This is a genomic window from Salinivibrio sp. AR640 (genome assembly GCF_001995405.1).
GTDB classification, from domain to species: domain Bacteria; phylum Pseudomonadota; class Gammaproteobacteria; order Enterobacterales; family Vibrionaceae; genus Salinivibrio; species Salinivibrio costicola.
The window spans coordinates 1-48000 of record NZ_MUFD01000026.1; the positions used below are offsets into that span (position 1 = coordinate 1).

A 48000-nucleotide genomic window follows, 5' to 3' on the forward strand; every position below is an offset into this window, starting at 1 on the left:
TTCACTATTTATGAATAAAAATATTTTCTAAGATGAGTCGACCATGATACTAGGTACCGCCAAACACAATATCCTTGCCCTTCGACGACGCTAGCCTGCTTTGCGTGGCTATCCGCTACGCCCTCGATACTCTGCTGCGCCGCAGCACGCCTTAAATATCCATAAAGAGAGACACCCATGACACTTAACACCATTATTGTCGGTGCCAGTGGCTACACAGGAGCCGAGCTTGTCGCCCTTGTCCATCGCCATCCGCAATTGCACTTGGCCGGTTTATATGTCTCGGCAGGCAGTGAAGACGCTAATCGTCCTGTGAGCGCGTTGCACGGGCAACTGCGTGGCGTGGTGGATATGCCACTCTCTCCGTTGACGTCGCCACAGGCGGTGGCTAAACAAGCCGATGTGGTGTTTTTAGCCACCGCGCATGCGGTCAGTCATGAATTGGCGCCGGTTTTTCTGGCTCAAGGTTGCGTGGTGTTTGATTTGTCGGGGGCGTATCGGGTCAATCAAGCCGATTTTTATCCCGAACACTACGGTTTTGCGCACCAATCGCCGACATGGCTTGAGCAAGCCGTGTATGGCTTGGCCGAGTGGCAGGGTGAGGCATTGCAAGCAGCGCAGCTGGTCGCCGTACCTGGGTGTTACCCCACCGCTAGTCAATTAGCGCTCAAACCTGTGCTGGATGCAGGCTTGTTGGATAAACAAATGTGGCCGGTGATTAATGCTACCAGCGGCGTGACGGGCGCGGGGCGCAAAGCGAGTCTGACCAACAGTTTTTGCGAAGTGAGCCTGCATGCCTACGGGGTGTTTTCTCATCGTCATCAGCCAGAGATTGCCACACACCTTGATACGCCGGTGATTTTCACCCCGCACCTTGGCAGCTACAAACGCGGCATTCTTGCCACCATTACCGCCAAATTAGCACCAGATGTTAGTGAGGCGGAGGTGGGGCAGGCACTCACTCACGCCTACCAAGAGGCGCCGCTGGTACGGGTGCTCCCAGCCGGCGAGGTGGCCAAGCTACAAGCGGTGCAATACACCGGCTTTTGCGATATTGGCTATCAGGCCGCGCATGGGCATCTGATCCTCTCCAGTGCGATTGATAATTTACTTAAAGGCGCGGCCAGCCAAGCCGTGCAGTGTTTAAACCTGAAGTTTGGCTTTGCCGAAACTACCGCGATTGTCTAGGAGAAACGGATGAAAACGCCATTAGTGATTAAATTAGGCGGCGCGGCACTGAGCTGCAGCGAGACCCTCGCCAAGGTTTTCGGCGCGATCAATACCTATCGCAGTGAGGCGGAGCGCCCGTTAGTGCTGGTGCATGGTGGCGGTTACTTGGTCGATGATCTGCTCAAAAAGCTCAACCTCACCAGTGTCAAAAACCAAGGCTTACGGGTCACGCCCGCCGACCAGATTGATTATGTCACCGGTGCGTTGGCAGGGACAGCAAACAAGTTGCTGTTAGCCCAAGCACGTAAAGCAAACATTAAAAGCTGTGGCTTGAGCTTGGCCGACGGTGGCCTGTGTCAGGTCAGCCAGCTGGACCCTGAGCTGGGTGCGGTGGGAGAAGCCAGCGCCGGCGATCCCAGCCTGCTGCAGGCGGTACTGGCCGCAGATTGTGTCCCCATTATTAGCTCGATTGGCATCAGTGACCAAGGTGAGCTGATGAACGTTAATGCCGATCAAGCAGCGGTCGCGGTGGCTACTACCCTCGGGGCGGAGCTAGTGCTGCTGTCGGATGTCAGTGGTGTATTGGATGGCAAAGGCCATCTACTGCCCTGTTTGACCGAGCTGGATGCGCAACACCTGATAGAAAAAGGCGTGATCACCGATGGCATGGTGGTCAAGGTCAACGCGGCGTTTGCCGCCGCCCGCGAACTGGGTAAACCGGTGGAGATTGCCACTTGGCGTTACCCAGAAAAACTCACCCAATTATTCGATGGCCAGCAAATCGGCACCCGGTTTAGCGCCAGTTAATAAGACGTATAACGACGCTACTCAAACCGTCGCATCATGATTTAAGGAGAGCAAGATGAGCAAAGTCAACAAAGTGGTACTGGCCTATTCGGGTGGATTGGATACCTCGGCCATCATTCCCTGGCTAAAAGAAAACTATGACTGTGAAGTCGTCGCCTTTGTCGCCGACGTCGGTCAAGGCGAACAAGAGCTCGAAGGCATTGAGCAAAAAGCGCTCGCTTCGGGGGCATCACAGTGTTTTATCGCCGATCTAAAACACGAAATGGTAGCGGATTATATTTATCCCAGCCTGAAAACCGGTGCGGTGTATGAAGGCAAGTACCTACTTGGCACCTCGATGGCGCGTCCTATCATTGCCAAAGCGCAGGTCGCGTGCGCCCTCGAGGTCGGCGCGGATGCGCTTTGCCACGGCTGTACCGGAAAGGGGAACGATCAAGTCCGTTTTGAGAGCACCTTCTCCGCGCTGGCGCCGCAGCTGAAAGTGATTGCGCCTTGGCGTGAGTGGGATCTCACCAGTCGTGAAGCCCTGCTCGATTACTTGGCCGCCCGTGATATTCCGTGCACGGCGAGCCTTGAGAAAATCTATTCACGTGATGCCAATGCTTGGCACGTCTCAACCGAAGGCGGCGTGTTAGAAGATACCTGGACGGCGGCCAACCAAGATTGCTGGGTATGGACTGTCGCGCCGGAAGAGGCGCCCAATACGCCCGAGTTTGTCATCTTGGGAGTACAAAGCGGGGAAGTGGTCTCGGTCGATGGTGAATCCATGTCGCCTTATGACGTGCTAACGCTATTGAATGACAAAGGTGCCGAACATGGCGTGGGACGGATTGATATCGTTGAGAACCGTTTGGTGGGGATGAAATCCCGCGGCTGCTACGAAACCCCGGGTGGCACCATCATCATGGAAGCGCTGCGCGGCGTTGAACAATTGGTGCTAGATAAAGAGAGTTATCAGTTCCGTGAGGAGCTCGGTTTAAAAGCCTCTCACCTGATTTATGATGGGCGTTGGTTTACGCCACTTTGTCAGTCGATTGTTGCCGCGGCCAATTCCCTTGCCGCGCCGGTAACGGGCGAGGTGGTGATCAAACTCTATAAAGGGCAAGCGACGGTGGTACAAAAGCGCTCGACCAATAGCTTGTACTCGGAAGACTTTGCCACTTTTGGTGATGATGACGTCTACGATCACAGCCACGCCGAAGGCTTTATCCGTTTGTATTCGCTGTCGAGCCGGATTCGGACACTGAACAAACAAAAACAATCCTAATTAAAAAAGCATCGTGAGCAGTAAGGAGAGACAGCATGGCATTATGGGGCGGACGCTTTAGTCAAGCAGCAGACAAACGGTTTCAAGCGTTTAATGATTCGCTGCGCTTTGACTATCGCTTAGCAGAGCAAGACATTGTGGGCTCCATTGCTTGGTCGAAAGCCTTGCGTTCAGTGGGCGTGCTGAGTGATGACGAGCAACAGCAATTGGAGCTCGCGCTCAATGAGCTCAAGCTGTCGGTGATGGAAAACCCTGAGCAGATCTTAAACTCAGAGGCCGAAGATATTCACAGCTGGGTTGAGCAGCAACTGATCGATAAAGTCGGGGATTTGGGCAAAAAGCTGCATACCGGACGCTCGCGCAACGATCAGGTGGCCACGGATCTCAAGCTGTGGTGTCGCCAGCAAGGCCAGCAAATCTTGCTGTCTCTCGATAAGCTTCAGCAGCAGCTGGTGGATGTGGCGGGTCAGCACCATGGTACCGTGCTGCCTGGCTACACCCACTTGCAGCGTGCACAACCGGTGACCTTTGCCCATTGGTGTCTGGCCTATCTGGAGATGTTTGAGCGTGATACCACGCGTTTGCAAGATGCGCTTAGTCGCTTGGACACCTGCCCACTCGGATCGGGGGCGCTGGCAGGCACCGCGTACCCGATTGATCGCGATGCCTTGGCACAAAACCTGGGATTTAAACGGGCTACCCGTAATAGTTTGGATTCGGTCTCGGACCGCGATCATGTGATGGAGATGATGTCTGCTGCATCCATGTCGATGTTGCATCTGTCACGGATGGCCGAAGACATGATCTTCTATAACTCGGGCGAGTCCGGGTTTATCGAGCTGGCGGATACTGTCACCTCAGGCTCGTCGCTGATGCCACAAAAGAAAAACCCCGATGCGTTAGAACTGATACGTGGTCGAACGGGTCGGGTGTATGGTTCCTTGTCGGCAATGATGATGACGGTGAAAGCCTTGCCGCTGGCTTACAACAAGGACATGCAAGAAGACAAAGAAGGGCTATTCGATGCCATGGACACCTGGCATGACTGCTTAGACATGGCGGCCCTGTGCTTTGAAGGCATCACCATCCATAAAGACAAAACCTTGCAAGCGGCGCAGCAAGGTCATGCCAATGCGACCGAGCTGGCCGATTATTTGGTGAGCAAAGGGATCCCGTTCCGTGAAGCCCACCATATTGTTGGCGTGGCGGTGGTGTCAGCCATTGAGCAAGGGTGTGCGCTGGAAGCGCTGCCGCTAGAAACCTTGCAGCAATTCTCACCGGTGATTGAAGATGATGTGTATGCCATGCTCACGATTGAATCCTGCCTGGCCCAACGTCGGGCACTGGGAGGGGTGGCACCTGAGCAGGTCAGCTTTGCTATTCAAGAAGCGCAAAAGCGCTTGGATAAGCGCTTTACCCCCAAAGTCACGGTGCGCTCGGCGCGGCTCACCGATTTGGATACCATTGAAGGCATGGTGGTGTATTGGGCGAAATTGGGGGAGAACTTACCGCGCGACCGTCATGAATTAGTGCGTAATATTGGCCTGTTTGCAGTATCTGAGCATCAAGGGGATTTGACCGGCTGCGGATCGCTGTATATTTACGACTCAGGGCTGGCAGAAATTCGCTCCTTAGGGGTTGAAGCGGGCTGGCAGCGCCAAGGACACGGCACGGCGTTGATGATGCACTTGATTAAAAAAGCCAAGCAAATGGCGATTGAGCAAGTCTTTGTCCTCACCCGGGTGCCCGAGTTTTTCACCCAGTTGGGCTTTACCTCAGTGTCGAAATCGCAATTGCCAGAGAAAGTGATGAAAGATTGTGAAATCTGTCCGCGCTTCCACGCCTGTGATGAAGTGGCTCTGACCTATAACATTGCGGGGCCGGCGACGATCTCTACCTTCTCACATGCAGAGATTGAGTAAAAAAGTGTGGGGCGGCTTTAGGGCCGCTTTCTGTTGCGCCGAAACGGATAAATCAGCAAATGAAGCAGCAGCAGCGCGCTGGCAGTGCCAGCGGCGAACAGTAATGCGATCGATTCAACTTGCCGTGGCGTGTCGGCATAGGCCCACCACCAAAACGGCCAAAGTATGGCAGAAATGACAGCAAGTTGGGTCATACAACGCGTGCAGCGTCCTAACTTCTGCTTCCAAATGCCAGATTGACAATATTTACAAGCCATATGGGCTCTCTTGGTCAGTGAGGGCGGTACGCCATTGTGGCGCAGTGAGTCGTTGGATACAAAAAAGCCCTCCGCGAAGGAGGGCAAAAGGTAAGCAAGTGCTTGGGGAAGCAACAGGCATTGCCTGTAAAGCGCCGAGCGTTCGGCGAAAAGGACAGTGAATTAGCAGCCTGGGCCGCAATCCATGCAGTGTTTGATCATCTCTGGCCCGAGTTTGAGTTTGGCGTTGACATCACGCAGTGCGGTACGTACCCCTTCTTCAATTACTGGGTGATAAAAGGGCATATCCAACATTTGCGAAATGGTCATTTGGTTTTGGTGAGCCCAGGCGAGTAAGTGTGCTAAGTGCTCGGCGTTCGGCCCAATCATTTCTGCGCCCAAGAAACGTCCTGTGCCTTGCTCGGCATAAACATGCAATAAGCCTTTATTGCGTAGCATGACCCGTGAGCGACCTTGTCCCTCAAAGGAAACCACACCGATTTCAAAACAGCCACATGTGCCGAGACGATCGGTAATTGCTTTATAGCTTTCGCCCATCATCGCAATTTGTGGATCGGAGAAGACCGCGGATAGCTTGCTACGGCGCAGTCCCGCACGGATATCTTTGCCGCGCCCCGCGTTGTCACCGGCAATTCTGGCTTGGTCAGCCGCTTCGTGCAGCAGTGGAATTTGGTTGTTAGCATCACCGGCAATAAAAATATGCGCTGCGGTGGTTTGCAGGGTGTAGCTATCGGCTACTGGGACACCGCGTGCGTCTACTTTGATGCTGGTCGCGTCAAGGTTAAGTTTGTCGACATTGGGGCGACGACCGGTGGCGGCAACCACGTAATCAACCCAACGCAACTGGCTTTCGCCGTTTTTGTCGCGGTAACGGATTTGGACCTTATCACCTTCACGGATCATCTCTTCAACCTTGGCATCGGCATCGAGATAAAACTCCTCGCTGAAGGTTTTATCCGCATATGCCATGATATCTGGGTCGGTGAGTGGACCCACTTGGCCGCCGACGCCAAACATAGTCATCTCGACACCGAGGCGGTGTAACGCTTGACCCAGTTCAAGGCCAATCACGCCCGGACCAAACACGGCAACCGATTCAGGTAAGTCATCCCATTCGAAAATATCATCGTTGACCACCAAACGATCACCGAGGTGATTCCAGGCCTCTGGCCAGCTCGGACGTGAGCCGGTCGCAATCACAATGCGGTCAGCATGGATAGTGGTGTGATCGTCAACCATCAAGGTATGATCATCGACAAAACGTGCATAGCCATCGATTTTGTCTTGAGCGGGGATGTCGTCGACACTTTCCAATACAAAGCCGACAAAGCGATCACGCTCGCGTTTAACCCGATCCATTACCTCACGACCATTTATCTCGGTACTTCCGCCTGGGTAGACACCAAAACCGGGCGCTTTATCGATATGGTGCGCCGCTTCGGCGGCCGCAATTAACAGTTTGGATGGCATGCAGCCAACACGTGCACAGGTGGTGCCATACGGGCCGCCTTCAATCATCACCACGCTATCTGTCTGTGCTTTTGCCGCGCGATAGGCACCGAGTCCGGCGGTCCCGCCACCAATCACAGCCACATCAACCGTTAATGTTTTCATTGCTTTCTCCTGGGAAAATAACGGGCGGCAAGGCTGCCGCCCAAACAGCGGATTACTGGTTTAGGTAAGTGTCGAGCTCTTCGCTGCCACCGATGTGACGGCCACCGATAAATACTTGTGGCACCGTGGCACGGCCGGTGACTGCGCGTAAAGAGACCGTGGTGGCATCTTTACCGAGGATAATTTCTTCGAACTGAAGTCCTTCATCGATCAGTGCTTGTTTTGCTTTGGCACAGAATGGGCAGCCTGGCTTGCTAAACACGGTGATCGAATCTTGCAGTTTATGCTCAGGAGCAATATAGCCCAGCATGGTGTCGGCATCAGAGACCTTGAACGGGTCACCTGGTTCGTTTGGCTCAACAAACATTTTTTCGACCACGCCGTTTTTCACCAGCATGCTGTAGCGCCATGAGCGTTTGCCAAAGCCAAGATCATTTTTGTCGACCAGCATGTCCATGCCATCGGTGAATTCACCGTTACCATCAGGTAGTACATGGATGTTGTCAGCATCTTGGTCGGCTTTCCATGCGTTCATTACAAAGGTGTCATTGACCGAGACACAAACGATGTCATCAACGCCGTGTTGTTGAAAGACAGGGAACAGCTCGTTATAGCGTGGCAGATGCGAAGAAGAACACGTCGGGGTGAACGCGCCTGGCAGGCTGAACACAATGACGGTTTTGTTGGCAAAGATGTCATCGCTGGTCACGTCTTTCCACTGATCGCCTTCGCGAGTGCGGAAGGTTACTTGTGGTACTGGCTGGCCTTCTTTGGTTGCTGTCATGAATCGTTCCTTTTGTTTTCAATTAAAGTTGTTAAGCGAGAAGTGACTCGCTGTGTTTTGATGGGTCTAGTATTGCTAAATAAGATTGATAGCTCTAATCGCTTGATGCTATGGTTTTGATAGTTATCCCCTATAGAAGAGACAACGATGAACATTCGTGACTTGGAGTATTTGGTTGCGTTGGCTGAACACCGACATTTTCGCAAAGCCGCTGAGGCTTGCTTTGTCAGCCAGCCGACCTTGAGTGGCCAAATTCGTAAACTGGAGGATGAACTCGGCGTCAGCTTACTTGAGCGTACCAGTCGTCGGGTTTTGTTCACCGATGCCGGTATGAGGTTAGTACAGCAAGCACGTAACGTATTGCGGGAAGTCACAATTTTAACCGAATTGGCCAGTGAGCAAGGTGAAAGTATGACCGGCCCCCTACATATTGGCTTTATTCCCACCGTGGGGCCGTATCTATTACCCAAAATCATTCCGATGCTGCGAGATTGTTTCCCAGATTTAGAGCTGTTTATTCATGAGGGACAAACCCAGCAACTGGTTCAGCAGTTGGAAGAAGGCAAGCTCGATTGCGTTATCCTAGCCTCTGTCGAAGAAACACAGCACCTTAAAGAGCTGCCACTCTATGATGAGCCGATGTTGCTTGCGGTCAACGAAAAGCACCGGTTGGCGGAATGTGCTGAAGTTGCGCTTGATGTGTTAGACGGGGAAACCTTGTTGATGCTGGGCGATGGCCACTGTTTGCGCGATCAAGCCATGGGCTTTTGTTTTAAAGTCGGTGCGCAAGAGGATCAACGTTTCCGCGCGACCAGTCTAGAAACGTTACGCAACATGGTGGCCGCAGGAAGTGGGATTACCTTATTGCCTCAGCTGTCCGTGCCTGCCGATAAACGCGATGGTGTGGTGTATATCCCCATTACGTCACCGACGCCGTCGCGACAAATCACGCTCGATTATCGCCCTGGATCACCGTTACGAGGACGATATGAACAGCTTGCGGACGCCATTGGTGGCCAGATGACCGCGATAAGGAGCGGCTTAAATCACCGCTAACACAAGATACTGGCATTGAGGTGACAACGCCCACGGATGTGGGCGTTGTGGTTTAAGCGTTTATCGAGTTAAAACAAGGATTCCGTGCTGGACTCGTAAATGTTGCCATCAGACTGATCCGATACATATTCTGTCGGCTCGGTGCCTTTGATAAAGTACTCAAACATCGAGGTATGATCGGTTTTTCTTGTCAGCAGTCCGGTCTCGCGATCGATCCGTACTTTGACTATGCCGGACGGCACCACTTTATTTTGCTCTGGCACGTCAGCGAGAGCTTGTTGCATAAAGTCAATCCAAGCAGGTTCTGCGGTTTTCGCGCCAGATTCCGCCCCATAAATCGGTTGACGCTCGTCGCCTAAATTAGCATTACGAGTGGTGCGACCGAGTTCACGCGAATGATCATCAAAGCCAACCCAAACCGTGGTGACGATACCTGGGCCATAGCCAGTGTACCAAGTATCCTTTGAGTCATTGGTGGTCCCGGTTTTACCGCCGATATCGCGACGTTTAAGCGCTTGAGCGCGCCAGCCCGTGCCGTTCCAACCGGTGCCATAACGCCAATCGCCGCCGCCCCAAATGTTGCTTTGCATCATTTCGCGCACTAAGAAGGCATTTTGTTCATCAATCACTTGCTTGGCATTGCTCGGTGTTGGTTGGTCATTACCATTGTCCGTCAATAAGTTTTGCTCATTAAACGGGTCAGCTTTTTCCGGTTTGCGCTCACAGTGGTCGCATATAACCGGTGGGTTGGCACGATAAATTTCCTCACCGAAGGGCGTTTCTACCCGATCGATGATGAAAGGCCCCATAAAGTAGCCACCATTGGCAAATACGCTAAACCCTTGTGCCATTTCGACGGGGGTTAAGCTGCCTGCCCCCAGAGCAATCGCTTCAGCGCGAGGGAGATCATCACGTTTAAAGCCAAAGCGAGTCAGATAATCTAAGGTATCGTCCAAGCCAACACGACGGAGGACACGCACCGCCATGACGTTTTTCGACTGGGCTAATCCCAATCGTGCGCGCGTCGGGCCGGCATAGCGTGGCGGTGAGTTTTTAGGACGCCATGCCACCCCTTGGCTGCGATCCCAACGGTTAATGGGCGCGTCATTGATAAGGCTGGCTAGCGTCATTCCCTCATTGACTGCCGCCGAGTAAATAAAGGGCTTGATACTTGAGCCCACTTGGCGAACTGACTGTGTGGCACGGTTAAACTTGGAGTGGACAAAGTTAAACCCACCGACCAAGGCTTTGATTGCCCCCGTTGACGGAGACATAGAAACTAAGGCCGTATTGGTGGTAGGTACTTGCGCCAAATGCCAGCTGTCATTGACGCGACGAATAAACACTTGTTGGCCACTGGCGAGGAACGCATCAGCGCGTTTAGGGGCCGGCCCTTGACGGCTATCAGTAATGTATGGGCGCGCCCAGTCGAGTCCTTTCCAAGGCAGCTCGATATCACGACCATTAGGGCCGACAACCTGAGCCGATTGTGCCTTTACATCGGTCACGACCGCAGGCTCCAAGGGGCCGTAACTGGGTTGCTTGGCAAGGTGATCAACAATACGTTGATGTTGCCAGCGTTCGCTAGGTGCTTGCCAAAGCGTGGCTACTGGGCCACGAAAACCATGGCGTCGGTCATAGGCGAGGATATTCTCTATGGCGGCGTGATTGGCCGCGCGCTGCATATCCGCATCCACACTGGTGAAAATACGTACCCCTGAGGTATAGGCGTCTTCGCCAAACTGCTCAATCGCCCAAGCCCTAGCCATTTCAGCAACATAAGGTGCTGAGAGCTCTATTTCGGCGCCATGGTAGCTGGCGACAATAGGCTCATTTTTCGCTTGCTGGTATTCCGCATTAGAAATGTAGCCCTCATTCAACATGCGGCCGAGCACTACGTTCCGTCGCTCGGTTGAGCGTGAAAGCGAGTAAAGTGGGTTCATGGTGGAGGGCGCTTTGGGTAACCCCACGATCACGGCCATTTCGCTTAAGGTCAGTTGATCTAAGGTTTTGCCAAAATACACGTGTGCGGCTGCCCCTACGCCATAAGAGCGATACCCCAAGAAGACTTTGTTGAAATAGAGCTCAAGGATCTCTTCTTTACTGAGCAATTGTTCGATATGCACCGCGATAAAAATTTCTTTTATCTTGCGCATAATTCGCTTTTCGTTGGTCAGGAAGAAGTTTCGTGCTAGCTGTTGGGTGATGGTGCTGGCCCCTTGCTTGGCACTGCCAGACATGGCGACAACCGCCGCGGCACGAACAATACCAATAGGATCAATGCCTGGGTGTTGATAAAAGCGGCTATCTTCGGTGGCAATTAAGGCATCAATCATAGGTTGAGGTATATCCTCGAGTTTGACTGGAATACGCCGTTTTTCGCCGAATTGCGAGATTAACTCACCATCTGCGCTATAGACCTGCATCGGAGTTTGTAGCTCAACATCTTGCAATGTCGCCACATCGGGGAGGTCGGGTTTCACATAAAGGTAAAACCCAAAGATTGTTGTGACTCCAAGCACTGTGCAAACCAGTGCAAAGATAAGCAAACGCTTTATGAACTTCACCTGAGATTTCCCGTTTCGTTGCCGTTTAGCCGTTTAATAATCATACGTGAGTAGTATAAAGGCACCAGCATAAAAAATAACCCGTGATGAGGACAGTTTTGTAAATACTGACCTTACTCTGACGTTGGAGCCTAACACGAAATGATTCCAAGTTCGGCAGTTTTAGGTATCGCTTTGGGCCAAACGGAAAGCCACGCGATTGCGCTATGCCCGTCCCCTTCATCCTTCAAGGTTTCCGGGCATCATATCTTGACCGCTGGTGATGAAGACACCCTGACAACCACGATGAAAACGCTCAAAGACACACTATTGAGCCGAGTGTCCTGGTATCAACGTTTGTCACCGAGTGTGGTGGTAGGCGTTGAGGATGACACCGTGATCAGTAAGACCCTGATGGCAGCCGATGTGGATGATCCTCTCGAGCAGGAAGCCGTGGTCGGACAAGCATTAGGCATGGCGCTCAATATGGAAATTAGTGGTCTTTTCTTCGATTTCACCAAACAGCATGCGTTGAACCATCAGCCAGGACAGGCGCAGTACCAGGTAGTGGCCTGTCGCCAACAGACACTCACGCCAATACTTTCGGCGTTGAAAGACGTGGGATTAAAGGTAAGTGTTGTCGATACGCAGCAGCATGGGCTGCAAGCAGTTTATGATGCGTTGATAGGTCACTACCAACCACAGACTTCACCGCTATGGCTACATCTCGATGCCGGCAAGTTGACGGCGGTGCGCGCGTTATCCGATGGCGGGCTGTACCAACAATCTTTGACCGTCGCAATGCCGCTAGGAGGATCTGGCTCAGAAGGCGAGGCAACGGCATCCTCTCGCGTTCTACAACAACATTTGGATCATGCCTATCAACGCGTGGAGAGCGAACACGCGGTGCCTATCTCAACCTTATGGCTAAGCGGTCACTGGCCCAGCGACATTCTCTGCCCCTCATCTGCCCAACGTGTGTTTATTCAACCTGGCGAACCCTTTGGCGCGCCCTCTCTAAGCCCTCATGCTTGCTCGGCGCTTGGGCTTGCGCTCCGAGGAGCGAGCGGTTCATGAGGATTAACTTACTCCCCTGGCGCGCGCAAGTGCAACGTCGACAGGCACGCCATTTTATCCTGCAAACCCTTGCGGTTGTGGGGAGCGCACTGATCATCGGGATGGGATTCATCCAGTGGCAGCATTATCAGATAGCGGGGCAGCAACACCGTAATCAACAACTTGAACAAGGCATCACGCAGTTTAAACAAACCTTAGTGCGCTTTGAGCAACAAGACACTAAACGTCGCGCCTTGCAATCACGGCTCGGGTTGGTCAATCAACTGCAAAGACAGCGTAATAATGTCACTGAGGTGCTCAACTTTATACCGACGGTGATGCCTGCTGGTGCCTATTTAACCCGGTTGGCACAACAAAAAGGCCATATCCGTTTAGAAGGGTGGGTGAATTCAAACGCAGAGCTCGCGCGTTTGCTGGCCGCGTTGGAAGCGCAGCAAGCGGTAGAGGGGCTCGATATCGATACCGTAGTGACGGGTGATCACACCGTCGGGCCCAATAAACGGTTTCGACTGAGCTTTTCACTGACACACTATGTTTCCCCCCAATTACCGGAGCGCGAGGAGGACGAACAGTGATGGATTCGATGGCATGGGAGTGGCGACGACTACCGTTTGCGCCTTGGTCGGTAAAGCTGAGTTTATGGGGTGCTTTACTGATAGTAATGGGGTATGTCGGCTGGTTAGGCGCTGGACAGCCAAATCAAGCGACCTTGCTTGATGCTCACCGGCAAGAGTCTCACCTGAAAGCACGTTATCGACAGTTAGCGCATGAGGTGGCTGCGTTACCCGATGTCCAGGCGCAAATAGAGACGCTTAATCAACGCTACGCAAGACTGATTCAGCAATTGCCTGAGGAAGAAGAGCTCGCGGGCCTGCTGGCTGGTGTGAACGAGGTGGGGATGCGTCACCAGTTGCAGTTTGAAACGCTCGCATGGCAGCCGAGAAAGCAAGGAAGCTGGCTAGACGCCATTCCAATCAACATTGTGCTTGAAGGCCAGTATCGAGATATTGGCGCGTTCAGTGCCGATATTGCCGCGATGACTCGCTTAGTGTCATTGCAGGACTTTGTCCTCGCGCGCGAGGCCGAACAGCCGCCGTCTGCAGCGCCATTGCAATTTTCGGTGTCTGCGACGACGTATCGCTATACCGGCCGCCCCGCGCTCAATCAACCCACAAACTAGGACGCGTCATGTTAAGAGCCAGTGTATTTGTGTTGATCGTGATCTTGAGTGGTTGTCAAAAAACGGATGATGACATTCATCAATTTATGCGCCAGGTGCAAGCGCAAGCGACGGTTACCGCGACACGCATGCCGCCGCCTAGTGTTTATCAACCTGTCCCCTTTGCAAAAGAAACGCGCGATCCATTTGTTTTATCGGTCGCAGCAGACCCACAACGGATGTCTCCTGGTGATTGCTGGCAACCGGCCTTGCATTGGCGTGACAGTCCGCTTTCAACCTTACCTTTAACACAACTTGAAATGAAAGGAAGCCTCACTAAAGGGGGGCAAAAACAGGCACTCATTGCTTTGCCGAATGGGATGGTCAAGCAAGTCGCACGTGGCGACCGGCTTGGTGAACACCACGGCCGAGTGATGGCGGTGACGCGTGATCATGTCGCGATAAACCAGGCACTACCTGATGGTTTAGGATGCTGGCAGCAACGGACCGTGACGCTTTCAATCGAACCTAACCTGTCGTAAAGGATAACTGTTATGATGATTTTCGCGGCGTATAACGCCCGATATACCCTTATACCGTGGTCGCTTGTGCGCGTGGCGCTGATCCTGGTGTGTTTTATGGGCGCGTCCGCTCAGGCTGCGGAGATGACAACCTTGAGCCAGTTACAGTTAACCCGCTCTGCTCAGGGAGAGGCACAACTGATTTTGGGCTTCGACAGCCCTGCGATCATGGCGGATTTTCGTCAGCCGAGCGCCGATCAACTCCATATCCGATTACCGCAGGTAACGATTAAACCGTCATTAATGAAGCGGATCGATACCCAAGACAGGGATTCAGCAATTACTGCGATCGATGTGTCGCAATCCTCTGGACACGCAAAAATTTATCTGCAAGCGGCGCAAGCGATCGCCTTTGATTACCATCAACAAAAACAACAATTAGTGGTAACCATACAAGCCACCGAACCGACGACAGCTGCATCCTTTGATCCGAATGCACCGATTTCGATCAACTTCCAAGACATTCCAGTTCGCGCTGTACTCCAACTGATTGCTGAGCAAAATCAGTTTAATTTAGTCACCTCAGACAGTGTTCAGGGCAATATCACCATGCGGATTGACGGTGTGCCTTGGCAAGACGTGTTAGAGGTTATCTTAAGAGTGAAAGGGCTGGACAAGCGTCAACGTGGCGAGGTGATGCTTGTTGCCCCTCGTCGAGAGCTGATGGCGCAAGAAAAACAGGATTTGGAAATGGCGCAGCAAGCAGAAACCTTGTTGCCGCTATCGTCGGCGGTTATCACCGTGAATTACGCCAAAGCCAGTGAGGTAGCCGCATTAATTCGCGGTCAAACGCAAGGCGTGAGCTTGTTATCTCCAAGGGGGGCGGTGTCGCTGGATGAGCGGACCAATGCGATCATCATTCGCGATATTGACAAAAACATTGATCGTATCCGCACCTTGGTTCAGCACCTCGATGTGCCGGTTAAGCAGGTGGAAATCGAAGCGCGTATTGTCACGGTAGAGCAAGGCTCGGTCGACGAGCTTGGCGTACGTTGGGGGCTTTTGAATCGCAACGGCTCAACCACGGTGGGATCCTCGGTCGAAGGGAATATCATGTGGGATAGCGATTTGGCGCAGCAAGGTCCTGATAGCCTAAATGAAGCCGCCGGTGAGGGGAGCAGTATTGGTGATTTCCTCAATGTTAATTTAGCTGCAGTCAATCCTTCTGCCTCGAGCATGGCCTTTCAAGTGGCTAAGTTAGGCAACGATTTACTGCTCGACTTGGAGCTTTCTGCGCTCGAGAGCGAACGAAAAGCCGAAGTGGTCTCGAGCCCAAGATTAATCACCACCAACAAAAAAGCCGCCTATATTGAACAAGGGACAGAGCTGCCGTATTTGGAAGCCTCTTCCAGTGGGGCGGTGGCCGTCTCTTTTAAGAAAGCGGTGTTGAGTTTGTCGGTCACGCCTCAGATCACGCCGGATAATACCTTGGTGCTGGATTTAAAGCTGACCCAAGATATGCCGGAAAAGTCGGTCGTGGCCGGAAAAGGTGAGGCGATGTCGATCAGTACCAAACGGATCAATACCCAAGTCTTGGCGCGGAATGGTGAAACTGTGGTCTTAGGTGGCATTTTTCAGCACACGATGATCAACAAAGAAACCAAAGTGCCTCTCCTTGGAGATATTCCCTTGCTCGGAGGTTTGTTTCGACATCAGTTAAAAGACCATGCAAAACGCGAACTTCTGATCTTTGTGACCCCTAAAATCGTCACAGGGTAGGTTAGGTGTTGCCAAAGGGGTCACTGTCCTGAGATAATTTTTAATCTGATCACGAAATATCTGTGAGGAATTGGCGCCTCGGGCTTTTTACATTAAGCCTGCGGGCGGTGTTGTCTTATTTAACCGCGCGTAAAATTGCTTAAAATGGCTGAAAAACGAAACATCTTTTTGGTAGGCCCTATGGGGGCTGGTAAAAGCACAATTGGTCGTCATCTCGCTCAGCAACTTCACATGGAATTCTATGATTCTGATTCAGTGATTGAAGATCGTACTGGAGCAGACATTGCATGGGTCTTTGACGTTGAGGGTGAAGAAGGTTTCCGTAAACGCGAAGAAAACGTGATAAACGACCTCACTGAAGAGCAAGGTATCGTTCTCGCGACTGGCGGTGGCTCGATTATGAGCAAAGAAAGCCGTAATCGCCTCTCTGCTCGTGGGGTGGTGGTGTATTTGGAAACCACCATCGAAAAGCAGCTCGCACGTACCCAACGCGATAAGAAACGACCATTGTTGCAAACTGACCAACCACGTGAAGTGCTGGAATCATTGGCAGAAGAACGTAATCCTTTGTATCAAGAAATAGCGGATTACGTTGTACGAACTGATGATCAAAGCGCTAAAGTGGTGGCAAATCAAATCATGGCGCTCTTAGAGCAGCAATAACCGACCACAGGACCCGACCATGGAACGGATAGACGTTAACTTAGGGGCACGTAGCTACCCTATCTCGATTGGTGAAGGGCTGTTAGCAGATGCGAGCCTGTTTGAGGGCGTCCATTCCCGTCGGGTTGCTGTTATTAGCAATGAGACAGTGATGCCGCTTTATAGCGCCACTCTGGTCTCAACCCTTCAGCGGGCAGGCGCAACTGATGTAGCCTGCCTTAGCTTGCCTGATGGTGAAGCGTATAAATCGCTCGAAACGTTTAACACCATCAACACCTTTCTTTTAGAAAATAATTATAACCGTGATGTCGTGCTCGTCGCCCTCGGGGGCGGCGTGATTGGCGATATTGTTGGATTTGCCAGTGCTTGTTACCAGCGCGGCGTTGATTTTATTCAAGTTCCCACGACATTACTGTCGCAAGTCGATTCGTCCGTCGGTGGGAAAACAGCAATTAATCATCCTCTTGGCAAAAACATGATTGGCGCATTTTATCAACCCAAAGCGGTGGTGATTGATACGCAGGTGCTAAGCACCTTGTCCGGTCGTGAGTTTGCTGCGGGGATGGCAGAAGTGATCAAGTATGGTGTGATTGCCGATGCCCCTTTCTTTGATTGGCTTGACAGTGAAATGGTGGCGCTGACCGCGCTCTCTCCTGATGCATTGATTTACGCGATAAGGCGTTGTTGTCAAATCAAAGCCGATGTGGTGGCCGAAGATGAAACCGAAACAGGCGTACGCGCGCTGTTGAATTTGGGGCACACGTTTGGTCATGCGATTGAAGCCGAAATGGGCTACGGCAATTGGCTTCATGGTGAAGCGGTCTCGGCTGGAACCGTGTTGGCGGCACAAACGGCGTGCCAGCATGGCTTGATTGATGAAAAAACGGTTACTCGCATCACGGCCCTGTTACAAAGTGCACATCTTCCCGTGCAGGCTCCCCGTGAAATGGACTACGATGCTTTTATTAAGCACATGATGCGTGATAAAAAAGTGCTTTCAGGACAGTTGCGTCTGGTTTTACCAACAGCGATAGGCCAGGCTCAAGTGGTTGCAGATGTTCCACACCAGCTAATCGCTGATGTGATTGATGCCGGTTAACCATTGAATGCATGACAGACACGTTTGATACGCTAGCTCTGGATCTGGAAAGCCAAACCCAGCTCCTTTCTCGACTGCAATTTATCACTCGATTTAGCGCGAATCTGATCCAAGTCACCGGGCCTGATGGGGCGGGTAAAACCTGGTTAAGTGAGCGCTACATGGAGCAGTGGGCGGATGCCCATGTTCATGCCTTACTCGCGTGCCATACGGCACAAAGCGATGACCAACGTCGCGCTATCTTGCTGCGACAAATTGTCAAAGACGGTGTTTTTAATCAAGCGGATCCGCTGTTAGATAGCTTGACGATGATGCTTGACGGGGCTGGGTGTGATGCACTCATTGTGATTGATGATGCGCATCGGCTGACTCCTGGATTACTGTCTGAGCTATGGGCGTTGGTGCAATATGCACAGCATCAAGCACACTGGCGGATTAATGTTGTACTCTTTGCCTTGCCAGGAAAGTTGAACAAGTGGCTACGTCAGGTGTCTTACGGGCACGACCAAAAGCCGCTGGAGCTCGAGATCTCGCCGCTTAATGACGGTGAAGAAGAGATGTTCATCGATGTGTTAGCCGTCACGCAACGTATTGATGCAGCGGGTAAAAAACAGTGGTTAGCCAAGCTTGCTAATCAAACCGTTTACCCCGGCACCATCATGGGAAAGGACAATCAGGAGATAGGCGCTGTGAGTAAAGACAATAAAAAGCCCGCGAAAAATAATAAACCCTTTTTAATGCTGCTGTTGGCCGTGGTGCTGATGATTGTGGGTGCCGGTGCGATCTGGTGGGCTTTTCCGAGTCAAGATGAGGCCTCGTCGGCTGAGACAATGCTCCCTGACGGGTTAAAAAACTTGGATGATTTGCTCAACGAGCAGCAAGCGACCACTGACCCACAAACCCTTGATGGGCAAGAGACGGGCCAAGATAGCAACTCGGCAGTGGATCAAACCGACACCGTAGCGGGATCGAATGCAGCGGTGACCGATGATCAGGCGAATTTACCGCAGGAAGTCAACGGTGAGGGGTTAACCGTCGGTCGCAATGATGCGGGCCAGAGAGTGGTTTTACCTGATGATGTTGTCGACGCCATTATTAACGAACAAGATGCCGGTGGCGATGGCACCCAGGCGGTTGAGGAACCACTTGCTAGCGAGATTAACCAAGCGATTCCTGCGCCCGCGACACCGGATGAGCCCTCAGATCTGGCGCAATCGCAAAATACCGCCGCCTCGCCGTCTACAGAGGCAGCATCTACAGAGACAGCGTCGACAGCGGCCAGTGATGATCGCTTATCTTTTGACGCGCAAGCTTTGCTTGATGTACCTGCCCAGCGTTATGCCCTGCAGCTTGCAGCCTTGCGTTCGCGTCAAGATGCGACAGACTTTATCGCTAACTACCAACTGAGTGATCGGGTTCAGGTATATCAAACCCAACGCAACAATGCTGACTGGTACATGGTGTTACTGGGTGATTATGCCAGCGTCACGGATGCGCGTCGTGCGGAACTGACATTGGCGGATAATCTGCGGGCGCTGCAGCCGTTTGTGAAGTCTTTTAGTCAGGTTCACCGTGAAATCAACCGCGCAAATGGGCAGTAAAATCCGCTGATTGATGAGCCAAAATAGGGTACAATCCGCCCCTTTTCACACCGCAGAGATAGATCAGGGGCAATGAGAAAGCATCGCGCGTTTCTAAAGTGGGCTGGTGGTAAATACTCGCTAGTCGATGACATTCGTCGTCATCTTCCCGAAGGGAACACGCTTATCGAGCCCTTCGTCGGTGCTGGATCGGTATTTTTAAACACCGATTACGAACATTACATTCTGGCTGACATCAACCCAGATCTTATCAATCTATACAATATTATTAAGCAAACGCCGTTGCGTTTTGTGGCGGATGCGCGCGTCTTCTTTTGCCAAGAGTACAACCAAAAAGAGCGCTATCTAGATGTCCGCCGGGAGTTTAACCTTACCACAGACCCTTATTTGCGTTCGCTGTACTTTTTGTATATGAATCGTCACGGCTTTAATGGCTTGTGTCGGTACAATAAAAAAGGCGGTTTCAATGTCCCATTTGGGTCGTACAAAAAGCCATATTTTCCGGAAAAAGAGCTCGCGATCTTTGCAGAAAAGGCCCAGCGTGCGGAATTTGTATGTGAAGGGTATGGGGAGAGTTTTGCTCGGGCGACGAAAGGGACAGTGATTTATTGCGATCCCCCTTACGCGCCTTTAACTGCTACGGCGAATTTTACCACCTACGCCACCAATGGTTTTACGCTGGATGATCAAGCCTTGCTGGCTGAGCATGCTGAGCAAGCATCGTTGGCCCAAGGGGTGCCGGTATTAATCTCCAATCACGATACGCCCTATACACGCCGTTTATATCGTGGTGCGAGTTTTAATGTGGTGAAAGTTAAGCGTACCATCAGCCGTAATGGCAATGGTCGTAATAAGGTGGATGAGCTATTGGCACTTTTTTCCCCTCAGCCATCCACGCCTTAAGCGCTGTTGCCTCAAGCGCTCACGTCAACCAGCTCACGATCACCAGCAGCGCGCCAATGACGAGTCCGATCATGATAACGCCGGTAATGATATAAATTGCCGGTGAATCATAGCCGAAATCTCGCTCGCGATTGCGTTGTGATTGCACCCCAAACAAAGCAGCGACGACACTTGTCACTACCTGTTTTAGTCTAGGTTTTTCGCCCATCCTGCCTCCATTTTCAGCTTCTGTTTTTACTCTAGTTAATTCTCTGGCACTTGCCAGTGTTCGCTGAGATTAAGCATGGTTAAGGTAAGACTTCATGGCCGATATCGGGTAGAATTACGGCGACTTTTTGGCAATTGAGGCGACCGCACTATGAAGGATTTTTTGATTGCGCCATCGATTTTATCTGCAGACTTTGCCCGATTGGGTGAAGAAGTTGAAAACGTATTGGCGGCGGGTGCAGATGTGATTCACTTTGATGTGATGGATAACCATTACGTTCCGAACCTGACATTTGGTGCCCCGGTTTGTCAGGCTTTACGTGACTATGGGATCACCGCACCGATTGATGTTCACTTGATGGTTAAGCCGGTCGACCGCATTATTCCTGATTTTGCTAAAGCGGGCGCGAACATGGTGACGTTTCATGCTGAAGCCAGTGAGCATATTGACCGCACGTTGCAGTTGATCAAAGAGCACGGCATGCAAGCGGGTTTGGTCTTTAACCCGGCAACGCCGCTCCACCACTTAGATTATGTGATGGATAAGCTCGATATGATCCTGTTGATGTCGGTCAATCCTGGGTTTGGCGGCCAGTCTTTTATTCCCACCACCTTAGATAAACTGCGTGAGGTCCGTCAGCGTATTGATGCCAGCGGGCGAGATATTCGTCTGGAAATTGACGGCGGTGTAAAGGCCAATAACATTGCAGACGTTGCCCAAGCGGGCGCGGATATGTTTGTCGCAGGGTCGGCCATTTTTGGTCAACCGGATTATAAAACCGCAATTGAAGAAATGCGTGCCGAACTGGCAAAAGTAGAAAGGTAATGAAGTCGTATGAGCCTGCGTTATATTGCATTTGATTTAGATGGCACCTTGGTTGATAGCGTGCCCGATTTGACCCAAGCGCTGCAGATGATGCTGGCGGATTTGGACCGGCCAACAGTGAGTGTAGCCGAGGTGACCGGTTGGATAGGGAATGGTGCGGATATTATGATTCGTCGCGCATTGTCCCGTGCGCATGATTATGATCCGAGCCTGGACCCTGCGCTCGTTGCAAAAGCTCGAGAACGTTTTAACTACCATTATGAGCACAATGGTCACGAAAAAACGGTGCTATATCCTGGCGTGAAAGAGACGCTCACCGCGTTGCACCAGCAGGGTTATCAGCTGGGCGTCGTCACCAATAAACCGTTCGCTTTCGTGCCTGCTATTTTAGAGGATTTAGGTTTAGCGGCCTTGTTCAGTGATGTGATTGGTGGTGATAGTCTGTCAACCAGCAAACCTGACCCAGAAGGCTTGCACCTGTTGCGCGATAAGCATGGCTTAACCAATGCCCAGATGTTGATGGTCGGTGACTCAAAAAATGATATCTTAGCAGCACACAATGCGGGAATGGCCTCCGTTGGCCTCACTTATGGCTACAACTACGGTGAGCCAATCAGTGACAGCCAACCTAGCTATGTACTGGACCATTTTAGCCAGCTAGAGGCAGTGGTGGCCAATTACTCCGCGTAACGCTTTTTACCAGCAAATAAAACCGCCCACACGGGCAACATGTAAAGGAACCGAATCATCATGAGTCAATCTTCGAAACCCATTGTATTGAGTGGTGTGCAGCCCTCAGGCGAGCTGAGTATTGGTAATTATCTGGGCGCGTTGCGTCAGTGGGAACAGATGCAAGATGATTATGATTGCCAGTACTGTGTGGTGGATTTGCATGCCATTACGGTTCACCAAGAGGCGGATTCCCTGCGCGAAGCGACTTTAGATGCGCTAGCGCTGTGTCTCGCGGTGGGAGTCAGTCCAGAAAAAAGCAACTTGTTTGTCCAGTCCCACGTGCCTGAGCATGCGCAACTCAGCTGGGTATTAAACTGCTACACCCAAATGGGTGAGTTGAATCGGATGACCCAGTTTAAAGATAAGTCGCAGCGCCATGCAGAGAACATTAACGCGGGATTGTTTAGTTATCCGGTATTGATGGCGGCAGACATTCTTTTGTATCAAACCAACCAAGTGCCGGTGGGTAACGATCAAAAGCAGCACCTTGAACTGGCGCGTGACGTTGCGACCCGTTTTAATAATCGCTATGGCGATGTGTTTGCTCTGCCTGAGCCTTACACACCCGATGTCAATGCGCGGGTGATGAGCCTGCAAGATCCGACCAAAAAAATGTCGAAATCTGACGATAACCGTAACAATGTGATCGGGCTGCTCGAAGATCCAAAAGCGATTGCGAAAAAAATCAAACGTGCGGTCACGGACTCAGAAGAGCCGCCGCGTGTCCGTTTTGATAGTGCACAAAAACCGGGTGTTTCCAACTTGCTTGGGTTATTGTCTGGGGCGACGGGTGAGTCAATTGATACGCTAGAAAAAGCGTATGAAGGCAAGATGTATGGCCACCTGAAAAAAGACACTGCAGACGCCGTCGTCGCGATGCTAGAGCCGTTGCAAGCGCGCTATCATGCGTTTCGAGCTGATCGCGCAATGCTCGATAGTGTGATGCAAAAAGGGGCGGCGCATGCCTCTGCACGGGCACAAGACACCTTACGCAAAGTCTATGATGCGGTCGGTTTTGTGCCACGTGTGTAGCACGCGTTTGTAATAGTACAAACCTGGTATAATCACAAAATAAGTAAGCAGCGGGCCAGTCTCGCTGCTTTTTTGATCAAGGTTGAACCGGCCTCTCACTTCTAACGAATTCATCAATAATCGCTAGCCTCGATGCGATTCATATCACGTCATATTCTGTATCTATCATGAATAATGCACCCGATTTTCGAGTAAACACTCAATTTACGTGAAGGAACAGGTATGAAAAAGCCATTGATGTGGTCGCCCCTTGCTTTCGTGCTGGCCGGCGTTGCACTGCCCGCGGCGGCAAAAGCGCCACTTACCGAGAACTACCAATGTGGGGTGACAACCCCAACCCCCATCTACGCCATTCAAGGTGATGGTGCACGGAGCCCGCTCGTCCCAGATGGCCAATATAGCTCAGACAAAACCTATGCTGTACAAGGGGTGGTGACGGCGATCACCCAAGGCCTATACAAAGGGGTCTGGATTCAAGATCCGCAAGGCGATGGTAACCCGGCAACGTCCGACGGATTGTTTGTCTATTTGCGTGACGCGCAAGACTTAGACTTGGTGCCCGGTGATACGCTTTGTGCCAGCGGGAAAATCAAAGAGTATTACGGGCATACCCAACTGGGTGTTACCGATGAACAAGTGGCTAAGGGAGCACCTCAGGGGACGATTGCACCGACGGCACTCCGTGTTCAACCCGATGAGACTTTGCACGAGGCACTTGAGCGCTACGAAGGGATGTACGTCACCATGGACGCGGATAGCGATTTGGTGATCACGCGTAACTTTGGCTTTGACTACGATGCCTTCCGTAACAATATGGTGTTATCGCATCAATCCCCTTTATACAAACCCACGCAACAGTATCCCGCGTTAACGCCTGACGCTGAGGCACTCGCCGCGAAAAATAGCGATAACCAGCTGTATATCGAGAGCGATCAAAAAGCGAAAGACGGCAAGATCCCATATTTTCCAGGCTTAGATGCCGAGCAGGGATATCTACGTATTGGCGATCGGGTCGAGCGTTTGAGCGGTGTTATGGGTTATAGCTACAACCAATACCGACTTGTTGCAACAAACACCATCACTGCCGGTGATATTGTGCACCAAAATGATCGTCAACCGGCACCGAATAACGTGCCTGGCGCTGACATTAAGGTGGCCAGTTTTAACGTACTTAACTATTTCACCAGCGCCAGTGCGGTCGGTGGCCCACTCAACGTGACCTGTAATGATCGTGCCGATGCCGATGCGAATCGTGGCTGTAACCGTGGGGCGAAAACGGCGGCTGAGTTTGGGTTGCAACGCACTAAAATTGTCAATGCACTCACCGCGATGGACGCCGACATTGTCGGTTTGATGGAAATTGAGAATAATGGCTTTGAGGCTGGCAGCGCCATTGCTGATCTGGTGACCCATTTAAATGCGCAATTTGCTGACTCGCGTGATCATTACCAATTTGTCGAACCCAGTGACCAAGAGAAAAATCAGGGCGCCTATTTTGGCTCAGATGCGATTATGGTGGGCATGATTTATCGCCCCGCGAAGGTCAATCTCGCAGGTGAGGCGCAAGCGGTACCCATGCCAGAGCAGCATATCAGCGGCGAAAGTCCAGACGGAGAAACTAAGACACTCGACAAATACCAGCGTGATAGCCTAATTCAACGTTTTATGGTTAATGACCAGCCGCTCAGTGTGGTGGTGAATCACTTTAAATCGAAAGGCTCAGGCTGCTATGAAGACTGGATTGCGGGTGAGTTTGATACTGATACCGCGGATATGCAGGGACACTGCAATGCGTTTCGCGTGTCTGCCGCCGTTGCATTGCGTGACCATCTCAAAGCGGTCGACGGTGACGTATTAATTTTGGGTGATCTCAATGCTTATGCGCAAGAAGATCCGGTGCGGGTGCTAACGGATTATCAGCGTACTGAGGGCCAGCGCGATATTATCACCGCGGCGGGCACTGAAATTCGTGGTGTGCCTATGCATCCAACGCCAAGCGTCGTTGAGCAAGGTCTTGGTTATACCAACCTCGCAACGCAGTGGTTAGGGGATAAAGCCTACTCGTACTCATTTTCTGGAGAGCTGGGCGCGTTAGATCATGCACTCGCCAATGCCAGTTTGGCGAGCAAAGTGGTCGGGGTGGAAGAGTGGCATATTAACTCAGTAGAGAGCACTCTGTTTGAGTACAGCCGACAATATAGCGGAGAATTGGTGAAATCGAGTAATCCATTCTCGTCATCCGATCACGATCCTGTGCTGATCTCACTCGATTATCCTGAGCCCGTGGTCCCCGTCTCGGTGACGATCAATAATCGCAGTTTCTTGCCTATTATCCCCTTACTTAATGGACAAAAAAGTCCGGATCATGCGTGGATGAAATGGCGCGCGACGCGCACCTTTGACCAGGCTAGCCCTTTGGTTCAATCCTTGGCGCTGCAGACGGATGATTCGATAAGGGTATCCGTGAAAGCGCTAGGGCTGATCCCGGTTTACTGCGGCCGTGCACCTGCAGATAGCGCGATGACGGTTAAATACACCGGATTTCGCTGTCAGCTCACCCAGCCGTAATCTTGTGGCGGGCAGCGAAGGTTGCTCGCACCTGGATGACGCCTATTCAGCACTGTGGTAGCATCATGCCGGTTTTCCATCGCATGGCGTAGCACAGTGCTTCTTATCATCGATAATTACGATTCCTTTACCTATAACCTTTATCAGTGCTTTTGTGAGCTGGGCGCATCGGTCCATGTTGCGCGAAATGACGCCATTAGTGTGGCGGATATTGAGGTGATGGCTCCCTCGCACATCGTTATCTCCCCTGGCCCTTGTACCCCGGATGAAGCGGGGATTTCCTTAGCGGTGATTGCACACTTTGCCGGGAAAATTCCAATTTTAGGGGTTTGTCTTGGCTATCAGGCGCTGGCACAAGTATTTGGCGCGAACGTCGTGAGAGCTCGTACGGTAATGCATGGCAAAACGTCCCAAGTTACCCACCAAGGAGAAGGGGTCTTCGCAGGCCTGCCTAGCCCTGTCACTGTCACGCGTTATCATTCTTTATTAGTTGAACCTCAAAGCCTACCTCACTGTTTGGCCGTCACAGCGACCGCTATCGATAACGATGGCAGTGAGATTATAATGGCGCTCAAACATCGGCAGCTGGCGATTGAGGGGGTGCAATTTCATCCGGAAAGTATTCTGACGGAGCAGGGCCATGCCTTGTTAGCCAATTTTCTTCAACAATCTTAGGTAGCGGTGCGGGCAGGTTAATATGTTCGTCTTTTGACGCTCTATCTGTGGCGGCCTCTATCGTGCAGCCTTTACCGTATGTCTTCCTTTCTTGAGTCTTTTTTTTCAGCAATGGTTGCAAAAAATAGCGATCTTTATCACTAATTTTACATTTCGCTGTTTTTAATCACTTTGTCAACGGCTGCAACCTTATGCAACTGTCGGTCTCTAGTCCGTTAATCTTGCCTTCTTAGCATCATAGCCTTACTCACTTTCATCTTCTCTTTGCTCACAGTTTATGCATAACTATCTCTTTAAACTGCATGAGCTTTGTTACCATGCTGAAAACAAAACATAATCTGCTATTGCTGCGGTTAAAATAATGTAAATACTATGCCTCATAGATAAAACATAGAAGGATTGAGTGATGACAATGGAGCACAAAGTAGAACGTAAACTCTTCGATGAAGTCATGGTGCCATGTTACAACCCAATGCCGATGATTCCTGATCACGGTAAAGGGTCGCGCATTTGGGACCAAGAAGGCCGAGAGTATATCGATTTTGCCGGTGGTATCGCGGTGAGCTGTTTAGGCCATTGTCATCCGGTCATGGTTGATGCGTTAACCGAGCAAGCCCAGAAACTGTGGCATTTGAGTAATGTCATGACCAATGCGCCCGCGTTGCGTCTGGCTAAACGCCTCACCGAACTCTCATTTGCCGACCGCGTGTTTTACGCTAACTCGGGCGCTGAAGCGAACGAAGCGGCCCTGAAACTGGCACGTCGTTGGGCAAAAGAAGAACATGGTGAGCATAAAAGTGAAATCATTGCCTTTACCAAAGGCTTCCATGGTCGCACCTTCTTTACTGTCACCGTAGGTGGTCAGCCCGCGTATTCCGATGGCTTTGGACCTAAACCCGGCGATGTAACACACCTTCCTTACAATGACATTGCCGCATTGGCCGATCATATTTCGGACCGAACCTGTGCGGTGATGATGGAGCCTTTACAAGGTGAAGGTGGGATTGTGCCGCCAGAGCCAGGTTTTCTCCAAGCCGTGCGTGAACTGTGTGATAAACACAATGCGCTTTTAGTGTTTGATGAAGTGCAAACGGGGAACGGGCGCACCGGTACTTTTTATGCTTATCAAGAGTCTGGGGTCGAGCCCGATATTTTAGCCACCGCAAAATCACTGGGTGGCGGGATCCCAATTGGTGCCATGTTAACGACCGACGCCTTGGCTGCGCATATGAAGCCGGGGGTTCACGGCTCTACTTATGGCGGTAATCCACTGGCCTGTGCGGTGGCAGAAGCGGTGGTTAATGAAGTGACCAAACCCGACGTGCTTGCCGGTGTCATAGAGCGTGAGCAATGGTTCCGTGACGGGTTAGAAGCGATCAATGATAAATATGGCATCTTCAGTGAAGTGCGTGGCAAAGGCTTGTTACTCGGTGCGGCACTGAACCAAGACTGGGAAGGCCGAGCACGCGATATCTTGGTTGCGGCAGGCGAAGAAGGCTTATTGGTTCTCGTTGCCGGGCCTAATGTGGTGCGTTTTACTCCCTCACTGGTCATTACCAAAGCGGATATTGAAGAAGGAATGGCACGCCTAGAACGTGCGATTGCCAAGGTCGTCGCAGGATAAGCGACCTGACTCACTCGGAGGGATTTGAGATGTTAGTTATTCGGCCGATCCGTGCATCAGATTTTGATGCACTGATGTTGTGTGCGGAAGCGTCCGGGCATGGATTCACCTCCTTGCCGGTCGATGCCGATTTGCTACAGGGGCGGATTAATAATTCGCTCGAGAGTTTTGCCAAACAGGTGACAGAGCCGGGGCCAGAGGGATATCTGATGGTCGCCGAAGATTTAGAAACCGGTGAAATCGCAGGGACCACGGGCATCGAAGCCGCCATTGGTCTTGATAACCCGTTTTACAGTTACCATCTGACCAAGGTGGTACATTCATCACGCAAACTGAACGTGCACAACATTGTTGAAGTGTTGACCTTTGGCAACAACTACACGGGGGCGACAGAAATCTGCACCCTGTTTATGCGTCCAGAGTTTCGTGGCGGGTTAAACGGTAAGTTATTGTCTAAATGCCGCTTCCTAATGCTGGCGCAATTTCCAGAGCGCTTCGCTGACGTGGTGTTTGCCGAAATGCGCGGTGTGTCGGATGACGAGGGCAACTCGCCATTTTGGCAGTGGCTAAAAGACAACTTTTTTAACATTGACTTTACCTTGGCGGATTATCTCACCGGGATTGGTGCCAAAGGGTTTATTGCCGACTTAATGCCTAAATTGCCGATTTATGTGAGCCTACTGAGTGAGGAAGCTCGTGCAGTTATCGGTCAAGTGCACCCGAATACCCGTCCAGCATTACGCTTGTTGGAAAAAGAGGGCTTTTCTTGCCGTGGTTATGTCGACATCTTTGATGCGGGCCCAACGGTAGAATGCTTACGCCCCAATATTGAGTCTGTACGTCACTCTTTCACCGCCTCAGCGCGCGTACGAGAGCACAGTAGCGCACAGGATTATTTAATATCGAATACCGATTTTGCTGGCTTCCGTGCCACCGCGGCGAAAGCTGCGATCGATCACGAAACCAATCAAGTTGTGATTAGCCCAGCGGTTGCCGATGCATTGAATGTAAAAAACGGCGATCAACTGCGTTTGATTGCTATGGGGGGATAAAATGACAAAGCAATCAGCAGGCCATTTGATTCATGGCGAGTGGGTGAAAGGCGAGGGCGAGATCATGACCTCGCAAAACCCCTTTGATAGTCAATGTATTTGGCAAGGTGCAGAAGCGAGTCGTTCGCAAGTGGAGCAAGCGGTCAGCGCCGCACGCGACGCGTTTTTGCGTTGGCGCAATACCGATTTTTCTGAGCGCCAAGCGCTGGTGGAACGCTTTGCCGAAATAGTGAAAGCCAATACCGATGAACTGGCTCGGGTCATTGCCGAAGAAACGGGCAAACCCTTGTGGGAAACCAAAACCGAAGTCGGGGCCATGGTAGGCAAAGTGGCGATCTCCTTGCGCGCGTACCACGAAAGAACAGGCTCACGTGAAAAAGACGTCAATGGCACCCAAGCGGTATTACGCCATCGTCCACTTGGCGTTATGGCGGTATTCGGGCCTTACAATTTCCCTGGGCATCTACCTAATGGCCACATTGTTCCAGCTTTATTGGCGGGCAACAGCGTAGTATTTAAACCCTCTGAGCTGACGCCAAAAGTCGCAGAGAAGACTTTGGGCTATTGGCTCGAAGCGGGATTACCGCAAGGACTGATCAGCCTGGTACAAGGTGGGCGCAATACCGGTGAGGCGCTGGCCCAAGCGCGCGGTATTGACGGTTTATTGTTTACCGGTAGCGCCAATACGGGGCATATTCTTCATCGTCAGTTTGCTGGCCAGCCCGATAAAATGCTGGCGCTGGAAATGGGGGGCAATAACCCCTTGGTGGTGAGTGATCAGTTCGGTGATTTAGACGCCACCGTATACACCATTATTCAATCGGCCTACCTCAGTGCCGGTCAGCGGTGTACGTGTGCACGCCGCCTGCTACTGCCTGAGGGAGAAGTGGGTGACAAGATCTTGACTCGCCTAGCACAATGGACCAAAACCGTGCGAGTGGGCGGACAGTTTGATGATCCCGCACCTTTCATGGGCGCCCAAATTTCAATGGCTGCCGCCGAGGGGATTTTGGCCACACAACAAAAATTGATCGATCTGGGAGCAACCCCCGTCATAGAGTGCGAGCATTTACACGATGCGGTGATTTCTCCAGGGATTTTAGATGTGAGTGGCATTCAAGCGTTACCCGACGAAGAGTATTTCGGTCCGCTACTACAAGTGCAGCGCTATCAGGATATGGCTGATGCGATCACGAAGGCGAATGATACCCGCTATGGTTTGTCGGCAGGCCTTATCAGTGAAGACGAGGGCGAATGGCAATACTTCCTCGATCATATTCGCGCAGGGATTGTGAATCGTAATCGTCAGTTGACAGGGGCAAGCGGTGATGCGCCATTTGGCGGGCCAGGTGCGTCGGGTAATTTACGTCCAAGCGCTTACTATGCCGCCGATTATTGCGCTTATCCCATGGCATCAATGGAAGGGGAGCAGGTGGTACTGCCTGAGACGTTCGCCCCCGGTATTCCGACTCAACAAGATTAAGGAGACCAACATGGACAGTGGCCAAGCGTTATTCGATAAATTATGGCAAGACTATATTAACCGTCTTTGCCCATCGGCACATCAGGTACATGCCTTGCTCGAAGAAGGGCAGCCTTTAATCAATGATCATATTGCCTTGCGGACATTTGGTTTGCCCAAGGTTGGGCTTGAGGTCTTGGCGCGCCCCTTCCTGGCGCTAGGCTATCAGCAAAAAGGGGACTATACCTTTGAAGCGAAAAAGCTCAATGCCTGCCATTTCGAGCACCCCGATCCTTTGATGCCGAAAGTGTTTATCAGTGAATTGATGGTCGAGCAATGCTCGCCTGCGCTGCAAGCCATTGTTCACAAGCTGGTGGCACAAGTCGATGCGTCGTCACTAACAGGGAGCGATTTTCTTCATCAGGGGCGGCTTTGGGACATCGATAGCGCCACCTATCAAGCGCTTGCTGAGGAGAGTGAATACGCGTCCTGGGTAGCCGCGCACGGTTATGGTGCGAATCATTTCACGGTGAGTGTCAATCAGTTAAAGGCTCATGATCATTGCCAATCGGTTAATCAAAAGCTGCGAGACAATGGCTTTGCAATTAACGAAGCGGGTGGTGAAGTAAAAGGGGACGCATCCGTTTATCTGGAGCAATCCTCCACCATGGCTGACCGTGTCGCTGTTGTTTTCTCTGATGGCACGCAAACCATTCCAGGTGGGTTTTATGAGTTTGCTAAGCGTTATGTGTTGCCCAACGGTGAGTTGTACCAGGGATTTGTTGCCGCTTCAGCGGATAAAATTTTTGAGAGCACGCACTAATAAATAGCTGATATAACGAGGCATACACAGTTAAGGAAGAGTTCGCTCTTCCTTTTTTTTGTTTTAAAAAGAAAAACCGACGCCAGGGCGTCGGTTGGGAATACAGAGAGCGCTGTGATTAGCGGGTACCGTATACCACGATGGTTTTACCATGGGCTGAAATAAGATTTTGCTCTTCCAGCATTTTAAGAATACGCCCCACGGTTTCACGCGAACACCCAACGATTTGGCCAATTTCTTGACGTGTGATCTTAATTTGCATGCCATCAGGGTGCGTCATGGCATCGGGTTGCTTCGCTAAATTCAACAAGGTTTGCGCAATACGGCCCGTGACGTCCAGGAAGGCAAGATCCCCCACTTTTTGGCTGGTCACTTGCAAACGGCGCGCCATTTGTGAGGACAAACGCATTAATATATCAGGGTTAACCTGGATCAGTTGGCGGAACTTTTTGAATGAGATTTCTGCCACTTCACAAGGAGACTTAGCCCGAACCCAAGCGGTACGCTCCTGATCATCTTCGAAAAGGCCTAGCTCACCGATAAAATCACCTTGGTTAAGATAAGACAGGATCATTTCCTTGCCTTCTTCATCTTTGATTAGAACGGCGACAGACCCTTTCACGATGTAATACAAGGTCTCCGCTTTTTCGCCTGCATGAATCAGCGTGCTTTTAGACGGATACTTGTGGATGTGACAATGTGAAAGGAACCACTCGAGTGTAGGGTCTGTTTGAGGTTTTCCTGGAACCATATAACTTATTTCCTCTGCATGTGTTGCCCGGCAACAACGTCCTATCTTTGTCTGAGGGGTAACCCACCAGATCTATGCACAGAATACGAAGTCTGGGCGCGGGCTACAAGCTCACTGTATGTTAACAAGAGTGTATCTTTTTTTGTTAGCAATTTCTTGATTTTGATCTAGGCCAACCGCCTAAAAACCTGGCAAAAACGTGGCTAAGATCACGGCTTGAGAAGTAATACACGATAGATGCGCTACGCCCTAGCCAATCTTGCCTTTTTCGATTAGCTGCTGAATCAATGGACGGATGATAAGTTCCATCGCAAAGCCCATCTTACCGCCTGGCACGACGAGTGTATTATGCCGTGACATAAAAGACCCCGTGATCATTTGCAGCAGATAAGGAAAGTCGACGTTTTTCATCCCTCGAAAGCGGATCACCACAAAGCTCTCATCCAACGAAGGAATGCCTTTGGCGTTCAGTGGGTTGGAGGTATCGACCGTCGGCACCCGTTGAAAGTTAATGTGAGTGCGTGAGAATTGCGGCGTAATATAATGCAAATAATCGTCCATCGACCGCACAATTGAGTCGGTGACCGCTTCGCGTGAGTGGCCCCTATCGCGGGTATCGCGGACAAATTTCTGAATCCACTCAAGGTTGACGATCGGGACCATACCAATCAATAGGTCGACATGTTGGGAGACATTGACCTCACCATCAACCACACCGCCGTGCAAGCCTTCGTAAAATAGTACGTTGGTATTGTCGGGTAAATCCTGCCATGGTGTGAAGGTCCCTGGCATTTGATTGTAGGGCACCGCTTCATCAAAGGTATGCAAGTAGCGGCGATATTTGCCTGTGCCGAGTTCACCGTACTCACGGAAAAACTGCTCTAATCGCGGAAAATCATTGGCGGTGGGGCCAAAGTAACTAATGTGCCGTCCTTGCTCACGTGCTTTACGGATCTCGACGTCCATTTCCGGTCGCGTAAAGCGATGGAAACTGTCCCCTTCTAGCCACGCCGCTTTGATGTTCATCATCTGGAACATCTTACGGAATGCTTCGGACGTGGTGGTGGTCCCTGCTCCTGAAGAGCCGGTGACCGCGATGATTGGATGTTTAGCCGACATGACGCGCCCTGTCATTCAGTCTGAATGTGTATCGCTGTTTATTGCGTACAGCGATGCTAAGATCTGAGTGCTTCCTTACGACGAATATCCACTGTCTCGTGCAACTCAGAATACACAATCACGGCGTCGCCGGATTGCAGTTGTTGGCGAACATCCGCCACTTTTTGTGCAAAGCTGACTTCCTGCTCACCATAATCGGTTCCTTCCCGTAACACAAAGTGCTCGATTAAACGAGTCAGTGTTTCCTCAGGGACCGATTGCCAAGGAACCATCATACTACATCACCTTTTGTTGATTTATGGCTGAGACGTTAGGGTGCTTGATGCTGATATTGTGAATCAGCTCGCATTTTACCCAATCATTCAACACAATGCAGTAGATCAATGTGCGTCGGTCTTTTTTGCTTTGCGTGGCGTCCCTTTTTAACGGGACGAGCAAAGGCGTGAGGCTAACCAGTGAGGCACCGACTGCTCCAGCCAGAACTGTGGCTGGCGCCAACTGCCGGTAACAAAACCAACATGCCCACCATGCTCGCTCAGTTGATAGTCAATATTCGCGGGCAGAGGCGAGGTTGGGATTACTGCGTCGGTCATAAAGGGATCGTCTTTCGCATGGATAATCGCAAGTGGGACCGTAATAGCGTCAAGGACAGATAAACCACTACAGCTTTGATAGTAGTGTTGAGCATCGTCAAAGCCATGCAGCGGTGCGGTGACCGTTTGATCAAACTCGAACAGAGTTTTAATCTTTGGCCGCTCCCCAGCATGCCACCGACCCACTTTTTGGTGTCGGGTAAGTTTTTCCGATAAGGTTTGTCGCATCGACCGTAGCAAATACGCTTGATAAACACGGGAAAACCCTTGTTGAATACGGGTCGAGCACGCCGCTAAATCGAGCGGGGGAGAAATAGCACAACTACAACTGACAATCGGATCATGCTGATAGTCGGCCAGGTAGCGCACCAACATGTTTCCTCCCAAAGAGACTCCCACAGCGGCAATCTCATTGTTCGGGTAGGTCTGGCGTAAATAGGTCAAAAATGCCCGAGCGTCCTCCGTTTCGCCGGAATGATAAGTCCGCGGCGCGCGATTAAGACGGCCACTGCAACCGCGAAAATGCATCACCACACCGCACCAGCCTTGCTGTTTGAAAGCGGCCAATAATCCATTGGCATAAGGGCTATCAAAGCTTCCTGCTAGGCCATGAAACAAGACAATAATAGGCTGTCCTACTTCGGGATGATGCGTCCATGCAAGATCGACAAAGTCACCGTCAGGTAGATCAAACGCTTGCCAAATAGGCGCAAAAAGCGGTTGCCGGCGCAGCAGGCGTGGCAGTAAGGTTTGCAGATGCGCATTACGGGCAGTTGGAATGGGATTAAAGGGTGTCATCATCGTCTGCTCCATCCTCTTTTGTAGGCCGGTCTACCCGTAGTGGTGTATAGAGATTTCGGGCAGAGGGGGATAGCTGGCGGCAATAATAGGCCAAGGGAGACGCGGCTTGTGTGAGCCAGGATTGACGATTAAGCACTTCAATCAAGTCTTGTTGCTGGAACTTTTCTAAACTGAGTTCAAAGTTGAGCATTTTTTTATATTGGCCGGTGCCCACGCGTGGCTTGAGATCGCGTCTTAGATGGCGATAAGCGATCAGCAAATGTTCAGACCGGCTCAAGGCGTGCTTAAGCTGGGTGAGGCTCTCGGGGCTAAGCCCGTAACCATGGCTTTCAATCCAAGCGAGCAACAAAGCAAGGTTCACATTGCCTTGGTGCTCGTCTTGTAATTTAAGGCAGGCTTGTTTGACCTCTTGCTTAGCATAGTGGTGCAAACAAAACTGCCAAAGATCGGCGGCGTTTGCCATCCCAGGCGTTAGTGTTGGTTGAATGTCGCCTCCAGGGCTTCTAGCGCTTCTTGTTGCTCCATCCATTCTTGTTCCACCTCTTCGAGCGTCGACTTTGCATCGGCTTGGCGTTGCAATTGCTCCGTTAAACGGGCTTTGTTGTCACTCTGGTAAATAGCGGGATCCGCTAATTGGTTTTCTGCTTCTGCGATAATGGCAGAAAGTTGTTCGATCTTTGTGTCTAAACGGTCAATTTTTTTTCGTAGTGGCGCCGTTTGTTTTCGGCATTCGGCTTCACGACGCTTTTGTGCTTTTCGATCTAACTGCGTTTGCTGTGGGGCAAGTTTTTCGTCTGCGGCTTGCTTTTTGTTTTCCGCACGATCAGCGCGTTGTTGTTCGGTCAGCCAGCGGTGATAGTCGTCTAAGTCGCCATCAAAAGGTAGCACTGCGCCCTTGTCCACCAAATACAAGTCATCGGCTGTCGCACGCAATAAAAAGCGATCGTGGCTGACGATCACCATCGCGCCATCATAGGATTGCAATGCGAGCGTTAACGCTTGGCGCATGTCGAGATCCAAATGGTTAGTCGGTTCATCCAACAGTAACAAGTTCGGTTTTTGCCAGACTAACAATGCAAGGACTAAACGTGCTTTTTCGCCGCCAGAGAAAGGGCCAATGTTTTCCAACGCTTTGTCACCTTGAAAGCCAAACCGTCCGAGAAAATCTCGCAGGGTTTGCTCGGCAGTAGTTGGTGCTAAGCGATTTAGATGCTGGAGCGGCGTTTCATCGATACGTAAGGTATCGAGTTGATGCTGGGCAAAATAACCTATTTTCACCCCTTGAGAGTAGCTTAGCTCGCCAGCCATCGCCGGCAAATCGCCCGACAATAACTTGATCAGCGTTGATTTGCCCGCACCGTTACGCCCTAACAGGCCAATGCGCGCCCCAGGCACTAAGTTAAGGCGAATGTTCTCGATAATTGGCGTTTTGTTATAGCCAGCGGCCACCTTATCCATCATAAGAATGGGAGTGGGCAATGCATCAGGGGGTAAAAAGGTAAAGCTAAATGGATTATCGTATTGAGCCGGTAGCACCTTTTCCATGCGTTCCAGCGCTTTTATCCGACTTTGCGCTTGGCGGGCTTTGCTGGCTTTGTATCGGAAACGGTCAATGTAGGATTGCATGTGAGCAACTTGCTTTTGTTGCTTCTCATATTGCGCTTGCTGTTGTGCTAACTTTTGCGCGCGCATGCTTTCAAAATCCGAGTAGTTACCGGTGTATTCATTCAGCTTAGCGTGCTCAATATGAATGATACGATTGACCACAGGATCAAGAAAATCACGGTCGTGTGAGATCAAGACCAAGGTTCCCGGGTACTGCTGCAACCATTTTTCTAGCCACATCACTGCGTCTAAATCGAGGTGGTTGGTGGGCTCGTCGAGTAGCAGTAAATCTGAGCGACATAACAAAGCTTGTGCCAAGTTAAGTCGCATGCGCCAGCCCCCAGAGAACTGCGTTAATGACCAATGGATTTGCGTCTGACTGAACCCCAAGCCATCCAGCAAACTTGCGGCGCGCGCCTCTATGGTATAGCCGCCAATCGCATCGAGCTTATCGTGTAACAACGCCACTGCATTGCCATCATCGTTGGCTTCGGCGTTACGCAACGCGTCTTGCAGCTCACGGTATTCGGTATCGCCATCAATCACATATTCCAGCGCACTTTTATCCAATGCGGGGGTTTCTTGTGCCACCCAAGCCACTTGCCATTGACTGGGGTAATCATAGTGCCCTGCATCAAGCGAAAGTTGGTGGCGTAGCAAGGCAAACAGGCTGGACTTGCCACAGCCATTTTTACCCACCAAGCCGACTTTGTCGCCGGGTGCAATGATGGCAGAGGTGTGGTCAAGCAGGGGCTTACCACCACGAAGCAATTGAATGTCGGAGAAGCGAATCATGATTACTCAGTCTGTCTTGGGTTGATGGATGCACGTTGCGCGGTCGTTATACCAGCTTGATGCGGAGATTGCCAAATCCCACCCCGTGGCGAGAGTGGTTAGACAGGGGGTTAGCCTTTTTGTATGTTAAAGTTAAAACATGGCATAAAGAACAGATTGCGTGCTTGGCCAATCATAACGACAAGGAAGCGTATGCCTCAAGATAAGAAGGACAACCCACGCCCTCCCAAGGTGCTTGTTATCGTGGCGCATCCTGATCCGGATGAATCGGTCGCCAATCGTCGATTACTCGAATCGATACGCCCGCTGGCGAATGTCACTGTGCATGATATTTACGCCGCTTATCCGGATTTTGTGGTGGATATCCATCACGAGCGTGCGTTGGTGACTGACGCCGATGTGTTGGTGTTTCAACATCCCTTACAGATGTACTCATGCCCGGCGTTATTGAAAGAGTGGATTGATGTGGTGCTCGGAAAAGGCTTTGCTCATGGGCAAGGGGGAGATGCGTTAGCGGGAAAAACATGTCGTTTTGTGGTCACTACAGGTGGAGCAGCAGAAGCGTTCAGTAAAATCGGCTACAACAAATATTCCATGGAGGAGTTATTGCAACCTTTTGAACTGACGGCGGCGTTATGCCGCATGCACTGGGTCTCACCTTTAGTTCTTCACTGGGCGCGCCGCGTCACCGATGCGGATCGCAATGCCTTTGCTGAACTCTATGCGGACTGGTTGGCTAACCCTTTAGCGAAGCAGGAGGCACATCGTGGATCATAGCTTTCTGCTCATCGCGTTTATCTTTTTATTGGCAGCCGTGATTGCGGTGCCTTTGGCGCAGCGTTTGGGGATGGGCTCGGTGCTTGGCTACTTGGTAGCAGGCATTGTGATTGGCCCTTGGGGGCTGGGTTTAATCGATGATGTCGACTCAACCCTGCATTTTGCCGAATTTGGTGTGGTGCTGCTGCTGTTTTTAATTGGCTTGGAGCTTAACCCTAAAAAGCTATTGAAAATGTGGCGCCCCATTATCGGCCTTGGTGGTAGCCAAGTGGTGCTGACCGGGGTCGTGATAGGGGTATTAAGTGTCTTCGCTGGGCTCACGTTGCCACAAGGCGTGGTGATCGGGGCGGGGCTGGCACTTTCTTCTACCGCGATTGCGATGAAAATCATCGAAGACCAACGCTTAATGCGCAGCGAAACCGGACAATCTGGATTTGCCGTTTTATTATTTCAAGATATCGCCGTGATCCCGATACTGGCTGTGATCCCAGCGTTGGCCGGTGGCAGTGCAGGTAGTTGGTTTGATGTCCTCTGGATGTTTTTAGGCATTGGCGCTCTCTTGGCCGGCGGTCACTTTTTCTTGCGCCCTATTTTTCGTCTGATTGCCATGAGTGGCGTCACCGAGTTGTTTACTGTCACCGCGCTTGCCTTGGTCATCGGGATTGCATTGGCCATGCAAAGCCTTGGTCTATCGATGGCGCTGGGGGCGTTTTTAGCCGGTGTGTTGTTGGCTGAGAGTGAATACCGCCATGAGCTTGAGACGGCAATTGAGCCCTTTAAAGGGTTATTACTCGGGCTGTTCTTTATAGCGGTTGGGATGACGGTCGACTTAGGGCTTTTACTGGAATATCCCTGGGCGATCATCGGTGCCGTGGCTGCGTTAGTCGGTGGTAAAGCCTGCTTACTGTATGGACTGGCACGAGCGTTTGGTGTCGCGCCCAAGGCGCGCAGTCAAATGGCGGTATTGCTCAGTCAGGGGGGCGAGTTTGCCTTTGTGATTTTCACTGCCGCGCGTAGCCAAGGGCTACTGGATAAAGAATTAAATGCCTTTTTGCTTGTGGTCGTGAGCTTGTCGATGATGACTACACCGTTAATTCTCTCGCTCCAGCAGCGTTGGTTTGCGCGTACTTTTAACGAGCCTGAATCCTTGCCTCCGCAAGCGCCATTTACTGAGACTGACTCGCGAGTCATCATTGCCGGATTTGGTCGGTTTGGTCAGGTCGTCGGTCGCTTGATGTTCGCCAATAAAATTGGGGTGACCATCCTGGAACGTGATCCGACTCAAATCAAGTTACTACGCCGCTATGGATACGAAGTGTATTATGGTGATGCTACGCAGCTCGATTTATTACGTGCCGCTGGTGCAAAGACGGCTGAAGCGATCGTGATTTGTACCGATTCGCCAGACGAAGTGATGGAGATTGTTGATCTTTGTGCTCATCACTTCCCTAATCTAAAAGTAATGGCGCGTGCGCGTAGTCGTGTCGAGGCGTATCAGTTGATGGCGCACGGTGTCGAGCAGTTTTCTCGGGAAACCTTTTTGGGCGCGCTGGATCTTGGGCGGCAAACGTTAGAGTCCCTAGGTATGCACCCGTACAAAGCGAAACGCGCAGAAATATTGTTCCGTAAACTCGACATGCGGGTGCTGGAAGATTTATTGCCTCAGCACAGTCAAGATGTCGCGACAGCATCACGAGTCAAAGAAGCGCGCAAAGAGCTGGAAGAAATTTTTGACCGAGAAATGCGCGGTGATAGTGAGCGGCATCAAAGTTGGAATCGAGACGAATAAGGTGTTGATGTGAAAAAACGTTTTATCGCAGGCGCTGCCTGTCCGTCGTGCCAACAACGCGATACATTGCGAGTGTGGCGTGAGAATAACATTGACAAAGTGGAATGTGTCAGCTGCGATTACCACGATAGTCGGTTACCGGAATCGGCACAACAGTCACACTCTGGCGCCGAGTCGGCAGAGAATGTCATTGGGATCTTTAAACCGGAGTAGGGGATCCGTTATCATCGGCAGTCCATTTACCTTCCGGTCTCGGAGCGAGCATGAAAATTGCAAAAGATGTGGTAGTCAGCCTGGCTTACCAAGTAAAAAATGAAGACGGTGCACTTGTTGATGAATCAACAGCACAAGAGCCTCTCCAATACCTACACGGTCATCGTAACCTGATCGTCGGACTTGAGAGCGCGCTGGAAGGCCGTGAAAAAGGCGAGAACTTTGAAGTGACGGTAGGCCCAGACGAAGCTTACGGTGACTACCAAGAAGCCATGGTACAACGTGTACCGGCTAACGTGTTCCAAGGCGTCGATCAAGTTGAAGTTGGTATGCGTTTTATGGCTGAAACCGACCAAGGCCAGATCCCAGTCGAAGTGACTGAGGTTGAAGGCGATGAAGTTGTTGTTGATGCCAACCACATGCTTGCAGGCCAAACCCTGTCCTTCTCAGTGGAAATCGTTGATGTGCGTGAAGCCACTGCAGACGAGCTTTCACACGGGCACATTCACCAAGACGGTGAAGAATGTGGCCACGACCACTAATCACGACGATAGATGAGTGGTAATGAGTCCCATCGAATAAAAGGCGCCGTTTGGCGCCTTTTTTTTATTTGGCCGTCGTGACCGCGCGCTAATCGTCACGCATACGGTGTGGTTTCAATAATGCGGGGGGGGTGTTTCTTCAGCTTGGCTAGCAATATTCTCTGGCTCAACATGTTGGAGCTTGCTGACAAGGTACTGGATTTGGACCGTCATGCGCTCAATATCACCTTGTTGTCGCGTCAATGCGGTATTGAGCTGGTCGATCGTGTCTTCTTGAAACGCCACTTTGTACTCAAGATCATCAATTTGCTGTTGTAACTTATCTATCTCGCTCATATTGCTCTCTCGTTATTGCGCGTCGGTTAACCAAGCTTGGGCAATCCCGGCCGAGGTACCTGAAATAACACGTCCAGTTGGATCAATCGCTACATCATACACCACTGCGCTGGGTGGGCGAGTATCCGGCTGGGCCAATGCTTGCCAACGACCTATATTTTCACCCGTTTTCACATCCCACAATTCGACCCGTTGTGACGGTGAGCCGGTGGCTAGCAAGGTACCATCATCGGAAAACCGGGCACTGACATAAATGGCTTGGCGGGCAAAGATATCCAACTCACTGACTTTCTCGCCACTGGGTAGGGCCCAAATCACAGCGCGGTTGCCACCGTCAGAGACAAATGCGTACTTCCCCTCACGATGCAAGGCGACTTGTTTCACTCGCCGGTCATAAGCAAAGTCATTGATGATCTGGCCAGACTGGGTATCCCAGAAGTAGGCATGATGGTCATTGCCACCTGAGAGCACATAGGCGCCGTTGGGAGAAATCGAGACTGCATTGATTTTATCGCGGTGGGCGAGGAACTCTAAGCGCCTTCCCGTGCCTAAGTCGATAAATAGTGCTTTTCCATTCGACAACGCTAGTACCAATTTTTCACCGTTATTACTGATCGCGGCATCGCGTATGATGCCTTCAGAAATAGACCATAGCCCTTGAGCTTGGCTCCAGGCCAGGTCCCAGACGGCAAAGTTTTGTGCTGTTGTGGTAATGGCATAGCGCTTATTATCGGAAATATGACTAACAACGACCGGATTGGCGTCCGGATCTTGCGCACCGAGTTCGGCCAGTTGCTGATTAGTGACCAGATCCCACAGGACAATATCCGTTTCCTCAGACGCGATCAGGGCAAAACGGCCGTCACGACTGAGGCTAAAACTGGTCGCCCCTTCCGGATGGATTGACCAGCGCTGGGCTTCTTTGCCAGACTGCCAACAACCGGTTAAGCTGTTAATAACTATAAAAATGCAAATAATGTGGCGGATTTTGGGCACCATGCTTGAGTTCCAGTGTTTGCAGCCATATAACCACGAGTATATTGATAGAATCAGGCTTTCGCATTGTTGATGCGTCAGTAACAACCATACGAGGATTTATCCTTGTCATCAACGGAGTACCCAATGAAATCAGTAATGAAGATGTCGCTACTCGCGGCAACCGTTGCCTTTGCCGTCGGCTGTCAGCAAGACGACGCTAAAGTAGAGCAAACCAATCAAGCTGCCGAACAAGCGGAAGCAGCGTTTGCCAACGATGACGACAAAGCAGCCTACGCGATCGGTGCGTCTTTAGCCCAATACCTCAACGCTAACTTAGAGCAACAGGCAGACATCGGCTTAGAGCTTGATAAAGAGGTGGTACTGCAAGGGGTGAAAGATGTCTTTCAAGGGGAATCAAAACTGACCGATGAGCAAGCGCAAGCGGCGCTGCAATCGCTTGATCAGCGCGTGACTAAACTGGCGCAACAGCAAGCCAAAGAGAAAGCAGAAGCCGCGATTTCGGAAGGTGAAAAATACCGTGCTGACTTTGCCCAGCAAGACGGCGTTAAAGAAACGGACTCTGGCTTACTTTACAAAGTGGATAGCATGGGTGAGGGCGATAAGCCAGCCGCAGAAGATACCGTGGTTGTTCACTACAAAGGCACCTTGACTGACGGTACCCAGTTCGATAGCTCCTACGATCGTGGTGAGCCAGCTACCTTCCCGCTTAACCGCGTGATTCCAGGCTGGACTGAAGGTGTGCAGCTAATGCCTGTTGGCTCTAAATTTACCTTTGTTGTGCCACCTGAGTTGGCTTACGGTGATCAAGATACCGCATCAATTCCTGCCAACTCAACCCTGGTGTTTGATGTTGAACTGCTTGAAATAAAAGACGATACCAAAAAAGACGCGGCGAGCGAAGGCTAAACGACAGCCCCGTCTGACTGTGTAATATCCGCCCCGGCATCGCCGGGGCTTTTTGCATTTTTAGGCTTAAATTCTGTTAAACTGTGCGCAGAGACATTTAGATTGACGGTCGAATAAGGATAGGCGTACGTGGTACCGACAGAAGGCTTTGGCGCGAACGTGATGACGGAAAATGAGCTCATTGAGCCTAATCCATTGAATCAACAAGACAGTGTTATTCTGCGGTCTTATGCGGCGGTAGTGGATGGGCTTGCGGCGCTGATCGGTGAACATTGTGAAATCGTGCTGCACGCATTAGACGATTTAAATAAATCAGCGATCAAGATCGCGAATGGTGAAAACACGGGTAGAAAAGTGGGATCGCCAATCACCGATCTTGCGCTGCGGATGTTGCGCGATATTGAAGGCTCAGAGCGTAATTTTTCACGGGCTTATTTTACCCGAGCGAAAAGTGGCACCTTGATGAAGTCGATCACGGTAGCGATTCGCAATGGCGACAATCGTATCATCGGGCTATTGTGTATCAACATCAATTTAGATGCGCCTTTTTCACAGGTACTACAAGCCTTCATTCCGGATGATCTCGCCAAACAAGCGGCCTCGTCGGTAAACTTTGCCAGTGACGTGGAAGAGCTGGTGGATCAAACCGTTGAACGGACAGTTGAAGAAGTCAATGCCGACAAAACGGTGTCTAATAACACTAAAAACCGTCAGATAGTCATGGCGCTCTATGACAAAGGGATTTTTGATATTAAAGATGCCATTCATCGTGTGGCATCTCGTCTCAACATCTCGAAACATACGGTCTATCTTTACGTTAGACAGCGCAAAACAGAAGAGATCGAATCATGAGTCTGCGTTATGTGTTAGTCGTGACCGAGCCAGCGTATGGATCACAGTTGGCACGCACCGCCTATCAGTTTGCCTGTGCAGCAATAAAGGCGGGGCACCAGGTGAGTAAAGTCTTCTTCTATCAAGAAGGTGTACTGAATGGCGCCGCAACCACAGTGCCTGCAAATGATGAATTTGATTTGGTGGAAGCGTGGCAGCGGTTGGCGCACGATCACGGTGTTGCGCTGGAAACTTGTGTGGCTGCGGCATTACGACGCGGGATTATCAGTGAGCAAGAAGCGACGCAGCATCAATTATCGACGGCGACCTTGGCGGAAGGGTTTTCTCAGGCAGGCTTAGGTGCATTGGCTGACGCTTTGTTAACCGCTGACCGAGTGATGCAATTTTAAGAGGGCTTCATGCAAATAGGGTTTGTATTTTCTACATCGCCCCACGGGTCGGCGAGCGGTCGAGAAGGGTTAGATGCGTTACTCGCCACCTCGGCGTTTTGCGACACCTTATCGGTTTTTTTTATTGGTGATGGGGTTCTACAACTTATAGCGGGTCAGCAACCGCAACAGATTCTGAGCCGCGATTACATTGCCAGCTTTAAAATGCTACCGCTGTGTGATGTCGAGGACATCTATGTGTGCCGCGCTTCATTGGCATCTCGTGGGCTGGAGCACGCTGAAACCGTCTTACCCACTCAAGGTCTGGCACTTGAACAAGTCAAAAAGCGGTTGTCAGAGTGCGACCGTATACTACATTTTTAAGGAGTCGACGTGTTGCATATCGTGAAATCGTCTCCCTATCGTGACCAAGCGCTAACGTTGTGCTTAAACTACATCGATCAGGACAGTGTGATTGTACTAATCAGTGATGCGGTACTGGCGGGAGTAGATAACAGCGAGTGGGCGACGCGCCTATTTACCGGGAATCATGTTGTTTATTTGCTCAGTGATGATGTTCACGCTCGAGGACTCGGCGATAAGCTTCATCCCAGCGCGGTGATGGTTGAGATGAACAAATTAGTGAGCTTGAGCGTCGAGCATGTCACGCAAATGACATGGTAATACCCTAGCCTGTATAGCGTGAAAACGTCCCCTGCGCGCTGCTTGAAAAACAAACAATGCAAAGATCTCTGTATAAATCTTGACACCCTATACCCCGACGCCTAAAATTTCGCGTCCCTGTTGTATTGGGGCTAGATTTTTCACACTTATACGTTAAGTAATATCAGGAGCTATTTAATGGCAACTATTAACCAGCTGGTCCGCAAACCACGCTTGAAGCAAGTTGCGAAAAGCAACGTGCCTGCGCTGGAAGCGTGTCCACAAAAACGTGGTGTATGTACTCGTGTTTACACTACTACTCCAAAGAAACCAAACTCCGCACTGCGTAAAGTATGCCGTGTACGTTTGACTAATGGCTTTGAAGTCACCTCATACATTGGTGGTGAAGGCCACAACCTGCAAGAGCACAGTGTTGTTCTGATCCGCGGCGGTCGTGTTAAAGACTTGCCGGGTGTGCGTTACCACACTGTTCGTGGCGCACTTGACTGTGCAGGCGTTAACGGCCGTAAACAAGGTCGTTCTAAGTACGGTGTGAAGCGTCCTAAGTCTTAATGGATTCCGTTAAGTAAGGCCAAACACTCAAACAATTGAATTTTGAAAAAACTGAAAAGTTTTGGATAAAACCTGAAGAAGACAACGGAGATAATCCATGCCACGTCGTCGCGTAATTGGTCAGCGTAAAATTCTTCCAGATCCTAAGTTCGGATCCGAATTGCTGGCAAAATTTGTAAACATCCTGATGGTTGACGGTAAGAAGTCAACTGCTGAAAAAATCGTTTATGGTGCTCTAGACATCATGGCTGAGCGTTCTGGTAAAGAGCACTTGGCTGTATTTGAACAAGCTCTTGAAAACGTACGCCCAGCGGTCGAGGTGAAATCTCGCCGTGTAGGTGGTTCAACTTACCAAGTGCCAGTAGAAGTACGTCCAGTGCGTCGTAATGCCCTGGCTATGCGTTGGTTGGTTGAAGCCGCTCGTAAGCGTGGTGAAAAATCTATGGCTCAGCGCCTAGCAAGCGAGATGCTAGACGCATCAGAAAACAAAGGTACTGCTGTTAAGAAACGTGAAGACGTTCACCGTATGGCAGACGCGAACAAAGCGTTCGCACATTACCGCTGGTAATGCCTTCATGGCGTGTTCCGTTCGGAGCACGCCAAACCCATTTTCTAAGGTTAACCTTAGCAAGAGGATACTATTGTGGCTCGTAAAACCCCTATCGAGCACTACCGTAACATCGGTATTTGTGCTCACGTAGACGCCGGTAAAACCACGACTACCGAGCGGATCCTGTTTTACACAGGTCTGTCACACAAAATCGGTGAAGTACACGACGGTGCCGCGACCATGGACTGGATGTCGCAAGAACAAGAGCGTGGTATCACTATTACCTCTGCGGCGACCACCACTTTCTGGGCCGGTTCTGATCAGCAGTTTAAACAGCACCGTGTAAACATCATCGACACCCCTGGACACGTTGACTTCACCATCGAAGTTGAGCGTTCTTTGCGTGTGCTTGATGGTGCTGTGGTTGTATTCTGTGGTTCATCAGGTGTTGAGCCTCAGTCTGAGACCGTATGGCGTCAGGCTGACAAGTACGAAGTACCGCGTATGGTATTCGTCAACAAGATGGACCGTGCGGGCGCTGACTTCCTGCGCGTTGTTGATCAAATAAAAAATCGCCTTGGTGCACACCCTGTGCCAATTCACTTGAACATTGGTGCAGAAGACCAGTTCAAGGGCGTTATCGACCTGATCAAAATGAAAGCGATCAACTGGAATGAAGAAGACATGGGTATGACGTATACCTATGAAGAAATTCCAGACGATCTGAAAGAGCAAGCAGAAGAGTGGCACAACTTCCTGGTTGAGTCTGCTGCTGAAGCGTCTGAAGAACTGATGGACAAATACCTTGAAGAAGGCGAATTGTCCGAAGAAGAAATCAAGAAAGCGCTACGTCAGCGCACCCTTGATAACGAGATTGTTCTAGCTACCTGTGGTTCGGCGTTTAAAAACAAAGGCGTTCAGGCGGTACTGGATGCGGTTATCGAATACTTGCCTTCACCGATCGACGTTAAAGCGATCAAAGGTGAAGACGAAGACGGTAACCCAATTGAGCGTCATGCAGACGATAAAGAACCGTTCTCTGCGTTGGCATTCAAAATTGCAACTGACCCATTCGTAGGTACGCTGACCTTTATGCGTGTTTACTCTGGTGTAGTGAACTCTGGTGACAGTGTATACAACTCAGTGAAGCAAAAGCGTGAGCGCTTGGGCCGTATCGTACAGATGCACTCTAACAAGCGTGAAGAGATCAAAGAAATCCGCGCCGGTGATATCGCTGCAGGTGTTGGTCTCAAAGACGTGACCACGGGTGATACGCTGTGTGCGATGGATTCAAAAGTTATCCTTGAGCGCATGGAGTTCCCAGATCCTGTTATCCAGATCGCGGTTGAGCCTAAGTCTAAAGCAGACCAAGAGAAAATGGGTATCGCGCTGGGTAAACTAGCGGCAGAAGATCCGTCTTTCCGCGTTGAGTCTGACGAAGAGTCTGGCCAGACCCTGATCTCGGGTATGGGTGAGCTTCACCTAGACATCATCGTTGACCGTATGCGTCGCGAGTTTAACGTTGAGTGTAACGTTGGTAAGCCTCAGGTTGCTTATCGCGAAACCATCCGTGGTAGCACCAAAGTTGAAGGTAAATTCGTGAAGCAGTCTGGTGGTCGTGGTCAATTCGGTCACGTATGGCTGAAGATCGAACCTTCAGAGCCAAACGAAGGCTTCGTCTTTGTTGACGAAATCGTCGGTGGTGTGGTTCCACGCGAATACATCGGTGCGGTATCAAAAGGTATCGAAGAGCAAATGAAAAACGGTGTACTCGCCGGTTATCCAGTGCTCGACGTTAAAGCGACCTTGTTCGATGGTTCTTACCACGATGTTGACTCCAACGAAATGGCGTTTAAGATCGCTGCATCAATGGCATTCAAGAAAGGTGCACACGACGCGCAACCTGTTATGCTTGAACCAATGATGAAGGTTGAAGTAACCACGCCAGAAGAGTGGATGGGTGACGTTGTCGGTGACTTGAACCGTCGTCGTGGCCTGATTGGCGGTATGGACGAAGGCCCAGCGGGTCTGAAGATCGTACGTGCCCAAGTGCCACTGTCTGAAATGTTCGGTTACGCTACAGACCTACGTAGTGCAACACAAGGCCGTGCGTCATACTCGATGGAATTCAGCGAGTATGGTGAAGTGCCGAAGAACATTGCTGATGCTCTAATTGCTGAGCGTAGCTAATTATTTTGGTCCTGATGCCGGTGCGATCACCGGCATCAAACACTGACTTCTGAGTTATTAGGCAAAGCCCCTTAACTCACAACTAGGAAGGAAGACGATCGTGTCTAAAGAAAAATTTGAACGTACGAAAACGCACGTTAACGTTGGTACTATCGGCCACGTTGACCATGGTAAAACTACGCTGACTGCAGCTATCTGTACTGTACTTGCAAAAGTATACGGCGGTGCTGCGCGTGATTTCGCGTCAATCGATAATGCGCCAGAAGAGCGTGATCGTGGTATCACCATCGCAACGTCTCACGTTGAGTACGATACGCCAAACCGTCRCTACGCACACGTTGACTGCCCAGGA

The 48000-nt window shown here is 50.9% G+C and carries 49 protein-coding genes; 36 read left to right on the forward strand and 13 right to left on the reverse strand.

What is annotated here, in order from left to right; translation table 11 throughout:
* The first annotated feature begins 177 nt into the window (after positions 1–177).
* From argC to argH, 4 genes are read left to right on the forward strand one after another with little or no spacing between them, the layout of a single operon-like run.
* Positions 178–1188: an N-acetyl-gamma-glutamyl-phosphate reductase gene (argC, locus tag BZG75_RS12365; protein ID WP_077461541.1), complete on the forward strand. Its 1011-nt coding sequence runs from the start codon at positions 178–180 to the stop codon at positions 1186–1188.
* 9 nt (positions 1189–1197) lie between these two features.
* Positions 1198–1977, forward strand: a complete 780-nt coding sequence (argB, locus tag BZG75_RS12370) for an acetylglutamate kinase (protein WP_077461542.1) — start codon at positions 1198–1200, stop codon at positions 1975–1977.
* 55 nt (positions 1978–2032) lie between these two features.
* The gene (locus tag BZG75_RS12375; protein WP_077461543.1) at positions 2033–3244 is read left to right on the forward strand and encodes an argininosuccinate synthase; all 1212 of its coding nucleotides are present in this window, start codon (positions 2033–2035) and stop codon (positions 3242–3244) included.
* A 35-nt stretch (positions 3245–3279) separates the two neighbouring features.
* Positions 3280–5166: an argininosuccinate lyase gene (argH, locus tag BZG75_RS12380; protein ID WP_077461544.1), complete on the forward strand. Its 1887-nt coding sequence runs from the start codon at positions 3280–3282 to the stop codon at positions 5164–5166.
* A gap of 17 nt (positions 5167–5183) precedes the next feature.
* Here argH and BZG75_RS12385 read toward each other — a convergent pair whose 3' ends face one another.
* The 3 genes from BZG75_RS12385 to BZG75_RS12395 all read right to left on the reverse strand — a co-directional run bounded on the left by BZG75_RS12385 (position 5184) and on the right by BZG75_RS12395 (position 7821).
* The gene (locus tag BZG75_RS12385; protein WP_077461545.1) at positions 5184–5423 is read right to left on the reverse strand and encodes a DUF3624 domain-containing protein; all 240 of its coding nucleotides are present in this window, start codon (positions 5421–5423) and stop codon (positions 5184–5186) included.
* 162 nt (positions 5424–5585) lie between these two features.
* Entirely contained in the window at positions 5586–7037 is a 1452-nt protein-coding gene (locus BZG75_RS12390) for a dihydrolipoyl dehydrogenase (RefSeq protein WP_077461546.1), read from the reverse strand.
* Between the two features lie 52 nt (positions 7038–7089).
* Positions 7090–7821, reverse strand: a complete 732-nt coding sequence (locus BZG75_RS12395) for a glutathione peroxidase (RefSeq protein ID WP_077461547.1) — start codon at positions 7819–7821, stop codon at positions 7090–7092.
* A 147-nt stretch (positions 7822–7968) separates the two neighbouring features.
* Between BZG75_RS12395 and oxyR the strand changes: the two genes are divergently transcribed.
* Positions 7969–8877 (forward strand): DNA-binding transcriptional regulator OxyR, encoded by a 909-nt coding sequence (gene oxyR / locus BZG75_RS12400; protein ID WP_077461548.1) that lies wholly within the window; start codon positions 7969–7971, stop codon positions 8875–8877.
* Between the two features lie 68 nt (positions 8878–8945).
* Here oxyR and BZG75_RS12405 read toward each other — a convergent pair whose 3' ends face one another.
* Positions 8946–11444 (reverse strand): penicillin-binding protein 1A, encoded by a 2499-nt coding sequence (locus tag BZG75_RS12405; protein ID WP_077461549.1) that lies wholly within the window; start codon positions 11442–11444, stop codon positions 8946–8948.
* Positions 11445–11585: 141 nt separating this feature from the next.
* Here BZG75_RS12405 and pilM point away from each other — a divergent pair, with 141 nt between their 5' ends.
* From pilM to BZG75_RS12445, 9 genes are all read left to right on the forward strand, one after another.
* Positions 11586–12500 (forward strand): pilus assembly protein PilM, encoded by a 915-nt coding sequence (gene pilM, locus BZG75_RS15235; RefSeq protein WP_108742921.1) that lies wholly within the window; start codon positions 11586–11588, stop codon positions 12498–12500.
* Entirely contained in the window at positions 12497–13075 is a 579-nt protein-coding gene (locus BZG75_RS15335; protein ID WP_158009988.1) for a PilN domain-containing protein, read from the forward strand. The genes pilM and BZG75_RS15335 overlap by 4 nt, the downstream gene beginning before the upstream one ends.
* The gene (locus tag BZG75_RS12415; protein ID WP_077461551.1) at positions 13075–13680 is read left to right on the forward strand and encodes a type 4a pilus biogenesis protein PilO; all 606 of its coding nucleotides are present in this window, start codon (positions 13075–13077) and stop codon (positions 13678–13680) included. Before BZG75_RS15335 ends, BZG75_RS12415 begins: the two co-directional genes overlap by 1 nt.
* Positions 13681–13688: 8 nt before the next feature.
* Complete coding sequence (locus BZG75_RS12420) at positions 13689–14201, forward strand: pilus assembly protein PilP (RefSeq protein WP_077461552.1); 513 nt, start codon at positions 13689–13691, stop codon at positions 14199–14201.
* Positions 14202–14213: 12 nt separating this feature from the next.
* Positions 14214–15959, forward strand: coding sequence for a type IV pilus secretin PilQ (locus tag BZG75_RS12425; RefSeq protein WP_077461553.1), 1746 nt, complete (start codon positions 14214–14216; stop codon positions 15957–15959).
* A 144-nt stretch (positions 15960–16103) separates the two neighbouring features.
* Entirely contained in the window at positions 16104–16622 is a 519-nt protein-coding gene (gene aroK, locus BZG75_RS12430; RefSeq protein WP_025739049.1) for a shikimate kinase AroK, read from the forward strand.
* A gap of 19 nt (positions 16623–16641) precedes the next feature.
* Complete coding sequence (aroB, locus tag BZG75_RS12435) at positions 16642–17721, forward strand: 3-dehydroquinate synthase (protein WP_077461554.1); 1080 nt, start codon at positions 16642–16644, stop codon at positions 17719–17721.
* Positions 17722–17732: 11 nt separating this feature from the next.
* Positions 17733–19322 (forward strand): AAA family ATPase, encoded by a 1590-nt coding sequence (locus BZG75_RS12440; protein ID WP_077577176.1) that lies wholly within the window; start codon positions 17733–17735, stop codon positions 19320–19322.
* A gap of 72 nt (positions 19323–19394) precedes the next feature.
* A complete protein-coding gene (locus BZG75_RS12445) occupies positions 19395–20225 on the forward strand; it encodes a Dam family site-specific DNA-(adenine-N6)-methyltransferase (protein WP_077461556.1) in 831 nt (276 codons plus the stop codon).
* 19 nt (positions 20226–20244) lie between these two features.
* Here the strand turns inward: BZG75_RS12445 and BZG75_RS12450 are convergent, their stop codons facing one another.
* Complete coding sequence (locus BZG75_RS12450) at positions 20245–20433, reverse strand: DUF2970 domain-containing protein (protein ID WP_077461557.1); 189 nt, start codon at positions 20431–20433, stop codon at positions 20245–20247.
* 150 nt (positions 20434–20583) lie between these two features.
* On the opposite strand from BZG75_RS12450, the gene rpe reads away from it, so the two are divergent.
* From rpe to BZG75_RS12495, 9 genes are all read left to right on the forward strand, one after another.
* Entirely contained in the window at positions 20584–21258 is a 675-nt protein-coding gene (rpe, locus tag BZG75_RS12455) for a ribulose-phosphate 3-epimerase (RefSeq protein ID WP_025744259.1), read from the forward strand.
* 9 nt (positions 21259–21267) lie between these two features.
* Entirely contained in the window at positions 21268–21948 is a 681-nt protein-coding gene (locus BZG75_RS12460; protein ID WP_077461559.1) for a phosphoglycolate phosphatase, read from the forward strand.
* A gap of 60 nt (positions 21949–22008) precedes the next feature.
* Positions 22009–23022, forward strand: a complete 1014-nt coding sequence (gene trpS / locus BZG75_RS12465; protein ID WP_198532346.1) for a tryptophan--tRNA ligase — start codon at positions 22009–22011, stop codon at positions 23020–23022.
* 222 nt (positions 23023–23244) lie between these two features.
* A complete protein-coding gene (locus BZG75_RS12470; protein ID WP_077577177.1) occupies positions 23245–25590 on the forward strand; it encodes an ExeM/NucH family extracellular endonuclease in 2346 nt (781 codons plus the stop codon).
* A 96-nt stretch (positions 25591–25686) separates the two neighbouring features.
* Positions 25687–26265, forward strand: a complete 579-nt coding sequence (locus BZG75_RS12475; protein WP_077577178.1) for an anthranilate synthase component II — start codon at positions 25687–25689, stop codon at positions 26263–26265.
* Between the two features lie 406 nt (positions 26266–26671).
* Entirely contained in the window at positions 26672–27889 is a 1218-nt protein-coding gene (locus BZG75_RS12480; RefSeq protein WP_077461563.1) for an aspartate aminotransferase family protein, read from the forward strand.
* 29 nt (positions 27890–27918) lie between these two features.
* On the forward strand, positions 27919–28941 hold the full coding sequence (gene astA / locus BZG75_RS12485; protein WP_077461564.1) for an arginine N-succinyltransferase: 1023 nt from the start codon (positions 27919–27921) through the stop codon (positions 28939–28941).
* Position 28942: 1 nt separating this feature from the next.
* A complete protein-coding gene (gene astD, locus BZG75_RS12490) occupies positions 28943–30424 on the forward strand; it encodes a succinylglutamate-semialdehyde dehydrogenase (RefSeq protein WP_077577179.1) in 1482 nt (493 codons plus the stop codon).
* A 10-nt stretch (positions 30425–30434) separates the two neighbouring features.
* The gene (locus BZG75_RS12495; protein ID WP_077461566.1) at positions 30435–31226 is read left to right on the forward strand and encodes a DUF1338 domain-containing protein; all 792 of its coding nucleotides are present in this window, start codon (positions 30435–30437) and stop codon (positions 31224–31226) included.
* 118 nt (positions 31227–31344) lie between these two features.
* Here BZG75_RS12495 and crp read toward each other — a convergent pair whose 3' ends face one another.
* The 6 genes from crp to BZG75_RS12525 all read right to left on the reverse strand — a co-directional run bounded on the left by crp (position 31345) and on the right by BZG75_RS12525 (position 36890).
* Complete coding sequence (gene crp, locus BZG75_RS12500) at positions 31345–31977, reverse strand: cAMP-activated global transcriptional regulator CRP (protein ID WP_025673251.1); 633 nt, start codon at positions 31975–31977, stop codon at positions 31345–31347.
* Positions 31978–32226: 249 nt separating this feature from the next.
* Positions 32227–33096 (reverse strand): phosphoribulokinase, encoded by an 870-nt coding sequence (locus BZG75_RS12505; protein ID WP_077461567.1) that lies wholly within the window; start codon positions 33094–33096, stop codon positions 32227–32229.
* A gap of 56 nt (positions 33097–33152) precedes the next feature.
* Complete coding sequence (locus BZG75_RS12510; protein ID WP_025744266.1) at positions 33153–33371, reverse strand: YheU family protein; 219 nt, start codon at positions 33369–33371, stop codon at positions 33153–33155.
* Positions 33372–33518: 147 nt separating this feature from the next.
* Positions 33519–34490 (reverse strand): hydrolase, encoded by a 972-nt coding sequence (locus tag BZG75_RS12515; RefSeq protein WP_077461568.1) that lies wholly within the window; start codon positions 34488–34490, stop codon positions 33519–33521.
* The gene (locus BZG75_RS12520; RefSeq protein ID WP_101494532.1) at positions 34474–34953 is read right to left on the reverse strand and encodes a TIGR02444 family protein; all 480 of its coding nucleotides are present in this window, start codon (positions 34951–34953) and stop codon (positions 34474–34476) included. Before BZG75_RS12520 ends, BZG75_RS12515 begins: the two co-directional genes overlap by 17 nt.
* A gap of 8 nt (positions 34954–34961) precedes the next feature.
* Positions 34962–36890: an ABC transporter ATP-binding protein gene (locus BZG75_RS12525; protein WP_077461570.1), complete on the reverse strand. Its 1929-nt coding sequence runs from the start codon at positions 36888–36890 to the stop codon at positions 34962–34964.
* Between the two features lie 192 nt (positions 36891–37082).
* Here BZG75_RS12525 and kefG point away from each other — a divergent pair, with 192 nt between their 5' ends.
* Genes kefG through slyD form a run of 4 tightly spaced genes read left to right on the forward strand, consistent with a single transcriptional unit; the run spans position 37083 to position 40211 of the window.
* Complete coding sequence (gene kefG, locus BZG75_RS12530) at positions 37083–37667, forward strand: glutathione-regulated potassium-efflux system ancillary protein KefG (protein ID WP_077461571.1); 585 nt, start codon at positions 37083–37085, stop codon at positions 37665–37667.
* The gene (gene kefB, locus BZG75_RS12535) at positions 37657–39456 is read left to right on the forward strand and encodes a glutathione-regulated potassium-efflux system protein KefB (RefSeq protein WP_077461572.1); all 1800 of its coding nucleotides are present in this window, start codon (positions 37657–37659) and stop codon (positions 39454–39456) included. Before kefG ends, kefB begins: the two co-directional genes overlap by 11 nt.
* Positions 39457–39465: 9 nt before the next feature.
* Entirely contained in the window at positions 39466–39669 is a 204-nt protein-coding gene (locus BZG75_RS12540; protein WP_025744269.1) for a YheV family putative zinc ribbon protein, read from the forward strand.
* 50 nt (positions 39670–39719) lie between these two features.
* The gene (slyD, locus tag BZG75_RS12545; protein ID WP_077461573.1) at positions 39720–40211 is read left to right on the forward strand and encodes a peptidylprolyl isomerase; all 492 of its coding nucleotides are present in this window, start codon (positions 39720–39722) and stop codon (positions 40209–40211) included.
* A gap of 114 nt (positions 40212–40325) precedes the next feature.
* Here the strand turns inward: slyD and BZG75_RS12550 are convergent, their stop codons facing one another.
* The gene (locus tag BZG75_RS12550) at positions 40326–40547 is read right to left on the reverse strand and encodes a SlyX family protein (RefSeq protein ID WP_025744270.1); all 222 of its coding nucleotides are present in this window, start codon (positions 40545–40547) and stop codon (positions 40326–40328) included.
* A gap of 12 nt (positions 40548–40559) precedes the next feature.
* Positions 40560–41546, reverse strand: coding sequence for a WD40 repeat domain-containing protein (locus BZG75_RS12555; RefSeq protein WP_077461574.1), 987 nt, complete (start codon positions 41544–41546; stop codon positions 40560–40562).
* Between the two features lie 123 nt (positions 41547–41669).
* Here BZG75_RS12555 and fkpA point away from each other — a divergent pair, with 123 nt between their 5' ends.
* From fkpA to BZG75_RS12600, 9 genes are all read left to right on the forward strand, one after another.
* A complete protein-coding gene (gene fkpA, locus BZG75_RS12560; RefSeq protein WP_077577180.1) occupies positions 41670–42452 on the forward strand; it encodes an FKBP-type peptidyl-prolyl cis-trans isomerase in 783 nt (260 codons plus the stop codon).
* A 162-nt stretch (positions 42453–42614) separates the two neighbouring features.
* Positions 42615–43304, forward strand: coding sequence for a helix-turn-helix transcriptional regulator (locus tag BZG75_RS12565; RefSeq protein WP_199878896.1), 690 nt, complete (start codon positions 42615–42617; stop codon positions 43302–43304).
* The gene (tusD, locus tag BZG75_RS12570) at positions 43301–43693 is read left to right on the forward strand and encodes a sulfurtransferase complex subunit TusD (RefSeq protein ID WP_025744273.1); all 393 of its coding nucleotides are present in this window, start codon (positions 43301–43303) and stop codon (positions 43691–43693) included. The genes BZG75_RS12565 and tusD overlap by 4 nt, the downstream gene beginning before the upstream one ends.
* A gap of 9 nt (positions 43694–43702) precedes the next feature.
* Positions 43703–44056, forward strand: coding sequence for a sulfurtransferase complex subunit TusC (gene tusC, locus BZG75_RS12575; RefSeq protein ID WP_077577182.1), 354 nt, complete (start codon positions 43703–43705; stop codon positions 44054–44056).
* Between the two features lie 9 nt (positions 44057–44065).
* Positions 44066–44356 (forward strand): sulfurtransferase complex subunit TusB, encoded by a 291-nt coding sequence (gene tusB / locus BZG75_RS12580; protein ID WP_077577183.1) that lies wholly within the window; start codon positions 44066–44068, stop codon positions 44354–44356.
* Between the two features lie 177 nt (positions 44357–44533).
* A complete protein-coding gene (gene rpsL / locus BZG75_RS12585) occupies positions 44534–44908 on the forward strand; it encodes a 30S ribosomal protein S12 (RefSeq protein ID WP_025673238.1) in 375 nt (124 codons plus the stop codon).
* A 97-nt stretch (positions 44909–45005) separates the two neighbouring features.
* Positions 45006–45476 carry a 30S ribosomal protein S7 gene (rpsG, locus tag BZG75_RS12590; protein WP_025673237.1) on the forward strand — a complete coding sequence of 157 codons (471 nt, stop codon included), beginning with the start codon at positions 45006–45008 and terminating at the stop codon, positions 45474–45476.
* 75 nt (positions 45477–45551) lie between these two features.
* Entirely contained in the window at positions 45552–47648 is a 2097-nt protein-coding gene (gene fusA, locus BZG75_RS12595; protein WP_025744278.1) for an elongation factor G, read from the forward strand.
* Positions 47649–47748: 100 nt separating this feature from the next.
* The coding region (locus tag BZG75_RS12600) for a GTP-binding protein (RefSeq protein WP_242413603.1) at positions 47749–48000 on the forward strand (252 nt) is incomplete at its 3' end.

What these genes read in the sequence shown, in the direction of transcription:
- argC (WP_077461541.1), top strand. Translation starts at nt 178, where the DNA reads ATGACACTTAACACCATTATTGTCGGTGCCAGTGGCTACACAGGAGCC.
- argB (WP_077461542.1), top strand. Translation starts at nt 1,198, where the DNA reads ATGAAAACGCCATTAGTGATTAAATTAGGCGGCGCGGCACTGAGCTGC.
- BZG75_RS12375 (WP_077461543.1), top strand. Translation starts at nt 2,033, where the DNA reads ATGAGCAAAGTCAACAAAGTGGTACTGGCCTATTCGGGTGGATTGGAT.
- argH (WP_077461544.1), top strand. Translation starts at nt 3,280, where the DNA reads ATGGCATTATGGGGCGGACGCTTTAGTCAAGCAGCAGACAAACGGTTT.
- BZG75_RS12385 (WP_077461545.1), bottom strand. Translation starts at nt 5,423, where the DNA reads ATGGCTTGTAAATATTGTCAATCTGGCATTTGGAAGCAGAAGTTAGGA.
- BZG75_RS12390 (WP_077461546.1), bottom strand. Translation starts at nt 7,037, where the DNA reads ATGAAAACATTAACGGTTGATGTGGCTGTGATTGGTGGCGGGACCGCC.
- BZG75_RS12395 (WP_077461547.1), bottom strand. Translation starts at nt 7,821, where the DNA reads ATGACAGCAACCAAAGAAGGCCAGCCAGTACCACAAGTAACCTTCCGC.
- oxyR (WP_077461548.1), top strand. Translation starts at nt 7,969, where the DNA reads ATGAACATTCGTGACTTGGAGTATTTGGTTGCGTTGGCTGAACACCGA.
- pilM (WP_108742921.1), top strand. Translation starts at nt 11,586, where the DNA reads ATGATTCCAAGTTCGGCAGTTTTAGGTATCGCTTTGGGCCAAACGGAA.
- BZG75_RS15335 (WP_158009988.1), top strand. Translation starts at nt 12,497, where the DNA reads ATGAGGATTAACTTACTCCCCTGGCGCGCGCAAGTGCAACGTCGACAG.
- BZG75_RS12415 (WP_077461551.1), top strand. Translation starts at nt 13,075, where the DNA reads ATGGATTCGATGGCATGGGAGTGGCGACGACTACCGTTTGCGCCTTGG.
- BZG75_RS12420 (WP_077461552.1), top strand. Translation starts at nt 13,689, where the DNA reads ATGTTAAGAGCCAGTGTATTTGTGTTGATCGTGATCTTGAGTGGTTGT.
- BZG75_RS12425 (WP_077461553.1), top strand. Translation starts at nt 14,214, where the DNA reads ATGATGATTTTCGCGGCGTATAACGCCCGATATACCCTTATACCGTGG.
- aroK (WP_025739049.1), top strand. Translation starts at nt 16,104, where the DNA reads ATGGCTGAAAAACGAAACATCTTTTTGGTAGGCCCTATGGGGGCTGGT.
- aroB (WP_077461554.1), top strand. Translation starts at nt 16,642, where the DNA reads ATGGAACGGATAGACGTTAACTTAGGGGCACGTAGCTACCCTATCTCG.
- BZG75_RS12440 (WP_077577176.1), top strand. Translation starts at nt 17,733, where the DNA reads ATGACAGACACGTTTGATACGCTAGCTCTGGATCTGGAAAGCCAAACC.
- BZG75_RS12445 (WP_077461556.1), top strand. Translation starts at nt 19,395, where the DNA reads ATGAGAAAGCATCGCGCGTTTCTAAAGTGGGCTGGTGGTAAATACTCG.
- BZG75_RS12450 (WP_077461557.1), bottom strand. Translation starts at nt 20,433, where the DNA reads ATGGGCGAAAAACCTAGACTAAAACAGGTAGTGACAAGTGTCGTCGCT.
- rpe (WP_025744259.1), top strand. Translation starts at nt 20,584, where the DNA reads ATGAAGGATTTTTTGATTGCGCCATCGATTTTATCTGCAGACTTTGCC.
- BZG75_RS12460 (WP_077461559.1), top strand. Translation starts at nt 21,268, where the DNA reads ATGAGCCTGCGTTATATTGCATTTGATTTAGATGGCACCTTGGTTGAT.
- trpS (WP_198532346.1), top strand. Translation starts at nt 22,009, where the DNA reads ATGAGTCAATCTTCGAAACCCATTGTATTGAGTGGTGTGCAGCCCTCA.
- BZG75_RS12470 (WP_077577177.1), top strand. Translation starts at nt 23,245, where the DNA reads ATGAAAAAGCCATTGATGTGGTCGCCCCTTGCTTTCGTGCTGGCCGGC.
- BZG75_RS12480 (WP_077461563.1), top strand. Translation starts at nt 26,672, where the DNA reads ATGACAATGGAGCACAAAGTAGAACGTAAACTCTTCGATGAAGTCATG.
- astA (WP_077461564.1), top strand. Translation starts at nt 27,919, where the DNA reads ATGTTAGTTATTCGGCCGATCCGTGCATCAGATTTTGATGCACTGATG.
- astD (WP_077577179.1), top strand. Translation starts at nt 28,943, where the DNA reads ATGACAAAGCAATCAGCAGGCCATTTGATTCATGGCGAGTGGGTGAAA.
- BZG75_RS12495 (WP_077461566.1), top strand. Translation starts at nt 30,435, where the DNA reads ATGGACAGTGGCCAAGCGTTATTCGATAAATTATGGCAAGACTATATT.
- crp (WP_025673251.1), bottom strand. Translation starts at nt 31,977, where the DNA reads ATGGTTCCAGGAAAACCTCAAACAGACCCTACACTCGAGTGGTTCCTT.
- BZG75_RS12505 (WP_077461567.1), bottom strand. Translation starts at nt 33,096, where the DNA reads ATGTCGGCTAAACATCCAATCATCGCGGTCACCGGCTCTTCAGGAGCA.
- BZG75_RS12510 (WP_025744266.1), bottom strand. Translation starts at nt 33,371, where the DNA reads ATGATGGTTCCTTGGCAATCGGTCCCTGAGGAAACACTGACTCGTTTA.
- BZG75_RS12515 (WP_077461568.1), bottom strand. Translation starts at nt 34,490, where the DNA reads ATGATGACACCCTTTAATCCCATTCCAACTGCCCGTAATGCGCATCTG.
- BZG75_RS12520 (WP_101494532.1), bottom strand. Translation starts at nt 34,953, where the DNA reads ATGGCAAACGCCGCCGATCTTTGGCAGTTTTGTTTGCACCACTATGCT.
- BZG75_RS12525 (WP_077461570.1), bottom strand. Translation starts at nt 36,890, where the DNA reads ATGATTCGCTTCTCCGACATTCAATTGCTTCGTGGTGGTAAGCCCCTG.
- kefG (WP_077461571.1), top strand. Translation starts at nt 37,083, where the DNA reads ATGCCTCAAGATAAGAAGGACAACCCACGCCCTCCCAAGGTGCTTGTT.
- slyD (WP_077461573.1), top strand. Translation starts at nt 39,720, where the DNA reads ATGAAAATTGCAAAAGATGTGGTAGTCAGCCTGGCTTACCAAGTAAAA.
- BZG75_RS12550 (WP_025744270.1), bottom strand. Translation starts at nt 40,547, where the DNA reads ATGAGCGAGATAGATAAGTTACAACAGCAAATTGATGATCTTGAGTAC.
- BZG75_RS12555 (WP_077461574.1), bottom strand. Translation starts at nt 41,546, where the DNA reads ATGGTGCCCAAAATCCGCCACATTATTTGCATTTTTATAGTTATTAAC.
- fkpA (WP_077577180.1), top strand. Translation starts at nt 41,670, where the DNA reads ATGAAATCAGTAATGAAGATGTCGCTACTCGCGGCAACCGTTGCCTTT.
- BZG75_RS12565 (WP_199878896.1), top strand. Translation starts at nt 42,615, where the DNA reads ATGACGGAAAATGAGCTCATTGAGCCTAATCCATTGAATCAACAAGAC.
- tusD (WP_025744273.1), top strand. Translation starts at nt 43,301, where the DNA reads ATGAGTCTGCGTTATGTGTTAGTCGTGACCGAGCCAGCGTATGGATCA.
- tusC (WP_077577182.1), top strand. Translation starts at nt 43,703, where the DNA reads ATGCAAATAGGGTTTGTATTTTCTACATCGCCCCACGGGTCGGCGAGC.
- rpsL (WP_025673238.1), top strand. Translation starts at nt 44,534, where the DNA reads ATGGCAACTATTAACCAGCTGGTCCGCAAACCACGCTTGAAGCAAGTT.
- rpsG (WP_025673237.1), top strand. Translation starts at nt 45,006, where the DNA reads ATGCCACGTCGTCGCGTAATTGGTCAGCGTAAAATTCTTCCAGATCCT.